This is a genomic window from Corallococcus terminator (assembly GCF_003611635.1).
GTDB classification, from domain to species: domain Bacteria; phylum Myxococcota; class Myxococcia; order Myxococcales; family Myxococcaceae; genus Corallococcus; species Corallococcus terminator.
Genome location: NZ_RAVZ01000017.1, coordinates 1 through 52,032, shown reverse-complemented (window position 1 = coordinate 52,032; position 52,032 = coordinate 1). Strand labels below are relative to the sequence as shown.

44 protein-coding genes, 2 tRNA genes and 3 pseudogenes are annotated in these 52,032 nt (G+C 68.4%); 26 read left to right on the top strand and 23 right to left on the bottom strand.

From position 1 onward, the window contains the following. Positions 1 to 131: 131 nt before the first annotated feature. The 3 genes from D7V88_RS04540 to D7V88_RS04530 are packed head-to-tail and all read left to right on the top strand — an operon-like array spanning position 132 to position 2,576. Positions 132 to 749, top strand: coding sequence for an RNA polymerase sigma factor (locus D7V88_RS04540; protein ID WP_208726104.1), 618 nt, complete (start codon positions 132 to 134; stop codon positions 747 to 749). Next, positions 742 to 1,275 (top strand): anti-sigma factor family protein, encoded by a 534-nt coding sequence (locus D7V88_RS04535; RefSeq protein WP_120539350.1) that lies wholly within the window; start codon positions 742 to 744, stop codon positions 1,273 to 1,275. Before D7V88_RS04540 ends, D7V88_RS04535 begins: the two co-directional genes overlap by 8 nt. Positions 1,276 to 1,286: 11 nt before the next feature. Continuing rightward, entirely contained in the window at positions 1,287 to 2,576 is a 1,290-nt protein-coding gene (locus tag D7V88_RS04530) for an AraC family transcriptional regulator (RefSeq protein ID WP_208726102.1), read from the top strand. A gap of 64 nt (positions 2,577 to 2,640) precedes the next feature. Here D7V88_RS04530 and D7V88_RS04525 read toward each other — a convergent pair whose 3' ends face one another. Continuing rightward, complete coding sequence (locus D7V88_RS04525; RefSeq protein WP_120539349.1) at positions 2,641 to 3,831, bottom strand: zf-HC2 domain-containing protein; 1,191 nt, start codon at positions 3,829 to 3,831, stop codon at positions 2,641 to 2,643. 46 nt (positions 3,832 to 3,877) lie between these two features. Further along, positions 3,878 to 4,549 carry an RNA polymerase sigma factor gene (locus D7V88_RS04520; RefSeq protein WP_120539348.1) on the bottom strand — a complete coding sequence of 224 codons (672 nt, stop codon included), beginning with the start codon at positions 4,547 to 4,549 and terminating at the stop codon, positions 3,878 to 3,880. Positions 4,550 to 5,080: 531 nt separating this feature from the next. Here D7V88_RS04520 and D7V88_RS04515 point away from each other — a divergent pair. From D7V88_RS04515 to D7V88_RS04505, 3 genes are read left to right on the top strand one after another with little or no spacing between them, the layout of a single operon-like run. Continuing rightward, entirely contained in the window at positions 5,081 to 6,841 is a 1,761-nt protein-coding gene (locus tag D7V88_RS04515; protein ID WP_120539347.1) for a VWA domain-containing protein, read from the top strand. 16 nt (positions 6,842 to 6,857) lie between these two features. Beyond that, positions 6,858 to 7,949, top strand: a complete 1,092-nt coding sequence (locus tag D7V88_RS04510; RefSeq protein ID WP_120539346.1) for a hypothetical protein — start codon at positions 6,858 to 6,860, stop codon at positions 7,947 to 7,949. A 48-nt stretch (positions 7,950 to 7,997) separates the two neighbouring features. Beyond that, positions 7,998 to 8,381, top strand: a complete 384-nt coding sequence (locus D7V88_RS04505) for a hypothetical protein (RefSeq protein ID WP_120539345.1) — start codon at positions 7,998 to 8,000, stop codon at positions 8,379 to 8,381. On the opposite strand, the gene D7V88_RS04500 is transcribed toward D7V88_RS04505, so the two are convergent. The 6 genes from D7V88_RS04500 to nfi form a co-directional block, all read right to left on the bottom strand. Further along, on the bottom strand, positions 8,362 to 9,519 hold the full coding sequence (locus D7V88_RS04500) for a metallophosphoesterase (RefSeq protein ID WP_120539344.1): 1,158 nt from the start codon (positions 9,517 to 9,519) through the stop codon (positions 8,362 to 8,364). The two genes, D7V88_RS04505 and D7V88_RS04500, sit on opposite strands and share 20 nt — an antisense overlap. A 9-nt stretch (positions 9,520 to 9,528) precedes the next feature. Continuing rightward, positions 9,529 to 9,786, bottom strand: a complete 258-nt coding sequence (locus D7V88_RS04495; RefSeq protein ID WP_120539343.1) for an acyl-CoA-binding protein — start codon at positions 9,784 to 9,786, stop codon at positions 9,529 to 9,531. 129 nt (positions 9,787 to 9,915) lie between these two features. Continuing rightward, on the bottom strand, positions 9,916 to 10,431 hold the full coding sequence (locus D7V88_RS04490; RefSeq protein WP_120539356.1) for a DUF2267 domain-containing protein: 516 nt from the start codon (positions 10,429 to 10,431) through the stop codon (positions 9,916 to 9,918). Positions 10,432 to 10,532: 101 nt separating this feature from the next. Next, positions 10,533 to 12,881, bottom strand: coding sequence for a GMC family oxidoreductase N-terminal domain-containing protein (locus tag D7V88_RS45065; RefSeq protein WP_120539342.1), 2,349 nt, complete (start codon positions 12,879 to 12,881; stop codon positions 10,533 to 10,535). Between the two features lie 262 nt (positions 12,882 to 13,143). Continuing rightward, the gene (locus D7V88_RS04480; protein ID WP_120539341.1) at positions 13,144 to 13,359 is read right to left on the bottom strand and encodes a DUF2905 domain-containing protein; all 216 of its coding nucleotides are present in this window, start codon (positions 13,357 to 13,359) and stop codon (positions 13,144 to 13,146) included. After that, the gene (gene nfi, locus D7V88_RS04475; RefSeq protein WP_120539340.1) at positions 13,356 to 14,072 is read right to left on the bottom strand and encodes a deoxyribonuclease V; all 717 of its coding nucleotides are present in this window, start codon (positions 14,070 to 14,072) and stop codon (positions 13,356 to 13,358) included. The genes D7V88_RS04480 and nfi overlap by 4 nt, the downstream gene beginning before the upstream one ends. 268 nt (positions 14,073 to 14,340) lie before the next feature. Between nfi and D7V88_RS04470 the strand changes: the two genes are divergently transcribed. Both D7V88_RS04470 and D7V88_RS04465 read left to right on the top strand, forming a co-directional pair. Beyond that, a complete protein-coding gene (locus D7V88_RS04470; RefSeq protein WP_120539339.1) occupies positions 14,341 to 14,589 on the top strand; it encodes a hypothetical protein in 249 nt (82 codons plus the stop codon). A gap of 8 nt (positions 14,590 to 14,597) precedes the next feature. Next, the gene (locus D7V88_RS04465) at positions 14,598 to 15,170 is read left to right on the top strand and encodes a HesA/MoeB/ThiF family protein (protein WP_120539338.1); all 573 of its coding nucleotides are present in this window, start codon (positions 14,598 to 14,600) and stop codon (positions 15,168 to 15,170) included. Here D7V88_RS04465 and D7V88_RS04460 read toward each other — a convergent pair. Next, the gene (locus tag D7V88_RS04460) at positions 15,157 to 16,344 is read right to left on the bottom strand and encodes an LOG family protein (RefSeq protein ID WP_120539355.1); all 1,188 of its coding nucleotides are present in this window, start codon (positions 16,342 to 16,344) and stop codon (positions 15,157 to 15,159) included. The two genes, D7V88_RS04465 and D7V88_RS04460, sit on opposite strands and share 14 nt — an antisense overlap. Before the next feature lie 112 nt (positions 16,345 to 16,456). Here D7V88_RS04460 and D7V88_RS04455 point away from each other — a divergent pair, with 112 nt between their 5' ends. From D7V88_RS04455 to D7V88_RS04445, 3 genes are read left to right on the top strand one after another with little or no spacing between them, the layout of a single operon-like run. After that, the gene (locus D7V88_RS04455) at positions 16,457 to 17,059 is read left to right on the top strand and encodes an NIF family HAD-type phosphatase (protein WP_120539337.1); all 603 of its coding nucleotides are present in this window, start codon (positions 16,457 to 16,459) and stop codon (positions 17,057 to 17,059) included. A gap of 58 nt (positions 17,060 to 17,117) precedes the next feature. Further along, the gene (locus D7V88_RS04450) at positions 17,118 to 17,669 is read left to right on the top strand and encodes a winged helix-turn-helix domain-containing protein (RefSeq protein WP_120539336.1); all 552 of its coding nucleotides are present in this window, start codon (positions 17,118 to 17,120) and stop codon (positions 17,667 to 17,669) included. Then, on the top strand, positions 17,567 to 18,163 hold the full coding sequence (locus D7V88_RS04445; RefSeq protein ID WP_120539335.1) for a transposase: 597 nt from the start codon (positions 17,567 to 17,569) through the stop codon (positions 18,161 to 18,163). Before D7V88_RS04450 ends, D7V88_RS04445 begins: the two co-directional genes overlap by 103 nt. A gap of 6 nt (positions 18,164 to 18,169) precedes the next feature. On the opposite strand, the gene D7V88_RS04440 is transcribed toward D7V88_RS04445, so the two are convergent. Further along, the gene (locus D7V88_RS04440) at positions 18,170 to 18,829 is read right to left on the bottom strand and encodes a TetR/AcrR family transcriptional regulator (RefSeq protein ID WP_120539334.1); all 660 of its coding nucleotides are present in this window, start codon (positions 18,827 to 18,829) and stop codon (positions 18,170 to 18,172) included. Positions 18,830 to 18,958: 129 nt separating this feature from the next. Between D7V88_RS04440 and D7V88_RS04435 the strand changes: the two genes are divergently transcribed. Together D7V88_RS04435 and D7V88_RS04430 are read left to right on the top strand one after the other, a co-directional pair. After that, entirely contained in the window at positions 18,959 to 19,777 is an 819-nt protein-coding gene (locus D7V88_RS04435; protein WP_120539333.1) for an alpha/beta fold hydrolase, read from the top strand. Positions 19,778 to 19,922: 145 nt separating this feature from the next. Then, positions 19,923 to 20,858 (top strand): extracellular catalytic domain type 1 short-chain-length polyhydroxyalkanoate depolymerase, encoded by a 936-nt coding sequence (locus tag D7V88_RS04430; RefSeq protein WP_244237980.1) that lies wholly within the window; start codon positions 19,923 to 19,925, stop codon positions 20,856 to 20,858. A gap of 58 nt (positions 20,859 to 20,916) precedes the next feature. Here D7V88_RS04430 and D7V88_RS04425 read toward each other — a convergent pair whose 3' ends face one another. Both D7V88_RS04425 and D7V88_RS04420 read right to left on the bottom strand, forming a co-directional pair. Next, on the bottom strand, positions 20,917 to 21,795 hold the full coding sequence (locus D7V88_RS04425) for an N-acyl homoserine lactonase family protein (protein WP_120539331.1): 879 nt from the start codon (positions 21,793 to 21,795) through the stop codon (positions 20,917 to 20,919). Between the two features lie 2 nt (positions 21,796 to 21,797). Continuing rightward, positions 21,798 to 22,376, bottom strand: coding sequence for a TetR/AcrR family transcriptional regulator (locus tag D7V88_RS04420; RefSeq protein WP_120539330.1), 579 nt, complete (start codon positions 22,374 to 22,376; stop codon positions 21,798 to 21,800). Between the two features lie 359 nt (positions 22,377 to 22,735). Between D7V88_RS04420 and D7V88_RS04415 the strand changes: the two genes are divergently transcribed. The 6 genes and pseudogenes from D7V88_RS04415 to D7V88_RS44225 all read left to right on the top strand — a co-directional run. Continuing rightward, positions 22,736 to 22,810: transfer RNA gene (locus D7V88_RS04415), tRNA-Pro, on the top strand. A gap of 16 nt (positions 22,811 to 22,826) precedes the next feature. After that, positions 22,827 to 22,902: transfer RNA gene (locus tag D7V88_RS04410), tRNA-Leu, on the top strand. Between the two features lie 417 nt (positions 22,903 to 23,319). Beyond that, the gene (locus D7V88_RS04400; RefSeq protein WP_120539329.1) at positions 23,320 to 24,240 is read left to right on the top strand and encodes a DUF6310 domain-containing protein; all 921 of its coding nucleotides are present in this window, start codon (positions 23,320 to 23,322) and stop codon (positions 24,238 to 24,240) included. Next, positions 24,237 to 24,992: a DUF5953 family protein gene (locus tag D7V88_RS04395; protein ID WP_120539354.1), complete on the top strand. Its 756-nt coding sequence runs from the start codon at positions 24,237 to 24,239 to the stop codon at positions 24,990 to 24,992. The genes D7V88_RS04400 and D7V88_RS04395 overlap by 4 nt, the downstream gene beginning before the upstream one ends. A gap of 374 nt (positions 24,993 to 25,366) precedes the next feature. Then, on the top strand, positions 25,367 to 27,019 hold the full coding sequence (locus tag D7V88_RS04390; RefSeq protein ID WP_120539328.1) for an ISL3 family transposase: 1,653 nt from the start codon (positions 25,367 to 25,369) through the stop codon (positions 27,017 to 27,019). Between the two features lie 107 nt (positions 27,020 to 27,126). Continuing rightward, positions 27,127 to 27,231 (top strand): annotated as a pseudogene (locus D7V88_RS44225) (integrase core domain-containing protein); the annotation flags it as partial. 130 nt (positions 27,232 to 27,361) lie between these two features. On the opposite strand, the gene D7V88_RS04385 reads toward D7V88_RS44225, so the two are convergent. From D7V88_RS04385 to D7V88_RS04360, 6 genes and pseudogenes are all read right to left on the bottom strand, one after another. Continuing rightward, complete coding sequence (locus D7V88_RS04385) at positions 27,362 to 28,801, bottom strand: GAF domain-containing sensor histidine kinase (RefSeq protein ID WP_158624992.1); 1,440 nt, start codon at positions 28,799 to 28,801, stop codon at positions 27,362 to 27,364. A gap of 35 nt (positions 28,802 to 28,836) precedes the next feature. Further along, the gene (locus D7V88_RS04380; RefSeq protein ID WP_120539326.1) at positions 28,837 to 31,032 is read right to left on the bottom strand and encodes an ATPase domain-containing protein; all 2,196 of its coding nucleotides are present in this window, start codon (positions 31,030 to 31,032) and stop codon (positions 28,837 to 28,839) included. After that, complete coding sequence (locus tag D7V88_RS04375) at positions 31,029 to 31,481, bottom strand: hypothetical protein (protein ID WP_120539325.1); 453 nt, start codon at positions 31,479 to 31,481, stop codon at positions 31,029 to 31,031. Before D7V88_RS04375 ends, D7V88_RS04380 begins: the two co-directional genes overlap by 4 nt. Before the next feature lie 608 nt (positions 31,482 to 32,089). After that, complete coding sequence (locus D7V88_RS04370; RefSeq protein ID WP_120539324.1) at positions 32,090 to 33,487, bottom strand: DUF1552 domain-containing protein; 1,398 nt, start codon at positions 33,485 to 33,487, stop codon at positions 32,090 to 32,092. Positions 33,488 to 33,492: 5 nt separating this feature from the next. Then, on the bottom strand, positions 33,493 to 35,820 hold the full coding sequence (locus tag D7V88_RS04365) for a DUF1588 domain-containing protein (RefSeq protein ID WP_120539323.1): 2,328 nt from the start codon (positions 35,818 to 35,820) through the stop codon (positions 33,493 to 33,495). A gap of 192 nt (positions 35,821 to 36,012) precedes the next feature. Next, positions 36,013 to 36,787 (bottom strand): annotated as a pseudogene (locus D7V88_RS04360) (transposase family protein). A gap of 151 nt (positions 36,788 to 36,938) precedes the next feature. Between D7V88_RS04360 and D7V88_RS04355 the strand changes: the two are divergent. From D7V88_RS04355 to D7V88_RS04345, 3 genes are all read left to right on the top strand, one after another. Next, on the top strand, positions 36,939 to 37,385 hold the full coding sequence (locus D7V88_RS04355; protein ID WP_120539322.1) for a hypothetical protein: 447 nt from the start codon (positions 36,939 to 36,941) through the stop codon (positions 37,383 to 37,385). A gap of 171 nt (positions 37,386 to 37,556) precedes the next feature. Beyond that, positions 37,557 to 39,293, top strand: coding sequence for an FAD-dependent oxidoreductase (locus D7V88_RS04350; protein ID WP_244237979.1), 1,737 nt, complete (start codon positions 37,557 to 37,559; stop codon positions 39,291 to 39,293). Positions 39,294 to 39,362: 69 nt separating this feature from the next. Next, a complete protein-coding gene (locus tag D7V88_RS04345) occupies positions 39,363 to 39,689 on the top strand; it encodes a UBP-type zinc finger domain-containing protein (RefSeq protein WP_120539320.1) in 327 nt (108 codons plus the stop codon). Between the two features lie 456 nt (positions 39,690 to 40,145). On the opposite strand, the gene D7V88_RS04340 is transcribed toward D7V88_RS04345, so the two are convergent. Next, on the bottom strand, positions 40,146 to 41,474 hold the full coding sequence (locus D7V88_RS04340) for a M12 family metallopeptidase (RefSeq protein WP_208726100.1): 1,329 nt from the start codon (positions 41,472 to 41,474) through the stop codon (positions 40,146 to 40,148). A 619-nt stretch (positions 41,475 to 42,093) separates the two neighbouring features. Here D7V88_RS04340 and D7V88_RS04335 point away from each other — a divergent pair. From D7V88_RS04335 to D7V88_RS45645, 3 genes are all read left to right on the top strand, one after another. Further along, a complete protein-coding gene (locus D7V88_RS04335) occupies positions 42,094 to 44,520 on the top strand; it encodes an FG-GAP-like repeat-containing protein (protein ID WP_120539319.1) in 2,427 nt (808 codons plus the stop codon). Between the two features lie 183 nt (positions 44,521 to 44,703). Beyond that, positions 44,704 to 45,258: a dihydrofolate reductase family protein gene (locus D7V88_RS04330; RefSeq protein ID WP_120539318.1), complete on the top strand. Its 555-nt coding sequence runs from the start codon at positions 44,704 to 44,706 to the stop codon at positions 45,256 to 45,258. Then, on the top strand, positions 45,255 to 45,524 hold the full coding sequence (locus D7V88_RS45645) for a GFA family protein (RefSeq protein ID WP_120539317.1): 270 nt from the start codon (positions 45,255 to 45,257) through the stop codon (positions 45,522 to 45,524). The genes D7V88_RS04330 and D7V88_RS45645 overlap by 4 nt, the downstream gene beginning before the upstream one ends. Here the strand turns inward: D7V88_RS45645 and D7V88_RS04320 are convergent. The 4 genes from D7V88_RS04320 to D7V88_RS04300 all read right to left on the bottom strand — a co-directional run bounded on the left by D7V88_RS04320 (position 45,457) and on the right by D7V88_RS04300 (position 51,492). Beyond that, positions 45,457 to 47,661: a M3 family metallopeptidase gene (locus D7V88_RS04320; RefSeq protein WP_120539316.1), complete on the bottom strand. Its 2,205-nt coding sequence runs from the start codon at positions 47,659 to 47,661 to the stop codon at positions 45,457 to 45,459. The genes D7V88_RS45645 and D7V88_RS04320 overlap by 68 nt on opposite strands. A gap of 327 nt (positions 47,662 to 47,988) precedes the next feature. Continuing rightward, positions 47,989 to 49,272 carry a M23 family metallopeptidase gene (locus D7V88_RS04315; RefSeq protein ID WP_158624991.1) on the bottom strand — a complete coding sequence of 428 codons (1,284 nt, stop codon included), beginning with the start codon at positions 49,270 to 49,272 and terminating at the stop codon, positions 47,989 to 47,991. A gap of 751 nt (positions 49,273 to 50,023) precedes the next feature. Beyond that, the gene (locus D7V88_RS04305; protein WP_120539314.1) at positions 50,024 to 50,593 is read right to left on the bottom strand and encodes an imm11 family protein; all 570 of its coding nucleotides are present in this window, start codon (positions 50,591 to 50,593) and stop codon (positions 50,024 to 50,026) included. 122 nt (positions 50,594 to 50,715) lie between these two features. Next, positions 50,716 to 51,492 carry a polymer-forming cytoskeletal protein gene (locus D7V88_RS04300; protein ID WP_120539313.1) on the bottom strand — a complete coding sequence of 259 codons (777 nt, stop codon included), beginning with the start codon at positions 51,490 to 51,492 and terminating at the stop codon, positions 50,716 to 50,718. A gap of 331 nt (positions 51,493 to 51,823) precedes the next feature. Here D7V88_RS04300 and D7V88_RS44220 point away from each other — a divergent pair. Continuing rightward, a pseudogene (locus D7V88_RS44220) lies at positions 51,824 to 52,032 on the top strand (hypothetical protein); the annotation flags it as partial.

Below are 52,032 nucleotides of genomic sequence, written 5' to 3'. Positions count from 1 at the left end.
CCTTGGCCCCCTTTGTCGATATGACCGGGCAGGATGCGCGTTTCCCACGGGCACCGGGGCACACTGCGTCCCCGACCGACCGACGTGCGCTACGGGAAGACGGCATGGATGCAGCCGTACAAGGCTTTGGGATGACGACGCTCCAGTCGCGTCAGGAGACAGACGAGGCCGTCAGGCCCGGGGTCGCTCCGGATGAGGAGGCCCTGTCCCGACGCGCGCTGGCGGGAGAGAGGGCCGCGTGGGACGCGCTCGTCGCGAGGCACCAGCGCCGGGTGGTGGTGTCGCTGCTCGCCCGGGGCGTCCGGGTGGACCGCGCCCAGGAGCTGGCCCAGGAGACGTGGGCGCGCCTCATCCAGCAGCAACAGCGGGGACTGCTCACGGAGCTGCGCCTGCCCCACCTCGCGCTCGCCCAGGCGTCCTTCCTGGCTGCGGACGACGCCCGCCGCACCCGACGTGAATCGGTGGACGGCACGGTGGAGGACCTGCCGGAGCGCCAGCAGCCGGTGGACCCCACGCAGTCCGCGGAAAGGCGCCTGCTCTCCGAGGAGCAGCTCACCCGCGCCCGCGACGCGCTCGCCCAGGTGTCCCCGGGCGCGCGCAACGTCTTCCTCCTGGCCTGCGACGGCCAGGGGCTCCCCCATTCCGAGGTCGCCACCCGCGTGGGATTGTCCGTCCAGCGCGTGCGACAGATTTTGTGCGAGGTCCGCAAGAAGCTGCGCACCGCGCTCGAAGAGGAAACCCATGTCTAGGCTCACGCCCCACGTCACCCGCGACCGCACGGAGCAGTACCTGCTGGGCGCGTTGCCGCCGGACGCCGCGGCGGAGCTGGAGGCCCACACCCTCACCTGCGACGCGTGCGCGCGCCTGCTCCAGGAAGAAGCCCTCCTGGACGAACAGTTGTACGAGGTCGCCGCCGCATCCTCCCGCGAGGCCGTCGTGCTACGCCCCGCGCGCTGGCACCGCCCCGTCGCCGCGGCGGCTGCGCTGATGGCGGTGGCCGCCTCCGTGTTCCTGATGCTGCGCCCCACGGAGGTCCCGGTGGAGGGGCCCGGCCCGGTCGCCACGGTGAAGGACGCCTGGCGACAGGACGACACGGAGCCCCTGGAGATCATGGTGGCGTGCCCGGACCTGGCGACGCAGGAGCACTGCCTGCGCTCCGCCAGCGCGCGTGGGTTGCTCGTCTACCACCCCGGCGGCATGGGCGAAGTCCCCCGCTACGACGCCTCCGCGCACCGTCCCGACGTCGCGCTGAGTTCGCGCCCGGCGGCCCTGTGAGGACTTCCGCCATGAGCCCGCGAACCCGCATCCTCGGACTGCTCCTGTCGGGATGGACGTCGCTCGCGAGCGCCCAGACCCCACCGGCCCCAGCGCAGCCGTCCGCGGCGCCTCCCACCGCTGCGCCTCCTGTCGCGACGCCTCCCGCCGCGACGCCTCCGTCCACGTCGCAGGGCCTCCCCGCCACCTCGCCCAGCGCCACGCAGTCGAAGCTGCCACAGGGCTGGTACGTCACGGAGAGCGCACCCCAGCACTACGAAGCCGGCGTGGACGCGAGCGCCCCGTGCGAGGGCAGCCGCAGCGCCTTCCTGCGCTCGCGCACCCAGGCCACCGACAGCTTCGGCACCTTCATGCAGGCCTTCAGCGCGAAGGACTTCCAGGGCAAGCGCCTGCGCTTCACCGCCGCCGTGCGCCACCAGGACGTGAAGGGCTGGGCCGGGCTGTGGATGCGCGTGGAGGGAGTGGACCCCAAGCAGCCGCTCGCCTTCGACAACATGCAGTCGCGCGCCCTGGTGGGCACCCACGGCTGCAAGCGCTACGACGTGGTGCTGGACGTGCCCAAAGAGGCCACCACCATCATGGCGGGCCTCATCATGAGCGGCGCGGGCCAGGCGTGGCTGGACGGCGTGCGCTTCGAACCGGTGGACGCGTCGGTGAAGACGACGGACCTGCTCAGCGCCCCTCAGCAGCCCCTGCCCTCCGGGCCGCAGGGCCTGGACGACGCTCCGCCCATCTGGGGCCGCAAGAACATGCCGCTGGGCCGGGTGGGCGCATTCTGGTTCGACAGCCAGCGCGTGGAGACGAAGACGCCGCTCGTGCGCGGCACCGGCTCGACGTGGAAGGGCTCCTTCGGCGACGAGCTCTTCGAGCACGGCATCGAGGTGAACGGCGCCTATGAGGTGCGCGACCTCGCGGTGAAGGTTCGCGCCGGCGGCGCCGCGACCCTCATCGAGGGCACCTGGGGAGGCTCGCCGGTGTTCGTGCGGCTCAGCGCGGACACGCTCGAGATGCGCTGGGGCACCCTCAGGCGCTACCTGCGTCGCGACCCCACCATCGTCACGGAGAAGGGATGCAACGCCTACATCCAGTCCCGGGGAAGGTACGTGGAGGACCGGCTCGACGTGTGTGGCGTGGCGCTGGCCACCCGGCCGCCCCTGACGCAGTTGGTGGCGGCCTTCCTGTCCAGCGGCTTCCGGAGCGACTCGGATGCGCCGCGGGCCGTGGACATCCGCCCGCCGGTGCGCTCGTCCCAGGCCTATGACGACCGCGAGGGCTACATCCCGCCCTCCGGACGCCAGTAACAGGCCCCGTCATGCGAAGGGCCGGTGGGAGACCTTCCCCCCGGCCCGTGTCCGCCAGCGACGGCTAGAACGCGAAGTCGCGCTCCAGCGTCTCCTGCCCGGCCTGCACCGTGAGGTGGGCCGCGTGCGCGCCGGTGGCCAGCGCGGTGGACAGGTCGAAGGACAACCCCTCCGGCCCCTGCGTCGGCTTGAGCGACGGACGCCCCGGCGACAGGAAGACGGCGGCCGTCACGGCGCGCGTGCCCAGGGGCTGCACGAGCAGCCGCAGCTTCTGACGCTCGCGCACCAGCACCACGCGGAAGTCACGCCGCTCCTCCAGCACCTCGCGGTGCTCCGGCAGACGGGCCGCGCCGGGGCGCCGGGCCGCGTCCGCGCGGGAGTCCCTGGCCGCGCGAGGGGCGGACAGTCCGTCCTCCTCCAGCTCCAGCGCCTCATCGATGGCCGCGTCGCCCTCTTCCAGCGCCAGCACGGCCTGCGCGCACTCGCCACACCAGGCGGTGTGGGCCTCCACGCGCGCCTTCTCCTCGCCGCCCATCTCGCCCGAGTCCAGGCGCCACAGCTCGTCCTCGGTGAGGTGGCGCCGGGGGGGCGTGTCCACCACCGCCGTCTCCGCACGGTCCGCGCGGCAGCCGGCGCAGTCCTTCAGGTGTTCGGGGTCCTTCAGGGGCTTGCCCGTCCAGGACGCCAGCAGGTCGTCACAACCGGCCCGCGCGGAGAACCACCAGGCGCCGGGGCGCTCCACGGGGTCCAACAGGTCGCGCTCGGCACGGCGTTCGGCGTTGAGGGGGATGAACCAGCGCGCCCGGGGGCGCAGCGAGGTGTCCAGGTGCCCCAGCGCCCCGAGGAAGCGCTCGCGAGCGGAAGCGGCGTCCCCTTCCAGCGGACCCTTCAACATCTCCCAGGTGCTCAGCGCGCGGGCGGCGGAGGCGGCCCGGTCGCGAGCGGAGAGGCCTTCTAGCGCGGAGGCGCGCCACACATCGGACTCCTCCCCCTCATCGCCCAGCGCGGCCTCCATCGACTCCTCGGCGGCCCGGAGCAGGAGCGGCTGGAGCGCCTGTGGTTTCTGCGCGCTCACCCAGGCTTCCAGCTCCGCGCGGCCCAGCGCCTTCAGGGCCTCTTCCACCCCTTCGGTGCCGAGCCGATCCGAGCGGCGCAGCACATCCCCCACCGCCTCCAACAGCTCGCCCACCGGAGCGGGGCCCGCGGACAGGCGCGCGTGACGGGCCTGGTAGCGGGACAGCGTATCGCCCTTCATCGCGGCATCCCGCGCGGGGCGGAGGACAGCATCCCTCCGAGGGATTTCACGACGGCTCTTCCGGCTGACCGTCCCGCTGCAATTCGAGCAGGTACAGGCGCAGGTATGCCTGGGCGCGACTGACGCGCTTGTACGAATTCACCACGCTGATGTCCAAACGCCGTGCGCATTCCTCGTGATCCTCCACGTCCTCGTGGTGATACAGCTCCCATGCTGAAGCCTCCTTGGGGTGCTCCTGCTGGAGCCTGGCGTAGGCGGCCCAATACAGCTCCTGCGCCTCGGCGCGCTCCTCGCGACGCCGTGCGCCCTCCACCGCCCGGGCCACCTCGGACGGGGTCTCTTCCATGACGTCGTCGGGTGAAGACGGCGCGGGCGCCAGCTCCTCCCGGTGTCGCCGGTAGAAGTCGATGGCGACGTGCTTGACGATGCGCAGGAAGAACGTCTTGGGAGACGCGCTCCTGCCCGGCATCTGTTCGGACACGCCGCGGAACTGGTCCAGGCCCCGGTCGAGGAACTTCCCGACCGCGTCCTGGAAGAGCTCGTCGGCGTCCGCCGGAGAACCGCGTCCGTAGCTGCCCTGAATCCTGCTGATGACGTAGCGGGCCGGGCGCGCCCATCGCGCGCAGAGGGCCCCCAAGGGGTTGCCCACGGGCTCGCCCGTGGTGCGGCGGCGGGACACCTCCGCGAACAATTCCTCATCCGTGAGCTGCTCGTACACCGGAAGGCCCTGGAGGCTGTCCCGGGACGGGCGTCATCCCGGGAGGTTGGGTTGCGGGGATGTGGCGCGGCAAGGTACCACGTTGGCATCCGCGGACAGCCTCCCATGAAGTCGTGGGCGCCCGCGTGCCGGAACCACCGGACAGTCGGGAGCACCTGGAATGCCTCGACGCGACCCGCTGGGGCTTCCTGACGCCCCTTTTCGAGAAAAAGCACGGGCCCCCTTCGCCCTTTAATGAGGCCAGGGAAGCAGCGGAAAAGCCTGGGAAATCCCCCGTCAGGAATCCGGACAAGGGGGCGTCCAGGGGCGCATCGCTTTCGAGCGCCCGGCCGAAGAGGCCCCACAAGCCATGGTTCGACTCCATCCCCTCGCTCGAAAGGGCGGGGGGCCCGTCGGCGGTCCGACACTGAACTGTTAATTCAGCCTTCCGGCTTCCTCACTCGGGCGCTCACCCTTCCCTTCCAACCCTGGCTGCCCTTCCCGGGCATGCCTCTGCCTTTTTGTTCCCGACGTCCCGAAAGGGGGACTGCCATGACGACGCGCACCCAGACGACCCTTCCGGAGACGCAGCGGGGACCCGCCGAGCGACTGCTCGACGTGGTGCTCGGCGGCTCCGCGCACCTGTGGCACCACCGCCCCGGCCTGAACGTGTCCGGCACCTGGGAGGCGGCGGCGCACGCGCATCCCCAGGCGCGCGCGCGTTGGCCCAAGGTGGCGCCGGGCCTGTTCGTGCCCGCGGCGGTGAAGCTGTACGGCCAGCTCCTGGAGCTGTACCGCCTGAACCCCACCCTGATGGCGCACTTCGCGTCGTACGCGCTGACGCAGACGGACTGGCGCGACCTGAAGGTGGCCACCTGCGCGCTGATGCTGGTGCAGGGTCACGCGGGCCTGCCCGTGCGCGACGGCCAGGGTGCCGTGGCGTTCCACGACGACGACTTCCGCGCCATCGGCGAGGCCATGGTGCTGCACTACGTGCGCCGCTCCACGCGCATGCTCACGCCCAAGGCGGTGCTGCGCGTGGCGGAGCTCCTGGAGGTGCCCGAAATCGCGCGCCTCAACCGTGAGGCGGGCTTCGGAGACCCCGCGTCGCACAAGCCGCCCATGGGCCGCTGGAAGAACGTGGCGCGGAAGTGGCTGGCCGCGCGCGAGGCGAACCTGCCCATGCTCCAGGGCCTGGTGAAGGCGGGCTACAAGGAGACGCTGAAGAAGCTGGCGCGCAAGGCCGGCTACAAGCCCATGTCGCAGGGCTTCTTCGAGGTGCTCGGCTGGAAGCAGAAGCAGGCGGACGCGGGGCACCGCGACGTGGGCCTCCAGGGGCTCACGCTGGTGAAGCGCGAGCGCTTCGACGGGCTCAGCGAGGCGGAGATCTGCGAGTGGATTGAGCTGGAGCGCCTCTCCTACAAGGAGGTCGTGGGCCGCCTGCCGAAGGACGTGGGGCTCACGCCCGCCATCCTGGCGACGCTGTTGCCGTCGCTGTCGGACCGCGACCTGCGGCTGATGACGCCCACGCTGGAGGAGCTGGGCCTGCTGGAGGAGCCGAGCGTGAAGGCGCGCTGGGAGCGGGCGGTGTCACGCGCCACGGATCAGCGTTCGCTGAACATCGCGAAGAACGTCCGGGGCGAGGGGCTGCGCCGCAAGCTGGAGGAGGCGAGCGACAACGCCGCGCGACAGGCGGTGGCGCAGGCGACGGCGGACATGGACGTGCGGGTGATGTTCCTCATCGACAAGTCGGGGTCGATGGAGGGTGCCATCGAGCAGTCGAAGGAGGCGCTGTCGCGCATCCTCGCGGGCTTCCCGATGGACAAGCTGCACGTTGCGGCGTTCGACACCATGGGCACGGTGCTCAAGCCCAAGGCGGCCAACCGCACGGCGGTGCAGCACATGCTGGCCGACATGAAGGCGTCGGGCGGCACGGTGCATGGAGCGGCGGTGCACGCGCTCCACCGCGCGGGCGTGCGCATCCCGGCGGAGGCGAAGCTGGTGGTGATGGTGGTGGGTGACGAGGCGGGCGAGGCGGGCGACCAGTTCGCCAAGGCCTTCCACGGGTGCGGCTACACCGTGGCGGCGATGGCGATGCTGGTGAGCGTGGCGGGTGCGCGAGGCAACACGGTGCGGACGGGCGCGGCGCAGTTGGGCGTGCCCTTCAGCGAGGTGAGCGTGGGGCAGTTCGCGGACCCCTACCAGGTGCCGCGGGTGCTCCAGACGTTGATGGACGCGCCGCGCATGGCGGGAGCCCGCCAGTCCGGCTGGGTGGACCGGGTGATGAGCACGCCCCTGCTGAAGGTGGCGTGAAGAAGGAGGCAGGGGCGTGGACTACCGGAAGCTGCTCGGGAAGGTGGAGTCGGCGGTGCTGCCGTATTTCGGCGGCGGGACCGTGGACGCGCCTTCACGCCGCCTGCACGTCACCTCGCCCGTGGAACCGGGCTGGTGGCGCTTCGAGGTGAGGGGCCGTCAGGCCACCGCGCGCGAGCCGGCCTCCGCCGAAGGGCTGGAGGCCCGGCCGCGCGTGCGGGGCCACCTGTGGGGCACCCGACTGGTGCGCGAGGGCGCGGTGGCGGAGCTTCTGGCGTTGATGCCGGAGGAGCAGCCCCAGCGCCTGTCGCCGGTGACGGCGCGCCGCTGGCATGACGGCACGCTCGTCTTCGAAGGCGTGGAGTTCGAAGGCGAAGCAGAGGAGCTGGCGCGACATGCGCTGGAAGAGGACCGTCCGCTGGGGGATGCGCGCGGCGTGGGCGCGTCCCTGCGCGCGGCGTTCGGCTTCGCGGTGTTGGAAGCCGCGTCGCGCGGCACGAGCATCCCCTTCGCACCGGTGGAGGCGCGCGCGCGTGTGCTCGACGTGGCCCGGGGTGGACGCACGGAGGCGGAGGCGTGTCTGCGGCGGCTGGCGGAAGAGCGCGCCCGTTTCCTGCGCATTCAGGTGGACCAACAGGCCCGCTGGGACGCGGAGGCCCAAGCGCTGGAGTCCGCGCGGACGGAGCGCGAGCGAACCCTGGAGGAGATCCGCCGGGACGCGGAGACCCGTGCGATGGCCCACGCAGTTCGCGGTGATACGTCCGCGCGAGCGACAGGCGGGTCGCGGGAGCCGTGGAACGGGGCCGGCCTTTCGCCCGGCGCGCGTCGTCGCGCGGAGGCGGCATCCGGTGAGTGGGCGGAACGCGCGTTGAACAAGGCCGGTGCTCGGATGCTCGACCACCGTCGTTTGGGCGAGGGCCTCATGGAAGTGGTCTACAGCTTCATGGGCGAGCGCTTCGTCACGGTGGTGGAGATGGCGACGCTGCGGGTGCGCGACGCGGGCGTGTGCCTCGCGGGCGCGGACGCGCGCGTGACGTTGGAGAGCCTGCCGTCCGTGCTGAAGGAAGCCATCGACACGGACGCGCTGGTCATCACCCGGCATGTCTGAACACACACGCCTCCCGCATCCGGGAAGGCCACGGAAAAGCGAGGGCCCATGTCGACGCGTGAAGTGTGCCTGCTCATCGGGCCCGGGGACGAAGTGCTGTGGGGTGACTCGTTCGACGACCCCGTGGCGCTGCCGGACTCCCGGGCACGGTGGGAGGCCATCTGGAGCCTGCGGGACACGCTGGTGGAGGTGACCCACAGCCACCCCGAAGGGCCGCTCGGCTTCTCGTCGGAGGACGAGACGACGATGGCCGCGTTGCAAGCGGCGCTGGGCCGGCCGCTGCGCTTCTCGGTGGTGGCCCCCGACGGAATGGTGGCCCGCGTCGGTGGCGAGGACGTGCCCGTGCGAAACGAACCCCCGTGGGCCGCGCCGCTCCGCATCGCTTCGGGGCTGCTGTACGGCCGGCCCCGGCTCAGCCCGGCAGCAGGATGATGCGGGCAATCTCCGGCGGCGCGCCGACGCGCATGGGCGGGCCCACGAAGCCGCAGCCCCGGCTGACGTAGAGGTGGGAGTTGCCCATCTGGCTCAGGCCCGCGTTCTGCTCGCCCCAGACGAGGTGTCCCAGCACGTTGCCCGGGAACATCTGTCCGCCGTGCGTGTGCCCTGAAACCTGCAAACCGATGTCGCGGCGGGCGACCTCCTGGAAGTTGGAGGGCTGGTGCGCCAGCAGCACCGACGCGCGGTCCGGACGCAGCCCGCGCATCGCCGCGTCCAGGTCGTAACCGGGTTCGCCCAGCTTCACCGCGCTCCAGTCATCCACGCCCAGCAGGTCGAAGGACGCGCCCGCGTCGCCAATGGACACGGAGCGGTTGCGCAGCACGGTGATGCCCAGGCCCTGGACGAACGCCACCCACGCATCCGCGCCCGAATAGTAGTCGTGGTTGCCGGTGATGAAGAACGCGCCGTGCCGGGCCTTGAGCGCGCCGAAGCCCGCGGCGTAGCGCCCCAGCTCCGCCACCGTGCCGTCCACCAGGTCCCCCGTCACCGCGATGAGGTCCGGCTTGAGCGCGTTGGTGCGCGCCACCAGCTCATCCACGAAGCGGCGCTGCACCACCCCGCCAATGTGGATGTCCGTGAGCTGCACCAGCGTGAAGCCCTCCAGCGCCTTGGGCAGCCGGGGCAGTCGCACCTGGATGTCGCGCACGTCCGGAGGGTGGAAGGCCCTCCAGGCACCGTAGGTGCTCACCGTCGCGCCGGCCACGGTGGCGCCCGCCGCCAGGAACGCCCGGCGCTCCGGCGACGCAGGCTCCGGCGCCTTGCGCACGCGCGCGACAATCCGCCCGCCGACGTCCAGCATCAGCGTGAACATGAGCAGGTAGAGCACCAGCCCCATCCACAAGAGCAGCACGATGCCCACCGCGCGGGCCACTTCCGAGGAGAGCATCGCCCCCAGGATGCGGGCCCCCACGGAGCCCACGAAGCCTCCGGCGAAGAGCACGAGCCCGGCGCGGCGCAGTCCCTTGCGCGCGGTCACATCCCGCACGAGGCGGCGGTACAGATAGACGTGGGCCACCGCGAGCAGCGAGATGACCGGCACGAGGAACAGCGCGAGGCTGAGCCAGCGGGGCATGGGCGGCGTCTACTTCTTCAGCAGCTTTTCCACGAGCGCCACGTACTGCTGCTTCGCGGCGTCCTTCGCCAGGCCCTTGCGCTTCTCCCAGGCGTCGTACTTCGCACGGCCCTTGATATCGAGCATGCCAGGGCGCTTGCCCTGCACATCCCCGTCGGTGCCCTGCTTGTAGAGGGAGTACAGCTCCAGCAGCGTGTCGTTCGAAGGAGCCTTGGTCAGCGTCTTCACCCGCGTCTGGGCGGCGCTGAAGTCATCGTCGAGGGCCATGCGTTCTCCGGCAGGGTGCGCCGGAGACCTTAGGGCACCTCGCTGCCCCTGACACGCGCCACGTTTCGCGCGCGTGCGAAAGGGCCCGGGGATGGAGCCCACCCGACACACCGTCGGGCGGGCCCCGCGTCACATCGTCGGCAGCCACAGGTGGCGGATGTCCTGCGGCAGGTGCGCGCTCACGTCCTCGGCCTCGCCTTCGCTGATCAGATGGCGGACGGAGTCCATCACCGCGCGCACCACCGGCTCCACCGCGTCCGGGTGCAGGGCGAGGTCATCCCCTACCTGCCTGAGCAGCTCATCGCGCCCGAACTTCTCCGGACGGACCTCGGCGTCGTGGCGCTCGCACCGGTGCAGCAGCTCCGTGAGCTTGCGGGGAAGCTGCGCCTCCAGGTCGTGGGATTCCTCCGCGTGCAGCCGTTGCTCCAGCCCGCAGAGGACGGAGACGGCCGCCTGCTGGGCGACGGCGGGCGACATGCCTCCCCGTTCGCACAGGTGGTCGATGAAGCGCGCATAGGTCTGACTTGCGCGCATGGCACTGCGCCGCGCACGCCGCTCCTCGATGGACGGCTCGCGGTGCTCCTCCGCACGCTCGTCATCCTGGGGTGCACCCGAGCGGCGCTGCGGGTCACGGTCTTCAGCCATGGGGTCCTCCCTGTCGGTCCCGGTGGGAAACAGGGTGCCCATGCCCACCCCGGAGGGCACGTCATCGCGGCCTGGTGGACCTTGCGCCGCCCGCCCGGCTGCTAGGCAGCCACGCGGCGGACGTAGGTGTCCCAGAGGGCGCCGAAGAAGAAGCTTCCGAAGCGGCCCAGCGCCTCCAGCCGGTGCAGCTCGTCGCGGCCGTTGAGCACCTTCAGGGTGGTGAGCTGCCGGGCGAACTCCGTCGCGGTGAGGCGCAGGAAGCCCCGGCCGATGCACGGCGCCGTGGCCCCGTCGCCCTTGTGCAGGGAGACCAGCAGCGTGGTGGTGTCCTTCCACAGGTCCAGGCCGGGATCGTCGTAGAGGTCCTTGTAGCCCTCCAGGTAGTACCGCTCGCCGGCCTCGGTGAGCAGGTTCAGCAGGTACTCCATCCGCTGGCCACCCGGCCGGGCATGCTCGCGCGTCATCAGGCGCAGCTCGCCCTTCGTCACCACCAGCGGACGCGACGACAGCACGGGCGCCGTCACCGTGCCCATCAGCTTCAGGGGGTGGTGCTCGTCGCGCAGCGTCACTTCCAGGTCCTCCGCCGTCACGGTGAGGACGAAGCGCAGGGGCGTGGCGTCATCGCGCTCCGGGTTGCCGGCATCCAGGAACGGGGCGGCCACCGCGCCGGACACGAAGCCGTGCATCGTCTCCGTGAAGCGCACGCCCACGGGCCCGGGCACCGGGCGGGCGTCGCGCTCCGACAGCGGCGCGTAATCGATGGTCCAGCCGTTGCGCCGGGCCATCAGGGCGCAGGCCCGCTCGGCGACCGCGGAGATGGTGAGCAGCGGGTTGATGCCCAGCGAGCGCGGCATCACCGAACCGTCGGACACGTAAAGCCCCTCATGCACCGCGCGGCCGGAGGCCCCGGAGAAGACGCGCCCCTCGTGGTCCACGACGCCTTCCTCGGCGCGCTCGGCCATCACGCAGCCGCCCAGCGGGTGCGTGCAGAGCACCTCCTTGCCGAAGGCCTCCGTCCAGAGCGGATAGCGCACGTAGGTCCCGCCCAGCGCGGCGGTGGCCCGGCGCAGGCGCTCCTCCACGCGGATCAACTGGGGGTCCCGGCCCGCGTCCGGCCAGTGCAGGCGCACGCGGTCGTGCTCCAGCCGCAGCTCACCCTTCGCCTCGTCGTGGGACATCACCATCAGCGTCTGCGTGTGCTCCACCGCGCCGTGGTCCGGGCCGCGCACCAGGCTTTCGGCCTGACGGATGCGCTCCTGGACCCAGTCCAGGATGCCCTCGTCGGTGTCCTCGCCCACCATCGCCGACGCGCCCGCGAGCGCCGCGGGCATCAACGAGGCGAGCGCGCCGGGGATGGCGCCCTCCTCGATGATCATCCCCTCGTCCAGCCGCTCCGTGTCGCGCTGGTCGATGGCGCCCGTGATGCACGGGCCCACCGGGTCGCGCGTCTCATGGTCCTGCTCGCCGTGGCCCACGCCGTGGACGGGCATGTCCAGGTTGTAGCCGAAGGCCAGCACGTCGCCGTTGCTGCTGAAGCGGTGGCCCAGCTTCGAGGACACGGACAGGCCCTGCTCGCGCGAGCGCAGGAGGATCTCCGCCGTGCCCATGGTGCCGGCCGCCAGGACGACCCGGTCCGCGGTGAGCCACGCGTCGGGCGCGTCGAAGCGCTCGCGGCCGGTGTGGTGGGGGCGGTAGTAGACGCGCCACTTCGCGCCGTCCGGCACCACCGCGCGCACCGACACCTCGGTGAAGATGCGGGCGCCGTGCGCGTGCGCGTCCGGCAGGTAGTTCATGAGGATGGTGTTCTTCGCGCCGGTGTTGCAGCCGGTGGAGCAGTCACCGCACAGCGAACACCCCGGCTGCCGCACGCCCGCGGCGTTGACGCCCGCCTCGAACGTCACGGCCAGGGGCGGCCGCATCAGCCGTCCGCCCAGCTTCTCCGCGGAGATGCCCAGCGTCTTGAGCTTCTGCAGCGGCGGATGGTCCTCCGGGTACGGCAGGGGTCGCAGCATCAGCTCCGCGTGCGCGAAGCCGTCCTCCAGCAGGCCGTGCACGTCCGCACGCAGGGCGGCGGGCCAGCGCGGATCCTCGAACACGCGCGGATCCGGCCGCATCGTCACGTTGGCATTGATGAGCGACGTGCCGCCCAGGCCGCAGCCGTTGATGACGGACACATCCCCGTTGCGGTGCACCTCGATGAGGCCCGTGGGGCTGCCCACGTCCAGGTCGCCCTGCCCCGGCGCGCAGTGGAGCTGGAACTCGGCCAGGGCCTGCGCGGGCGTGCGAGGCATCTCGCCGGGGTGCATCTCCCGACCGCGCTCCAGCACGCACACCTGCTGCCCCGCGCGAGCCAGGCGACTGGCGGAGATGCCGCCGCCATACCCCGACCCCACGACGACCACCGGGTAGTGCGAAGCCAGCTCGCTCAATGGGGATGACAGCCTGCGCATGCTCGCTCCTGACGGCCGGTCAGCCGCCCTCTTTCGAATGTCGCCTTTATTCCCGGACGGGGCCGGACAAGACGGGGGCCGCATGCTGCGCGGTTCAAAGGCGCGGATCCACTCCTCGTCCGGCTTGTGCCCGCCCCGGGAACACCAGGGCAGGCCCCCTGCTGCCCGTCTGGACAGCAGGCAGGCAACCCGGCAGGTCAGGCCCCGCCGGACAGACGGCGAGCCCGCCCATCCTTGAGGAGAAATCGACCGGGAACGGTGGCTAGAAGAACCGGCGCAGCACCCAGGCGCCCAGGCTGAGCAGCACGGACACGAGCAGCATGGACGCGATGGGGGCGAAGAAGCGCGTGTGGCCGCTCTCCACGCGGATGTCCCCCGGCAGCCGTCCGAACCAGGAGAAGGCCCCGGCCCAGACGAGGAGCCCCACGACCACGAGCCCCAGGCCCAGCGCCACCAGCGTCAATCCCATGGGCTTCATCCGGGACTCCCTCCTTCCAGCTCCGCCGCCTCACCGCCCGCCCGGCGGAAGGCGTTGACCAGCCGGTGCGCCTGACGCGTCGTCTCCGGTTCACGGTAGCGCGGGCTTGCCTTGAGCACCCACTCCACGGCGGTCTCCAGGTCCATCCGGTGTCCGGGGGAGACGAACACGGGGCTGACGCCCTGGCGGGTGCGGACCGCCATGCCCACCACCTCGCCCTGGTGCGTGATGGGGGCCGTGGCCCCCCTGCCCTCCGCGAGCTTGCCGTGCGTTCCCACCAGGAGCGACTTGGCGCAGCCGATGGACGGCACGTCGAAGAGCAATCCCCCGTGACAGGCGATGCCCAGCCGGCGCGGGTGCGCGGTGCCCTGGCCGTCGAAGACGAGCACGTCGGGCCGGACCGTCAGCCGCGCCCAGACGGCCGCCAGCACCGGCAGCTCGCGAAACGACAGCAGCCCCGGGACGTACGGAAAGGACAGCGGCACCGCCGCCACGGACCGCGCGAGGGGCGCAAGCGTCGCCGCGTCCAGCACCACCATGCCGCCATAGCCCGTGTCGTTGCCCTTCTCCGTGGAGATGTCCGCGCCCCCAAGCCGCGTGACCTTCAGCCCTGGAGGTGGCTGGAGGATGAGCTGTTCGCGCAGGCGCTTCTGCAGCGCCACGGCCTCCCGGGGCGTCACGTTCCAGGTATGCGGTACGGGTGGTGACTCCATGCGTTGGATTCCTCCTGGAGCCCAACACTGTGCACGGCCCCGCGAAGAGGCGATGACGGCCCGCCTCGTGAAACGGCCACGTCACGGGTGCTGGCGCCCGGCCGCGCGCCTGCCCCTTCACACCCCGCCAGACATCGCGGGGAGGCCGCGCCCCCGACGGCAGGGGTTGTCAGGAAGGACGCGGCGGGGACGTCCCGGGCCAGGGTTCCCGGCCGGCCGCGCTTCCGCGGTTGGGGTCCGGGGCGCGCGCTCCAAGGAGACAGCCATCATGACCACGCTCAACATCACCTTCGACGGACTGTCGGCCGACGTGCCGGTGGAGCTGGAGCGGGCCATCAGCGACACGGACGTGCGTCGCATCGCGGTGGAGCTGGTGCGCTCGGGCGGAGTGCCGGGCCTGCACCGCATCCACCTGGGTGAGGACGCGTTCCAGCACTACGTCGTGGACCGCTTCCGGGGTGCGCGCGGCGAGGAGCGTATCTACCTGCGTCCGAAGGTGCCCTTCGGGGCGTGCTGAGGGCCACCATGCGCATCGTCTTCTGCGGGGTGGGGGCCATCGGATCCACGGCGGCCCTGCTGTGTCGCAACCTGGATGCGACGCTGGTGTTCATCGACTTCGACCGGGTGGAGTCGAAGAACCTGCTGTCACAGGCGTACGTGAAGCCGTCCGTCGGCAAGAACAAGGCGGAGGCGCTGAAGCTCCAGCTCCACAACCTGCACGGCGTGAAGGCGGAGTCCTTCGGCGTGCGCCTCACGCGCGACAACGTGGAGGCGCTGTGCAAGGGCGCGGAGCTGCTGGTGGACGCCTTCGACAACCAGGACAGCCGTCAGTTGCTCAGCGACCACGCGCGGAAGACGGGCACGCCGCTGGTGCACGGCGCGGTGTCGGCGGACGGGACGTTCGGCCTGGTGCGCTGGGACGAGCGCTTCGTCCCGGACACGGAGGACACGCAGGGCCAGGCCACCTGTGAAGGCGGCGAGCACCTGCCCTTCCTGGGACTGCTGGCGGCCACGCTCGCGCGGACCGTGCAGGACTTCCGCAAGCACGGGGTGAAGCGGGACGCCTTCGTGAACCTGTCCTCGGTCACCCCAGTTTAGCGAAGGCGCCCGCATCAGCGAGGGGCACGGGCAGTGCCCCTTCGCGCTCCTGGTCGAAGCGCACCAGCGCCTGGATGATGTCCTCCTGCGAGTCGGTGATCAGCAGGTGGCGCGCGTACTCATGGCCCCGCGCCAGGTGCTCCAGCAGCGGGTACACCGGCCGCGTCTTCGTCCAGAACTCGCGGCCCAGGAAGAGCATCGGGCTGATGATGCCGACCGTGTTGTAGTGGTTCTGGCAGGCGTCCTGGAAGATCTCCTGCACGGTGCCAGCGCTGCCCGGCGAATAGACGACGCCACCCCTCGCGATGGTGAGCAGGCCCTCCTCGCGCACGCTGTTGGCGAAGTACTTGGCGATGCGCGTGGCGAACGGGTTGGGCGGTTCGTGGCCGTAGAGCCAGGTCGGGATGCCCAGGCTGTCGCCCAGGGCTCGGTCCTCATCGCGCATCGGCCATTTCGCGCGCACCTCGAAGGCCCGCGCCAGCCATTCGCGGTCCTTGTAGGACGGGGCCTCGGCCAGCAGCGCGAGCGCCGCGTCCAGGTCGCCATCACTCCGCCCGGCGAACCACGCGCCCAGGTGCGTGGCCTCCATGGCGCCCGGACCGCCTCCGCTCACCAGGAAGAACCCCTGGCGCGCCAGGGCACGGGCCAGCTCCGCCACGGAGCGGTAGTCCGGCGCGCCCCGCTGCATGGAGTGTCCGCCCATGATGGCCACCACCCGACGGGGTTTGCCTTCGTGCAGGAGCACCTCCTCCAGGGCGTCACTGACTGCGTGGTCGTGCAGCCGCTGCGCCAGGGTCTCCAGCAGGGAGGGCGGGTTGGCGCCTCCGCGCGAGTTCCAGTGCGCATAGATGCGCGCGTCCGGCGTGTCCGCGTAGCTCTCCGGGTGCGCGGGGTCGAAGCCCGCGTACAGCTCCTCCGGGGTGTAGAGCGTGCCCCGGTAGGGCGAATAGGGCAGGCCCGAGAACGGCGGGAACACCATGGCGCCCTGTTCGACGACCCGCAGCAGGGTCTTCGCCTCCAGGTGACACCCCAGGAAGATGGTGCCCGTGAGGTCCGCTCTCAGCACCGCGTCGCTCCACGCCGTGAGGTCCAGGCCCTGGAGGATGACGTTGGCGAGGCTTCGGCCTCCTGCCAGGTGCTGCTCGAACGCCGTGAGGTCTTCCAGCTCCGTCATGTACACGCCCCGCGAGGAAGGATGAAACCGCCGGGCGCATCTTCGGACCATTCGGGGCAGACTCCCACTCCCTCGCGCGTCATGCCCGGACGTGCGGCCGCGTCAGCCTCCGATGAGCCCGACAGACCGAATCCTCCTGATCCTCGACCTGGATGAGACCCTGGTCCACGTGAGCGAGGAGCCCCTGGGCCGCAAGGCGGACTTCCGGCTCCAGGGTTTCTTCGGCCACGTGCGCCCGCACCTGGAGCCCTTCCTCACGGAATGCGCCTCCCGGTTCCAGCTCGCGATCTGGTCCTCCGGGACGGATGACTACGTGATGGAGATCGTGAAACGCATCCTCCCGCCAGCGCTCCCCCTGGCGTTTGTCTGGGGAAGGAGCCGCTGCACGTTCGCGGCCGACAAGACCCGCGTGATGAACGACGGCCACCTCGACCCGGACTCCCACTACGGCTACGTCAAGAAGCTGCACAAGTTGAAGCGGCGGGGCTACCGGCTGGAGCGCGTCCTGATTGTCGACGACACACCCGCCAAGTGCGTCCACAACCACGGCAATGCCATCTACGTGCGCGAGTACGACGGGCAGAAGCACGACACCGAACTGCTCGACCTGTCCCGCTATCTGACGACGCTCGCGGAGGCCGACAACGTGAGGCGCATCGAGAAGCGCGACTGGAGGAGCCAGCTCCTCCCTCCCGGAGTCCCCCCGGCTCGCTAACCCCCTTCAGGGAAGTTGGGTAAGGAGCTACCGGTTGCGTCATGGAGAGGTGGCGTCCATGGCGTGGCAACCAAAGCACTGGACGGCGCAGCAGCTTGAGGAGCGGCGGCTTGCGGCCGGACGACTCCTGCGACGGGGGCAACTGTCGCAGGCGGAGGTGGCGCGCCGTGTGGGAGTCAGCGAGGCCTCCGTCAGTCGTTGGGCGCGGCGACTGCATGAGGCAGGCGGCAGGACACGCGGACTGAAGGCGAGGCCGCGCACGGGCCGACCGTCGAAGTTGAGTCCGGGGGAATGGCGGCAGGTGGCGGAGTTGGTAAAGGCAGGGGCGCGCACCTGCGGTTTCCCTACCGAGCGTTGGACACTCACGCGAGTGGCGCACCTCATCCACCGCACGTTCGGTGTGCGCTACCACCCCAATTACCTGGCCGAGCGCCTTCACCGGCTGGGGTTGAGTCCGCAGCAGCCCCGCACGCGAGCCAAGGAGCGTGACGATGCGTTGGTGGAGGCATGGCTGAAACGCGACTGGCCCCGCATCAAAAGGGGGCTCGAAGAAGCGGGCGGGCCATTGCCTTCGTGGACGAGACAGGTAGTTCGTTTCGGGCCCGCGTAGCGTCTACCTGGGCGCCCGTCTGGCATCCGCCCACCTTGCGCCGTCGTGACAAGCGGCGCGAAGTCTCCAGCATCGTCGCCCTCATTGCCCCGTACGGCCGCAAGCCGGCGCGTCTGTATTCGCGCCACCGGGAGGGAAGCTTCACCAGCCAGGACATCATCGAGGCCCTGCGCTACTTCCGCAGGAACGTGGGCCGTCCTCTCACCATCGTGTGGGACGGCCTCAACCAGCACCACAGTGCCGAGACGCTCGACTTCGTCGCCCGCCACCCCGAGGACTTCCGTCTTGAGCGGCTGCCTGGCTATGCGCCAGACCTCAATCCCGAGGAGGGCTGCAACGGCGTGGTGAAGGCCGAGCTGCGCAATGCCACGCCCGACTCTGTCGCCGAGCTGCGCGCCCAGGCACGCGCCTCATTCGTGCGCCTGGGCCACCGCCACGACGTTCTCGCCGCCTTCTTCCTTCACGCAGGCCTGCGCCTTACTGAACTTCCCTGAAGCGGGTTAGGACGCAGGGGCGGGTGGGCCCTGGACGCCCAGCATCCGCAGCGACAGCTCCACGTGCAGGTCCGCCAGCATGTCGACGTCGAGCGCCGGGGTGGGCTCGTACCAGTACGGCAGTCGCAGCCCCAGCGTGGAGATCGCCGCCGCCGTCACCCCCGCGTGCGGCACCGAGAACACCCCCTGCGCCCTGCCCCGCTCGATGACCGCGTGCAGCAAGGCCGCGGACTGTTCCCGCAGGGCCAGGGCCGGCGCCGCCAGCTCCGGCGGCAGCGAGTGGATCTCCTCGTTCACCACCACCGCGAGCTGGGGATGGTTCGCGTGCAGCAGCGTATGGGCCCGGACCAGCGCCCTCAGTTGTTCAATGGGCTCCGAACCCGCGCCGAGCAGCGCCGCGCGCAACCCCTCGTGGTGCGCCTCGTGGCCCATGAGCACCAGCTCCGCCAGCACGTGCTCCTTGGAAGAAAAGTGCGCGTAGAGCGCGCTGGGCCGCAGCTCCAGCGCCGTCGCCAGGTCCCGGATGGACGCGCCATGGAAGCCCCGGCTCGCGAAGAGCTGGAGCGCCGCTTCCAGGATGCGACGACGCGTCCCGTCAGGGACCGCCGAGGTCGGAAGAACCGCCTTGCGAGCACGCAACCGGGACGGAGGAAGAGGAACGGACATGGGTGGCCTTGCGAAACGAACGTTCGTTCAGATAGCCTTCAACGGCATCAACGACAGTGAAGTCTAACGCACCTCTGAACAGTCGTTCATCCCGATGTGGCCGTCCCCCAGGATGAAGAGGCCCTGCCGATGCCCACGTTTCGCACCCAGGAAGGCGTGACCCTCCACTTCGAGGAGTCTGGCGAGGGCGCGCCGGTGCTCCTGCTGCACGGGCTGGGGTCCTCGGGGAGCGACTGGGAGGGTGTGGCGCCTCGGCTCTCCGCGCACCACCGCCTCCTCGTTCCGGACGCCCGGGGCCACGGCCGCAGCGACAAGCCGGCGGGGGCCTACGGCGTGGCGCTCTTCGCGCGCGACATCGCCGCGCTGTGTGACGGGCTGGGCCTGTCGTCGGTGCACATCGTGGGGCTGTCCATGGGCGGGATGATGGGCTTCCAGCTCGCGGTGGACCGGCCGGACCTGGTGCGCAGTCTGGTGGTCATCAACAGCGGGCCGGACATGGTCCCCCGCACCCTGCGCCAGCGGTTCGCGTACCTGACGCGCCTCCTGGCGCTGCGGGCGCTGGGGCCCCAGGGGTTGGCGAAGATCGTGGCGAAGAAGCTGTTTCCCAAACCGGAGCAGGAGTCCCTGCGGCGACAGGCGGTGGAGCGACTGGGCTCCAACGCGCCGGACGTCTACCTGCGCGCGACGAAGGGGCTGCTCGGGTGGAGCGTCCTTGAGCGGCTGAAGGACGTGTCCTGCCCCGTGCTGGTGCTGCACTCCGAACGGGACTACACGCCCCAGGCTTCGAAGCAGGCCTACGTGGACCTGCTTCAGAAGGCCCGGCTCCAGGTGCTGACGGACTCCGGCCATGCCGCGCCGGTGGACCAACCCGGACAGGTCGTCGAGGCGGTGGAGGGCTTCCTCCGGAAAGTCGAAGGCCCCTCGCGCGACGCGCTCCACACGGGCTGAGTCCCCGCCCCGGGCGCCGACGCATCCGCAACTTCCCGAGGCCGCATCCCGCGGCCTCGTTGAAGCAGGAGGCAGTCAGATGTCGGTGACTCGGAATGTCAGCGCCCTTTGCCGGGCGGTCGTGGGGTTGTGCGCGCTTTTCGGAATGCTGGGTGCAAGTCAGGCCCAGGCGGGCTCGTGGGTCCATGGAATCTACAGCGGCGACGGGGGGACCCGGAGCTACCAGCTCTGGGTTCCCACGGGCTATCAGCCCGGGGAGCGGCTCCCGCTGGTCGTCGGGCTCCATGGCTGTCTCCAGAATCCAGACCAGTTCGCCGGACTGGCACGGCTGAATGAGAAGGCGGACCAGGAGAAGTTCCTGGTGCTCTATCCCAATCAGGCCATGCTCGCCAATGGCACCCAGTGCTGGAACTTCATGTTCTCCATCAACCAGGATCGGGGCGGTCTAGAGCCGTCAGTGATTGTCGGCATGGTGGATTGGGTGAAGGGCCACTACACGGTGGATGAGCGCCGTGTCTACGTGGGAGGCGTCTCCGCTGGCGCGGTGATGTCGACCATCCTGATGGCCTGCTACTCGGATGTGTTCACCGCCGGCATGGTGGGCGCAGGAGCGATGTACAAGGCGGCCACCACGGCCTCCGGCACCCTCTTCGCCATGAAGTTCGGCAGCATCTATTCGCCGGACGACCGGGGGTATGACGCCTGGGCCTGTTCGGGCAAGCCGCGCCGGAAGGTGCCGGTGCTCGTCGTCCACGGCACGGCCGACGATGTCGTCAATCCCATCAATGGCACGCAGACGGTGCGCCAGTTCCTCCAGACGAACGACTACGGAGACGACGGCGCGAACAACAACAGCGTGTCGAACTCCCCCACCCAGGTCTACTCCGCCACCTCACCGGGAGGCCGCAAGTACACGGTGAGGAACTACGTCACCGGCGGCGTGCTCCTGGTCCAGCAGTATGAGATTGAAGGCATGGGCCACGCGTGGCCGGGCGGCAACTCCGCCTATCCGTTCGCGGACCCCGCCGGGCCCGACGGCACCACCATCATGTGGGACTTCTTCAAGCAGCACTCGCGCTGAAGTCCCGGACTGCGAGCCCGCCCCACCGTGCACCCACGGTGGGGCGGATGCGCTTCGCTCACTCCAGAGCCAAGGGGAACGCCGGCAGGGATTGGAAGTCCTCCGGAGCGTGCTGCACGATGAAGTGTCCGTGCGAGTCCTTCAGCAAGGCCTCCACGCGGGTGATGGACGCAAGGGTGTCCTCGCGGCTGGTGTTGAACGCGGGCACTCCATGGCGCACCCAGTTCTCACGTGTGTGACAGAGGTCTCCCGAAAGCACCCGGGTCCCCGCCTTCCGGAGCCGAAGCACCAGGGACTGGTGTCCGGGCGTATGGCCCGGCGTGGAGACGATGCGCACGCTGCCATCGCCAAAGACATCGAAGTCCCCCTCCAGCAACTGGACCTTCGCCTCACGCCAGGAGGAGAAGGCTCCCGGGTCCACGCCCAGGGGTGTCGGCGTCTGGGTCGCCCATTCGAACTCACGCCGTTGCACCAGCCACGTCGACGCCGTGAACGCATTGGCGTTGCCGGCATGGTCGGCATGCAAATGGGAGAAGCCCACGTAGCGCACGTCCGCGGGGGTCAGTCCCAGCCGGGTGAGCTGCACGCCCAGGGATGTCTCCAGCCGCAAGCGATTGCCCACCGGGTCCTCCGCGCCGCCGGCCTGTCGGGCCAGGGCATCGCTCAGCCCCGTGTCCCACAGCAGCGTGCCGCGAGGGTGCTGGATGAGGAAGCAGGGAACGACCAGCTCGCCGGGCTGCCCTCCCGGTGGACTGCGGTCCGCGAAGAGCCCCATGTCCTTCACGTCGATGTGGCCACAGTCCAGCGCATAGAGGCGGACGGAGGGAAGGCCTGCGGCCCCCGGTGCTTCGGGCGCCACCGGAGAACGGTTCGCGCACGCGCCCGTGAACACCCCGAGCAGGAGCGCGACGAGTCGGATGGGAGGAAGTCGGGGCATGATCAAAAGACCTTCAGGACGGTGTCGACAATCCGTTCCAACCGCGTGGCGTCCTGGGCTGTCTTTCCGAGCACGCGCAGTCCGGTGAGGGTGTTGAGCAGCAGGCTCGCCAGCGCCCCCGCATCAAGAGAAGCCTCCAGTTCGCCGGTGCGCTGGCCCTCCTCGATGACGGCCAGGAACGCCGCCTCGGTCTGGTCGAACATGCGCGCGGCCAGCTTCGTCGCGGCCTCATCACGCCCGGCGAGCTCGATGGCGGTGTTGATGGCCATGCAGCCCCGGCGCTCCGGATCCGCGAGGTCCACCCGGATGATGGCCAGCATCAGCCCCCGCAGGCGTTGCCTGGCCGAACCCGGCTGCTTCAGCAACGCGAGCAGCTTCACCGACTCGTGTTCGAGGTAGTGGCGCAGCGCGTGCTCGAAGAGGCCGTGCTTGCTGTCGAAGGTGTTGTACAGGCTGCCCCGGCCCAGCCCCATCCGCTCGCCCAACTCCTGGGGCGTCGTGCCCGCGTACCCCTTCGTCCAGAAGACCTCCATCGCCTTCTCCACGACGGCCTCGGGCTTGAACTTCCGTGGGCGTGCCATGACGGCCTTCTACGCATTTTGTACCTCAAGGTCAAATACCCCTTCAGGCAGCCGGAAGCGGGCGGGCGGGCAGGTCGTCGCAAGGACTTGTCAGGGCTGGATTTCCGCCGCGTCTCTCATCCCCGAAAGGAGCGGTGACCATGACGACGCGCGACGAGCTGAACCTGAATCCACTTCCCGACCCGGTCCCCGCTCCCGACAGCCTGGAATGGGCAATCGCCTCCTTCCGCGGCAGTCCACCCGGCACCTGACCCCGCCTCCCTGGAACCCAGGGAAGACGCAGGGCCAGAGGCCGGGCTCCCGAGGGGGGACCCGGCCTCAGTCATGTCCGGGTCCTCCCTCGATGCTCCACCTCACATCGGGACGTAGCTCAGTCTGGTCAGAGCGCGCGCCTCGGGCGCGCGAGGTCGCTGGTTCGAATCCAGTCGTCCCGACTCATCACCGCATCACGCCGGGGTAGCCCAATCTTGGTAGAGGCGCCGCGCTCAGAACGCGGAGGTTGCGGGTTCGAATCCCGCTCCCGGTACTGTTTCCCCCCTGTCCTTACGTGTGGTTGGCGGCGTCCTCCACGCGTGTCGCACGTATGTCACACGCCGGAGCGAGCGGACGGTCCAGGACGTTGACCGCCGCCCTCCGGCTGTCAGGGCTCAGGTGGGCGTAGCGCATCGTCATTTCGATGGTTGCGTGCGGTGCTCCTCGGTGCCCGCCTTCAGCGGTTTTTCTTGGCGCCCGGCCACTGACGAGGTGCCCGCCGCGTTGGCTCCCCTGAGCTGCGCCGCTCCTTGGCGTGGCTGATGGTGCCCGCGCGTCTTCGCACCGCTGGTGTGCTCCGGGCTGTGTGTGCTGCCGCGCTCCGAACACCATCGACGTCAGCGCGTGCTGGAATGCTCCGGGCGGGCGAGCCTTGACCTCCAGCATCGCGCTTGATTGAAAGGACGTGACCATGACGCGGCTCCGAGCTTGCATCGCACTTCTGCTCTTTCTCTCGGCCTGCGCTACGTCGGCGCCGAACCGAAATGAGCCAACGGTGCGGAACCCAAGGCTCGCCAACATCCAGCGAGCAGCGAAGCTGCCGTGGACAGACGGGGGACAGTGCGTCGTCCGTGAGGCTTCCCAGCCTTGGGCCGTGCTGGTGGAGAAGTGCTATCGGACCCTCGACCATGACCGAATCGAGTTCCACGACACCACGGGAAGATGCTCGTTCGCTTCAGCGGACGCTGCAGCCGTGGGACTCGGGTTCTGCGTGCTAGCGGCTCCTGAGATTGCCGTGGGGGCCGTGATCGTGCTTGGCGTGGTGGTGATCGGCGTCGCCATCAAAGAAGCACTGAATGCATACGAATTCCGCCACGCCTACCCTGAGGAAGCAGGAACCTCACGAGGAACGAAGGTGGCATCCCGGGAAGCTGAAGCCCAACGCAAGCCCAAGCTGAAGCCCGAGCCAGCGGGGCTGGACCGGCAGCCCCCAGCGCCACCTGTGCCCGTGGACCGGACGGGACGCGCCAGTTGCGAGCCTGTTCCAGTGCCTCACGCAGGCGGAGATGACCCGCACAATGAGTGCGCTGACTGGTTTCCGCCGAACCGCTACCGCGGCAAGGACGTGCTCGTTGGCGGCGTGCGCTTCGATGCGCTGCAAGTCGGCGTGCGCGTGCTGTGGGAGATCAAGACCGACCAATTTGACACGTACAATGCCTTTCTCCGAGGGCGGGTAATCAAAGGGCAGGCGGCCAAGATGCGGGAAGAGCGAAACATCGCGCTGTCATGTGGATATCGCTTCGTCGTTGGGGTGAGCACCGAAGCGCACAGAGAAGCGCTGGAGCGTGAGGCGCCCGAACTGGAGATCGTCGTCACGGGGTGCAGGCGATGACCACGCAAACCACCCTTGGCATCATTGTCTACGCGCCAGCGCTGCTTGCGAGGGACGGTCGCACGCTCGCTGTCGTCCATGGAATGGAGCGGGCCTTCCCTGGCTTGCGCCTCGATTGGAAGGTTTCCGAAGAGGGGCGCCCCATCGCTTTACCGCAGCGCGACACGTGGCTTTCCGAAGGGGCCAGGGACGGAGGCTTCCCTCTCGTATGCAACGGTGACGAGAGCTTCCCTGTGACGATTTATGGGTTGCAAACACCCGCGCGCCAAGCGCCGGGCGGGCAGTCGTTGCTCGATGCCCATGCAGAGCTGCCACTGAACGAGGCCGTCATCGCGGCGGCAGCGGATGTGCTTGGAGGCGTGGCAGAAGGGGCCCGCGCGTTTTGGGGGCATGCGACGCCGTCTGGCGCGGGTGTCGAGATCGCACGGCAAACACGCGATCCGGTCCACAAGCCAGGGATTCCGCCCCGGGGGCTGCCAGCACTCAAGCTGCCTGAGAAGATCCGCGCACCTGAGATTCCGCATCGCCTCGGATGGCTGAACTACTGGTCGGCCCCTGCCGCGAAGGTCATCGGGTTCCCGGACCCGACCCGCGACGCCGAACTGCTCTCACGGGCACGGCGCACGGAGTCGGGCGGGTGGGTCGTGCAGCTTACCGACATGCCGCTCGACCTGGACAACCCTGCGCACTTGGATGCGCTCAAGCGCGCCTACGAGCGCTTTCCGGAGATCGGCGGACGCGCGGCGCCTTGACAGACCTGCGACCCCAGGGCACCTGCTACGGTCGGCGTCGTCTTCTCGGAGGTCGTGCACCGGTGCTCCTGGTTTCCCGTCCGATGGGAGTAGCCCGGCCGGTGGACAGGCCGCTTGAGCCCCCTTGGGGTACACGCCGGCCCAGACCGCGCTCCCATCGGGTGCGTAGCAGGGGCCTGGACCTCTTGGCGCCTCTTGAGCCTCAACACCACGCGGCCTGGGGTGGCCCTCGTGCCGGGGCCAACCTCGCACATGCCGTGGGCAAGCCCAGGTGGGCGTGACCCGGTTCCGTGGCTCTCCCGCACTTCGTGTGGTTCCCCTCTGGGGAGTAGGCAGACACGGCATGCTGCCAGCGGGGCGAATACACCCTGGGAATGGAAACGCTGTACCCACTTCCTGGGTGTCGGGTGGACCGGGTGGCCCACGGTAGCGCGGCGGGTGTCGTCCTCGGGGTGCGCATGGAGGGCACGGGAGCACGATGTCCCTCCTGCCAGACGTCCAGTACCGCGGTGCATGGTCGCTACGTCCGACGCCCAGCGGACCTGCCCGCCGCAGGGCGCGTCGTGCAAATCGAACTGCGTGTGCGGCGCTTCTGCTGCCGAAACCCGGAGTGCTCCCGCCGCACGTTCGCGGAGCGGCCGGTGCGCCTGCTGGCCGCTCAGGCTCGGCGGACACGGCGGCTGGCCACCGCGCAGTGCGCTGTTGCAATCACAGCCGGAGCAGAGGCTGGGGCCAGGCTGCTCAAGCCCCTGGCCATGCCCACCAGTCCCGATACCCTCCTGCGGCTGATCCGCCGCGCTCCGCTGCCTTCTCCCAGCCCCGCTCGCGTCCTGGGCCTCGACGACTGGGCGCTGCGCAAGGGGCGCACCTACGGCTCCATCCTTGTCGACCTGGAAGCGCACTGCGTGCGGGACGTGTTGCCAGACCGCTCGACTCCCACGGTGAGCGCCTGGCTGCGCCAGCACCCCGGCGTGGAAGTCATCGCCAGAGAGCGGTCGACTGAGTACGCACGAGCGGCGGTGCTGGGCGCTCCAGAGGCCCAGCAGGTGGCGGACCGCTGGCACTTGCTGCTGAATGGACGGCAAATGATGGAACGCTGGATGACCAGCGCTCACCCTCGCCTTCGAGCGCTACCAGTCGTGCCGAGCGCAGACACTCCTCCTGCACGTCGTCACACCAGCTTCTCGCGAACTCACGCCGAAGCCCACGCCCGAGAGGAGAGCCGCTCCCGGCGTGTTGCCGCATACGAAGCCGTACGGCTGCGTCACCTGGTAGGGGAACCCCTGCTGAGAATCAGTCGCACACTGGGACTTGCGCGAGGGACCGTCCGCAAATACGCAGCCGCCGAAGTCTTCCCCGAGCGCGCGGCGCGCGTGCCTAGACCGAGCATCCTCGACCCTTATCTGGAGTACCTGACGCGGCGACAAGTCGCAGGGTGTGAGAACGCCTGCGAACTCTGGCGGGAGATTCGCGCCCAAGGCTTTCGTGGCACCTCGCGGCAGGTCCACCGTTGGCTCCAGGTGCGACGGACCGCTCGGCCTCGCTCAGGGGCGCGTGGTTACCCCGGCGGCAACTGGTGGTCGAAAGGCACGCGCCCTGACGCGCTCTCCTCGCCGAAGCAATTGGCGTGGTTGTGCGTGAAGAAGCCCTCGGAGTTGACCCCCGCGGAGACCGCGACGTTGGCGCGCATCGAGCAGGACGAGGAAGCGTCGCGTGTCGTCGCATTGACCCGGCGGTTTTGCGAACTCGTGCGCTCGCGGGGCGTTTCACAGAGAGCAAGACCCACGAGGTCTTGTAGGCCCTTTGAAGCGTGGTTGGGCGAGGCGCGTACGTGCGGGGTACGCGCGGTGGAAACCTTTGCGGAGGGCCTCGAACAGGACGGCGATGCTGTTCGGGCCGCCCTGACCTCTCCTTGGAGCAACGCCCAGGCCGAGGGCCAAATCACGAAGCTCAAGCTTCTCAAGCGTCAGATGTATGGCCGCGCCAACTTCGACCTACTGCGTCGTCGAGTGCTGCTCACCGTCTGAACCTACGGTCCACACAAAGTGCGGGAGAGCCACGGAACCGGGCTACTCCCAGTGGCTACTACGCCTGGGCGGCGCGGCCCGAGTGCGAGCGGAAGAAACGCGACCGGGCGCATCTGCCCGCCTGGTTCGACGACTACAATCGCTGCCACCCGCATCGGGGCCTCAAGATGAAGTCACCCCATGAGTTCCGTACTGCTAACTCTCAACCTTGAGCTGTCCGATTCGACGGGGGCAACTCCACAACCTGTCCACCGAACCGGAGCAGGCCCAGGAGAGGCATAGTCTCCGCATGCGGACGGGCCATGGTGCCGCGTGCCCGCGGTGGCAAAGGCAGGCGCTACGTCACGGCGTGGCGACCGTGCTGACGTCCTCGGCCAGGGGAACCGTGAAGCGGAACGTCGCGCCGTGTCCCCTCTCACTCTCGACCCAGATGCGGCCACCATGCGCGTCGACGATTCCACTCGCGATGGCGAGCCCCTGGCCGGTCCCCCTGTATCTCGCCTCGCCGCTGCGCCAGTACCGGTCGAAAAGATGCTTGATGTCGTCCGCGCGAATCCCAGGACCATCGTCCGCGACCGCGAACACGCTCTGGTTCTCGTGCGCCTCGACCTTGAGGGTGATGTGCCCGCCCTCGGCGGTGACCTTGGTGGCGTTGCCCACCAGGTTGGACAGGACCTGGAGGATGCGAACCCTATCGCAAAGAATGGGCGGAAGGCGCGGCTCGACCTCCGCGGTCATCGTCAGCCGATGTTCCTGCGCGACGCGCTCGAAGCTCGCCAGCGTCTCGTTGACCAGCGCGCCCGCGTCATTGGGCTGACGCTTGATGGAGAGGTGCCCGCGCTCGATGCTCACGAAGTCCAGCAGGTCGTCGATGAGCCGCATCATCCGCTCGGCCGCGCGTTGGATTCGCTCGACCGCCTTGGGGACTGGAAGCTCGGGCCGCCTCGCGGTGGCTTCTTGCTGTGCGAGCGCGTCGGTGGTCATGATGATGGTCGAGAGGGGGTTCCTCAGGTCGTGAGACACCACCCCGAGGATCTGCTCACGCTCTCTCACCGCGACCTGCGCCTGTTTGTACAGTTGGGCGTTCTCCCTGGCGAGCGCCTCGTATCTGTCACTCGAGCTCTCGGCGACGAGGCGGTCTCGTTCAGATGCGGCGCCTCGTGTCTCCGCCTGGGAACGCTCCTCCTCGGCGTCCTCGCGTCGGGTGATGTCGCGCCGCCACGCGCGGTCACGCTCGAGCGCGATCGCGAGTTGATTGGCGATGGCATTGACGAAGGTCAGGTCCTTCTTGTCGAGGGACATGGCCCCTTCGAGCTGAAGGGCACCGAAGAGCGAGTGCTGGGCCACCACGAGCGGGATGACGATGAACCGCTTCTCTTCATCCCCTTCACTCTGCTCCTGCCAGGGCAGCAGGGTCTCACCCGGCTGCTCGCTGAGTCCGAGGGACTCGGTCGACTTCGCCCCGACGAGGTAGGCATAGGAAGCCTCCGCGTGTTTCTTGACCGCTCGCAGCCGTTCGGAGTCCTGAAACTCGGACGGCCAGATGATCATCCTCGACTGGCCATTCTCCGTCTGGATGAGGACCGCGCTGCGCAGGGGTAGCGACTTCGCGAGAATGCCAAGCGCGGGGTCGAAGGACTGCGCGACGCTCTTGAAGCTCGCGAAGAGCTTGCTGATTTCATACAGGTGCTCGAGCCGTCGATAGGCCTGCTCCAGGCTCGCGAACGAAGGGTCGGCGGGGGGCAGGCAACGTGTGCTCGGTCCGCTCGCCTCCTCTCGCATGTCATGGCGAGATGCCTTCTTTCGCCGACCAGGGCTCATCCTTGTCTCGTATCCCCGTGCTGTGACAGATGCTTGGCATCCTCGGGGGCGGCCCAGGAAGGCGTCGGGAGCTCGCTCACGGGCGCACCGATTCGCAGCCCTCCCCGCGCGACCGTCATGAAGTGGGTGCGCCGCTCATGCTCACTGCCACGAGTCTTCACGACCGTCAGCGTAGGAGCCAGCCGGCCGGCCGCTTCCCTGTAGCGCAGCATGAGCAGGTTGTCGGCGATGGGTGAGAGCCCCTGGTCCGTGACTCGCTCCATGGAGGAGAGCGAGGACGACTCGAGCGTGAGGACGCTGGTGATGCCGAGGGTCTTGAAGCGGACCACCAGCTTGTAGAGCACGTGGCGGAACTCGTCGATGGGGGTGTGCGCCGTCAGCAGTTGCGTCGCGGCGTCGAGCACGACGCGTGAGGCATTGAGCGCCTTGAGCTGGTCCGACAGCACGGTGAGGAACTGACCCGCGCGCAGGTGCTCCCGGGAGACGTAGAGCACCTGGATGAGGCCCGCGTCGAGCTGCGCGCGCAGCGGCAAACCCAGGGCCTCGGCGCTGGCGAGCAGTTGCTCGGGCCCCTCCTCCATCGAGACATAGAGGCCCGACTCCCCAGCCCTGGCGCCCTCCAGGAGGAACTGGATTCCGAAGGTGCTCTTGCCGACGCCCGCGCTGCCAGAGACGAGGGTGGTGCTTCGCCTGAGCAACCCACCGCCCATCAGCCCGTCGAGCCCGGGAGTGCCAGAGCCCAGCCGGGAGGAAGCCTCCAACGCGGGGGGAGGGGCCTCCACGCGGAGTTGTTCCCCGTAACGAGGGAAGATGGAGACCCCCCCGGCGCCAATGGCCATGGCGTGTCGGCCCTTGAGGTGAGCGGTGTTGCGAAGCTTGTACACCTCGATGTAGCGCTCCCGCTCCAGGCCCTCCTCCGTGGAGCTGAGGATGATGACGCCGTCCACCACGGTCTCCTCGACGCCCATGCGGCTGACCTGACGGGAGCCGTAGGGGATGTCGGTGGGAAAGAAGCCGACGGCCTGTGCGTTCTGGACGATGCTACAGAGGTGGAAGACCTTCTCGCGGCTGAGCTGCGGGTCCGTCACCTTGTCCAGGAACACCGAGACGGAGTCGATGACCACGCGCCGGGCCTTCATGGCCTTGATGCGCTCACGAATCATCAAGAGGTGGGCCTCCACCATGATGTCGGGCTGGGGGATGAAGACAATCTCCACCATGCCGCGCTCAATCTCCCTGTCGAGCTCCCAGCCGAGGCCCTTCGCGGCGGCGCGGAGGCGCTCCTCACTCTCCTCGAAAGAGAAGAGGATGCCTTTCTCGCCCGCGAGCGCGCCCCGGTAGATGAACTCGAGAGAGAGGACGGTCTTTCCGGTGCCCGCGACGCCGCTGATCAGGAGGCTCGACCCCCAGGGGATGCCGGGCCCGAGAATCTCGTCGAGCTTGGTGATGTGCGTCTTGCAGCGCTCCTGCGGCTCCTCCGGAATCGACTCGCGTTTGATGGCCTCGCGGGGCGCGAACATCTCCAGGCCGTTGGAGGTGATGAGGAAGGGATGCTCGTCCCGGCTGTGGTCCGTCCCCCGCATCTTGACGATTCTGAAGAAGCGCTGGTGCTCGCCCTGGGACACGCGCTGAGAGAGGACGAGGAGGCCGTCGACGATGGAGAAGAGCGGATTGCTCTCATAGTCGGCGGGCCCGTACTCGCCGAGGAGCAGCGCGGTGGTCTCCCAAGCCATCAGGTTCACGGCGATCTCATAGCCGAACATCCTGAGCTCCTCCTTGGAGGCCGCCAGGTCATCAAAGGCCTTGAAGCTGTCGATGACGACGATGTCTGGCTTGACCTGCTTGAGGTTGTCCATGATGAGCGCGAGCGCCGCATCGAAGCTCCTCAGCCGCAGCATGGCGCCGAGGTCCACGAACTGGACGCCCTCCTCGAACTTCTTCGGGTCGAAGAACGAGAACTGCTGGAGGTGCCGCAGCGTCTTCGCGGTCGGCTCCGAGAGGGTGTTGAAGGCGAGGACGCGGTGGGCGGCCGAGGCGTTGTGGAAGCAGATCTGCTGGGTGAGCGTCGTCTTGCCCGAGCCGGGGGGGCCGCACACGGCGGTGACGGAGCCCTTGGGCAGGCCGCCCTTGAAGAGCGCATCGAGGTTGGGGACGCCGGTCTGGAGGCGCGGGATGGCGATTCTCTTCGTCATGACGTTGTGTCCTCGCCCGCGGTGACGCGTGGACGGACCGCCTCCGGAAGTGCGACTTTGGAGAGTTCCGCATGCAGCTCCGGCGTTAGGATTTCAGCGGTCAGGTTGCCGAGCACGGTGAGGAACTCCACGAGCACGAATCGACTGCCCTCCCTCAGCCCGGAGTCGTGCCCGGAGTGGACCTGCTCACGAAGCTCTCCGAACCGGAGCCCCCCCACCCGCTCGACGTTGAGGGACGCGAAGAGCGGGAACCGCTCGGAGGCATTGTGCAGAACGCGTCCGGCGATGGCGGTCAGCGTCACTTCGCCGAGCGTGGTCAACGTCTGTTTCCACAGCACGGTGAGTGCCGCCTCGAAGAGCTGGAGAAAATCCTCCGTCGATAGATTCCTGGCGGCTCGGTCCACCAGCCAGGCGTCGACGCAGGCCGCGTGCTGACCCTCGTCAAGCACGGTTCCCCTCACCCGCTCGAACGACCCGCGCCTTGGCTGGAAGGCCGTCGCTCCCGCACTGAAGGAGGAGGGTGCTCAGCGTGGCGGAGGGGGCGCCCACGTTCTCACCGGCGCTGGACGAAAGTGGGGCCGCCAGGGAGGCGGCTCATTGGGTGCATCCCTGGAGTGCTTTGGCTGCCCATCGCATTCTTTCCCGCTCTCTTCGCCTCTAACGTCCCGCCGCGATGGACGGAGCAGTACGAACTGCGGCACAGGCGGACGAGCGTGTGCATCAGACCGGCGCAGGCGCAGGGCTGGTGCTCCCGGGTAATGTAGGGGCGACTATTTATTCGAGGAGTGGTTGGCAGACCGGGGGGGGCCAGCCCGTACGCCAGCAAATACGACATGGGCGGTAGGAAGGACTGACTCCATCCACTTGAGGGAGGAGTCGTACTCCGCCGGGCAGACGTAGCCCAGAGCTGGGTGGCGCCGCTTAAGTCAGGCGGTGAATCGAGCGAACTTCGCAGCATCCGAGCGGCGTGGCTGGCACTCCACAATCGGAGGGCCCCGCGCCGCGTCCTGTTGGGTGCCTGTGGCGGCGTCACCGCCGCCCAGCCCGCTCTCGCGGCTCAGCCATACAGCTCGCTCAGCGGTCCCGGCGCGATGCGCGTGCTGCCCTCCTGCCCGAAGGTGTTGAAGTCCGCGTCTCCGAACGCGTGGCCGAGCGTGTTGAAGAGGTTGGAGACCTGCCGGTTCCGGGCCGCGTCGTACTTCGGGTACACGACCGTGCGCCCGTCGGTCTTCAGGCCCAGCGCGTTGCCGCCCACCACGAGCTTCGGCCACTCACGCGAGGTCGAGTGGTGCTGCTCGCCGTTATCGGACATGAAGACGATCGCGGTGTGATCCAGCATCGAGCCGCTCGCGCCGACCTCGGGCGTGGCGGCCAGCGTCCTCGCCAGGTTCGCCACCAGTTGCACGTGGCGGCGGGTGACCTCGGCGACGCGCTCCCAGTTCTGCCCCGCATCCAGGCCGTGCTGCAGGCTGTGTCGCGGGATGTCGGCCACGTCCGGGCCGTAGGCCACGTCGAAGCCCGAGGTGCCCGTCGCCAGCACCACCGTGTTCGTCAGCCCGCCCAGGAGGGACGCCGTGGCGATCTGGAACTGCGCCTCGAACCACTTCAGCGAGTCGGGCGGTGAACCCGCGCCGATGATGAGCGGGTTGTCCTTCGGCGCAAGCGGCAGGTAGGGCCGCACGCGGTCCGCCATGCCTGCGAGCTGATCCTCCCGCGTGCGCAGCGACTCGAGCGAGGAGAGGTAGCGCTCCAGCTTCAGCCGCTCGTTGGAGTTGCCGCTGAACTCCGCCAGCGCCTTGCGCGAGTCGGCCAGCGCGAAGTCGAAGAGCATCTTGCGATCGCGCCCATTCGTCGAGCCGCCGAGCAGCGAGCCGAAGGTGCTGTCGAACGCGAGCGACGGGTTGACGATGATGCCCGCGGGCTTGCGGGGTCCGAGCGCGCAGGTCTCGTACACGATCGACACGCGCGCGGAGCTGGTGCCCAGGCGCAGCACGTCGAACGGTGCACCACGGCGCAGGCGAGGTGCGATCACCGCGTCGAAGGTCGCGCCCGCGCCGTTCACCGCGCAGCTCAGCCCGCCCGTCCCGCTGGAGTGCCCGCCGCCCGCGATGAGGTTCGAGAGCCCCAGCAGCACGGCGGAGCGGTTCACCAGGTCGATGTTGCCGGAAGACGCCGCCAGCGGCCCGAGACTGATCGCGCTGGCGAGATTGTCGCCCTCACGCACCAGCGGCGTGTCCTTGTACGCGTCCCAGAAGAGGCGGTCGGAGGTGTTGGCGCGTCCACCCAGCGCCGCGCGGGTGCCCGTGCTCAGGAGCGCGCGGGGGTAGACGCCATTGCACTCGAGGACCAGCACCAGGCGCGCCGGCAAAGCTGACGACTGGGCGTAGACGTCGTGGAAGTAGGGCGCGAAGAGGCCGGCGGCCATGCCCTTCAGGACGGTTCGTCGCGAGAACATGGCAGTCACTCTCCAGCCTGCGGCACACGCCGCGTCTTCCAGGTGTCGCTGGTCATCAGCGTGGTCAGCATCTTGGAGAACGAGCCGTTGTTCTGGTCATAGGCCTGCTCCATCTGCGTCAGCGTGCAGGCGTCGCTCGGGTTCTCCGGACGGGCCATGAAGTAGCGGAAGGCCTGTCTCACGAAGCAGCGTTTCACGTGCCGCGACGTCGCCAGGCGCTCGCTCAACTCCACTGCGTCGCGCACCGCGCCGTCCAGCGCGGGGTCCGGCATCGACGTGAGTGTCGAGCTTCCGTCCGGCGTGGTCCAGCCTCCGCTGGTCGAGTGATCCCGCGCGCGCAGGAAGCCCGCGTGGTTGTAGATCTCGAAGGGCAGGCCGAGCGGCTCCATCAGGCGGTGACAGCCCTGACACTGCGCTCCGGCGGTCGCCTCCTGCAGGCGGCGGCGCGCGTTCTTGTCGGCAGCGTGAGCGCCGACCTGGGCTGCCACCTGCACGCTGCTGAGCGGCGGGACGAAGCCGCACAGGAGGTTCTCGCGCACCCACTTGCCGCGGTGGACGATGGACGGATCGTCCTCGAAGTTGCCGCCGTGCGCGGCCAGCCACACCGGGTGGGTCAGCACGCCCGCGCGCTCGGCGTCTGGCAGCTTCTTCCAGCGGCCCGCGACGGTCGCCGGGAGGATCTCGCTGACGTTGTAGGGGTGCGAGAGGCCCTTATGCGAGTCGTACGCCGCGTTCTGCATGGAGGGCACGTAGAAGGTGCGCGTGGTGAGCAGGTTCGCCAGCACGTCCCGATCCTCGACGACCACCCGCGCGATCAGATCGTCGAACTGCTGGATGAAGGTCGGCTCCAGCGGATGGAAGTTGGTGAGCAGGTTGTCGTACGAGACAGAGCTGATGTAGCCGAGCCCCTCGAGATCGAAGCGCGAGGTCGCCGCCGGGGACTCCTTGAACACCGCGGACACGTGCTCGTAGCCGAGCCACTCGCGGAAGAAGCCCGCGACGCCGTCACCCAGCCAGTACTGCCCGCGCTTGGAGCGCTGCTCCTCGTTGTAGTCCTGCACCAGATCGAAGCGCGGTGTCCCGTTCTGGTTGGCGTCGACGCCGCCCAGGTACTTCTTGATCAGGCCGGTGGTCGTCGCATCCTGCGTGAGCGAGCCATCCTTCGCGGCGGTGGCCACGTCCGCCAGATGCCCCTCGAGGGGCGCGGAGTAGTACGGCCACACGAAGCTCGGCGTGGCCGAGGGCGCGCGCCCCCCAAGCGCGTAGGCCAGTTGCGAGCCCAGCTCGAGGCTGGTCAGCTCCACGCGACCGTTGGCCGGCACGCCGCCCATCTCGCGGCGGAACATGGCGCCGGTCATCATCCACGCGGCGTTGGAGATCCGCGTGATGGAGTCCGCGCGGTTTTGCGGGGAGTTGCTCGGCTCCTGCGCGATGACCGCGGTCGCGAAGGCGGTGAGGCGGGTGAGCTCATCCTCGGTGGGCGGGCGGAAGAAGACGCCGAACTCGAGCATCTGGCCCAGGTGGAAGCGCTTGCAGGTGTCGCTCGGGTTCGAGTCGCTGAACATGCAGTTGAAGCGGCTGTTGGTGTAGACACGCTCCATCCGGTTGCCGTCCGGGTAGTTCATCGTCCACGGCGAGGCGGCCGCGCCGACCACCGGCAGGAAGAGCTCCACCGTGGCCTCGTCCAGCGTCTCGTCCGTGGCCCAGGAGCTGTACTGCTCGATGGCGCTGGGATCGAGCGGGTTGTCGTAGAAGCTGAACCCGGTCCAACTGCGCTCGACCGAGCCACCGACGTTGCGGGTGAACTCGCGCCGGTTCATGCGGCGGATGCGCGTCGGCGCATCCGAGCGCACGCCTTCGGTGCAACTGAAGAGCGCGGACTGATCAAGCAGGTTGGGCTCGGGCACCACGGTCACGGGCGGGCCGCCCGTGCCACTGCAGAGGGGCATCCCCTGCCCGATCCAGGTCTCGAGCGCGGCGAGCTCGGCTGCGCTCGCGCGCTCATGCGGGGCCGGCGGCATCGGAGACGCGTCGTCGCGCATGCGGATGAGCGCGCGCTGGGCGTTGCTGAGCCTCCCATCCATCCCCGAGCTCACCCGCATGTCGTGCAGGGTGCGCAGCGGCATCGTCGCCCCCTGGGCCGGCAGCGCGCCGTGACAACTGGCGCAGCGATTGGCGAGCACCGACTGCACCACGCACGCGGCGCCCAGGTTCCCGCCGGGCTCGCCAGGCTCACCTGGGTTGTTGGGGCCTCCGTTGTTGGGGCTTGGCTCGATGGTGCCCTTGCACGCAACGAGGCTCAACAGTCCGGCCAGCAGGAGGACGCGGTTCATCCGGCAAGACTGGCACGGACGGCGGGGGGGATAGCAAGCAGGCCCTGCCAAACGGGCTCACAGCGCTCCTCAGTCGACGCGAGCAAGGTAGCCCGCGTGGCGGAAGTAGCCCTGGGCGTCGGTGGTGACGCGCCCTCGGTTGCGCGGCACGGCTTGCAGCAGGCGCTGGCCTCGGGGAGCTGAGCCATCCCCTCATATGAAGCCGAGAGCCTCCTGGAAGATGGGGTGGCGGTGAAGAAGTTCGGCGAAGCGCTCGACGAGCGGAAGCAGTTGCTCCTCCTTCATCATGGGGATGGCCTGGTAATACATGCAGCCCTGACGGAAGAGCGAGTAGGTGCGCGTCTTGGCCGTGTTGGCCTTCAATCCCTTCTCCATGCCGAGGCTCTCTCCGGCGGCGCCCAGCAGTGTCAGCAGGACCTGAGCCAATGCGCTCACCAGCAGCAGCCTGTCGCGCCGCTCGGGACGCTTCACGTGCACCGCGGACAACCCCATGCCGAATCTCAAGTCCTTGACGTCCCAGAACGTCTCCTCACACGAGAAGCGCCGGGAGTAGAGGTCCACCACCTGGCGCGCGCTGGCACGGCCCAGGCTGGTGGCCAGACACCACGACTCCTTCATGCCCTTCTGGTGCACCAGCACCAACCGCCGGCACCGGCGTCCGGTCCGCCAGCACCGTCACCTTCAGCGCGTCGATGCGCTCGGCCAGCACGTACGGCACCCACGAGGCCGCCAGTTTCCACACGTCCACCGCCTCGTTGGACAGCAGCCGGTCCACCTGCTTGATGCCGTGCTTCTGCACGCCGCCTCGCGCCCACGCCAGCGCTTGGCCAATCGCGTGCACCGACAGGGACGCGGCCTGCACCACGCCCAACGTCGCATGCGCCAGCGACAGCACTCTCTTTGCGTGCAGGTCTTCCTCGAACAAGTTCTCCAGGGACGCCAGCACCTGCTCTTCGTTGATGGCCACCTTGCGTACCAGCAGGGCCTCTCTTCCTGCACCCCACCACTCCTCCCCGCACGGAGCTGTCAGGGAGGAGGCTGACGATCTGCTCGCTCAATTGCGGGGATCGCTCAGCTCGCTGACTGGCCCGCTGACAAGGGTATCATCGCATGAACCCATGCGACCCCTGCTCACGCTGTCTGCCCGCCTCGCGCTGTTCTTCTCGCTGCTGCTGTGCGCGTGTGCCAGCAACCCGCCGCCAAGGAGCCCCGTGAACCTGAACGATCCCTTTCTCCGACGAGGCGAGGCACTGTTGCGCCATGGCGCGGGCAACGCGGAGTTCTCGCCGACCGAGCCGACTCCCGCTGTCCAGGACCTCGGCGCCCAGGCGGGTTTCGGCCGGCGCAGGACGGCGAGTTCGATCCGGGCGTCGGTCTATTTGTTCAACAACTACAAGGACGCGCGTGTCGCGGAGGACTGGCTGAAGGCACACGTGCCCCAAGGCCTGCAGGGCGACGGAACGGTCAATGGCGACCTGCTCGTGTGGGTGACCGCGGACGCAACGGACGCAACAGCCGGAGCCGTCATCGAAGACCTGATCGGCTCCTTCGCGGGCGAGGAATGAAACAGTGAGTCATCGGCGGCCCCTCTGGCCTGGTGAGAGAGGGTTCGATAAAGCGCTGCCGCCTCTACGGAAGCGGGCGACGCTCAGTGCACGAAAGTGCACCATGCCCATGTTCATGTCGTCTGGGCGTCCCATGTCCATGCTTTGGGCACGCTCATGATTCCCGCTCCCTTGCCCCCAGACCTCGAGTCGCGCCGCTCCCAGATGTTCCCCGTCCTGGATGCCCGGGATCAAGAGCACATGCTGCGCTTCGGTGAGGTCCGGCACGTCCCTGATGGGGAGTGCCTCGTCGCGGCCGGGCAACCGGGCCCTGGGATGTTCGTGGTCGTCCGGGGCCGCGTGGCCATCTCCCGGCGCGATGGCCTGGGGCACTCCATTCTCATCGTGGAGGATGGCCCGGGACAGTTCCTGGGTGAGGTGGCCCAGCTCTCTGGCCGCCCCTCGCTCGTCGACGCTCACGCGGTGGGCGAGGTAGAGGTGCTGGTCATCCCCCCACACCGGCTGCGCGCTCTGATGGTGGCGGAGGCGAACCTCGGCGAGCGCATCATGCGTGCCCTCATCCTGCGCCGTGTGGGCCTTCTCGAAACCGGTGCTGGCGGCCCTGTCCTGGTCGGCCCTCCCGAAAGCGCGGGCAGGGTCCGCCTGGAGGGCTTCCTCTCGCGCAACGGCCACCCGTATCTCGCGCTGGACCCGGAACAGGGGGGCGAGGCGGCCTTGCTGATCGAGCGCTACGCGCCACGCGTGGAGGAGTTTCCGCTCGTGGTGTGCCCCGATGGCTCGGTCTTGAAGAACCCCTCGGAGAGCACCCTTGCCCGAACGCTCGGCCTGCTTCCGGAGGGGGCCTTCGAGACGCACTATGACGTTGCCGTGGTGGGGGCGGGTCCCGCGGGGCTCTCCACCGCCGTGTACGCGGCCTCCGAGGGGCTGCGGGTACTCGTCCTGGATCAGCGGGCCTTCGGAGGGCAGGCGGGCGCCAGTTCACGCATCGAGAACTATCTGGGCTTCCCCACGGGCATCACCGGTCAGGCCCTCACCGCGCGCGCCTATGTGCAGGCCCAGAAGTTCGGCGTGGAGATGGCCATTCCGGCGCAGGTCGCCACCCTGCGCTGCGCGGACCCTGATGCGTCGCTCGCGCTCGAGCTGACCGACGGGCGCACGGTGCGCACGCGGACCGTGGTGGTGGCCAGCGGCGCACGCTACCGCCGCCCCGCGCTCGCGAACCTCGCCCAGTTCGAAGGCCGTGGGGTCTTCTACTGGGCCAGCCCCATCGAAGCGCGCATGTGCGACGGCGAGGAGGTCGTGCTCGTCGGCGGTGGCAACTCCGCGGGCCAGGCGGCCGTATTCCTCGCGAACCACGCGCGTCGGGTTCGCGTGCTCGTGCGGGGCCCGGAGCTCGCCGCGAGCATGTCCAGCTACCTGGTCGAGCGCCTGGCCGCATCCCCTCGCATTGAGCTGCTGCTGGAGACGGAGGTCGTGGCGCTGGCCGGCTCGGACGAACGGGGCCTGCGGAGTGTGCGCTGGCGGCACCTGCCCAGCGGGCGGGAGGAGGAGCACGAGGTGCGTCATCTCTTCCTCTTCATCGGGGCGGACCCGGCCACGGATTGGCTCACGGGCTGCGGTGTCGCGCTGGACGCGAAGGGATTCGTGCGCACGGGCGTGGCGCCCGGCGAGCAGCCACTCCATGCGGAAGCCTGGGCGGCCATCGGGCGGGCACCGTTCGCGTTGGAGACGACCCTGCCCGGCGTCTTCGCCATCGGCGATGCGCGTTCGGACTCGGTCAAGCGGGTGGGCGCGGCGATCGGCGAGGGCTCGGCCGTGGTGTCGCAGGTGCATTCCTGCCTGGCTTCCACCCGAGCGTCCGAATCCCGACGCGCCAGCACGCAGGGGCCGCCACACGCATTGCGATAGGCCCTCTCATATCCCCGATGTTCGACACCCGGGGCCCTCGGATGCAGGCCCTCACACGGAGCGCGAGCCATGAAGAAGGCATGTTCCCACCTGGAAGCGACCGCGCATCAGCGGACGGATCCCATCCACCCCACCGGCCACGGATGTGTCGAGTGTCTGAGGGACGGAGGTGAATGGGTCCATCTCAGGCTGTGCCTGACCTGCGGGCACGTGGGCTGCTGCGACGACTCGCCGTCACGCCACGCGACCCGGCACTTCCACGCCAGCTCCCACCCGGTCATCAAATCCTTCGAGCCTGGGGAGGACTGGGCCTGGTGCTTCGTGGACGAGCAGCTCCTCGAGCAGATCCCCACCTTTCCAGGCGAGTCGCCGTCGGTGCATTACTCAGCCACATGAGCGTGCCCCCCAAGGGGGCTCAAGCAGCATTGGGCGTGGCCCGGTTGCGTAGACAGGTTGGTTGCGCTGCCAGCCTCTTCGTTGTGGCCATTCGCTCGAACTCAACAGGGCTGTCTTGGGTGGATTCAACGGGTTGTCGCAACACTCGAAGCTGAGGAGTTGCGATGGCTGCAAGGATTCGTCGACGGTCTGCCCAAGCTGGACGCCCTCCCATGTCGTCGCCCGGTCGTCCATCCGTAGGGCGGCGTGAGCACCGAGAACGCTTCTGGTTGGCGATCGCCCAGGGGCCGTCTTCCGCTTCATCAAGGACTGGTATAACCCGCTCCGACGCCACTCCGCGCTCGACTACGAGTCACCCGCTGGTTACGAGAAGACGCACCGCGCTGCCGCTTGAGGGCGAAAGCGCGGAACGCTCTGCGGAACCGGGGCAACTTCACCTCGGCCCTACCCCGTCCCTCAGTAGAAGGTGATGGTGAACTGCTCCCATTGCCCCACGGCGGCGCCGGCGGCATACACCGAGCCGTCGCCACCGTTATCGGCATACAGGTAGCGGGGATTGAGGAGTTCGTTCGTCGACAGGGCCACGGTGTCTCCGGTGCCGATGGTGAGCAGGCCCGTGCCGGCTATCTTCAAGATGCGGAAGGTTTCATAGTTGCCAGGCGCCGTGGGGGTGGCTGTCACCCCCGCGCCGCCACCGTTCACGGCCATGACATAGTTACCTGAGGCCGTCTGCAGGTGGATGAGGTCTCCGGTCTGCAACTCGAAGCCGTTGCGGTCCACCAGTTGGAACCGCTCCCAGGCACCCACGGCGGCACGATTGGCGTTCACCGCGCCGCCGCCGCCGCCCTCGGCCACCACGTAGTGGCCGCGCAAGGCACGCAGGGAGATGGTTCTCGAATAGAGACGCGCCACGGTTGCCGCATCCGTGATGCTCAGCGAATCGCGCTGCCCGATGGCCTGCCCCCCCAGTGGTTCGATGGTGGGTAGCCCATTCCTCGAGAACGCCGTCCTCGGGTAGTGCATGATGGAGCCGTAGTCATAGGCGAGGATGTCGTCACCGTCGGCGATCTGCTGGCTGAAGTTCTGCTCATAGCCCGCGGTGATGTTCTCGGGCCGGATGAGCACGTAGTTATTGCGGTCCTCGCGCGACTGCTCGTGCCACAGACCCAGGGCGTGTCCGATTTCATGGATGATGTTGCCCGTGCTGCACGCGGCCTCCAGCGACACCATCTGCCTGCCACCAATCCGTCCCACGTGGGCACTGCACCCGGTGCCCGTCTGGAAGTTGACGTAGTTCGGGTACAGCGCCGCATTGAGCACGTTGCGCTGCACGAAGCGCAGGTGCGTACGCTGTTGCCAGTGATTGATGGCATCCGTGATTCGCGCCTGGTTTGGCACAGCCGCGTCGATGGTGTAGGGCACCTCGGAGTTGGGCCAGCGGAAGTTTGCCCCGGTGATGGCCACGCCCTGGGCCTGGACCCCCGGGGCGTCGAGACCTCCCCGGGCCTTCACCTCGCGCACGCGCGCCTCCATCTCCTCCACCGTGCCGAGAACCATGTCTCCATCGAGGATGGCCAGTCCATCCACCTCGGCGTACTTCACTGGCACCAGCTTCCCTCTCGCGGCGTTCCAGGCGTAGCCCTCGCGAACCGGGGCGCCAGCCGGCACTCGGGCCATCTCCGGGTCCAGGGCGGGACGCGACTCCAGTCCCTCACCGCAAGCGGTGAGCAGCAGGCTGGGGATGAACAGTGCAACCAGCGCGGACTTCAATGTGCTTCGAAGCATGGTGCCTCCTTTCCGGAAGGCATTCCGGGGAACAGGAGACAACCACATCACTCTGACATTTGTCGTTTGAATTAAAGACCCTCATCAATTCGCGACATGCCCCGGCGCCTCCGCCGAATGAAGGAGATGCACTGCGTCTGCATTTATGAGCGCCAAGGCGGACGGGCACATGTGGATTCCCCGTATATGTCATAGCGCCAGGACTCGGGTTCCAGGCGTAACGGCGGTTCATGACAAGCCCAGGCGCGAGAGTTCCAGCCACACGAGCAGCCCCCTTCTACTTCGCGGACGTGCGGGAACAGATGATGACTGGCACTTGCGGTTGTGCTGGCGTCACCTCCGCTCGAAGGTCTGACGCCTGGCCACGCTCCTGGGGCTCACCGGCGCAGTCGGAGGTGCGCTGTGCCCCCCTCATCCCCCCGATTCGCGGAGGCGCTCAAATGCATGTCATGGACTCTGTGTCCATGGTTCTCAAGTGCTTTCTGGCTGGTCGCCAGAGGACGCTGGCCATTTGCATATTGCTGGAAAAGCGGGAGGGAGAAAGGAATAGTGTCTTTCATTCCATGGGGGGGAGATGATCCATTCCGGGTTCCATCCTGCTCATTGGGGGAGAAACAAGATGCGAAGCCGTCAAGGTGTGCTGTGGTCGTGGGGGCTGGGCGTGACACTGGCCTTGTCACTGGGCGCTTGCGGTGTGGAGCCCCTCGACGAAGGGGCAGAGCCTGGAAGCGATGAGGCGTTGACGCAGGTGAGCCAGGAGCTCGCGCCGCCGTGGGACTTGTATGCGGACGCGGTGGCGCCGGGCACCACGCCGGCGGTGCTCCACCCGAACAGGGCGCTGGGCGCACCGGACGGGCAGCGGGCGACGATACCGGGCCTGCTCACCTCGGCGCTGGTGCTGGACCTGGGGCAGGGCGAGGAGGGCACCGGCGACCTGCGCGTCTATTACCATGGCCTGTCGGTGTTCCTGGTGGCCCAGGTGGACTTCCTGAAGGCGGATGGGACCCACGTCGGCTCCAGCCTGCTGCACATGGGCCTGGGGACCCATGTCGCGGTGGCGAGGTACCTCGGGACCTACCCCTATCGCTACGTGCGCCTGCGGGGCGCGTTGTTAGGGATCTATCAGGTGGACGCGGTGGAGACGTCCATCCGGCCCTTCTGTGGTGACGGGGTGATGGGGGGAGCCGAAACCTGTGACGACGGCAATCAACTCTCGGGAGACGGCTGTAACAGTGTCTGCCAGGTGGAGCCGGGCTACACCTGCACGGGACAGCCGACAGTGTGTACCGACATCGACGAGTGCGCCGCCGGTACCGACAACTGCAACGAAAACGCCTCCTGCACCAACACCGGGGGCTCCTTCACCTGCGCCTGCAATGCGGGGTACGCGGGCGACGGCGTGACCTGCGCCGACATCGACGAGTGCGCCGCCGGTACCGACAACTGCAACGAAAACGCCTCCTGCACCAACACCGGGGGCTCCTTCACCTGCGCCTGCAATGCGGGGTACGCGGGCGACGGCGTGACCTGCACCGACATCGACGAGTGCGCCGCCGGTACCGACAACTGCAACGAAAACGCCTCCTGCACCAACAGCGGAGGCTCCTTCACCTGCGCCTGCAATGCGGGGTACGAGGGCGACGGCGTGACCTGCACCAACATCGACGAGTGCGCCGCAAACCCCTGCCTGAACGGTGGCACCTGCATCGACGGCGTGGGTAGCTACACCTGCAAGTGCGCGCCCACCTACGAGGGGAACATCTGCCAGTCTTGCTCAGGCACCCTCGCGGACTGCAACGCGAACTCGTCCGACGGCTGCGAGGTGAACCTCCAGAGCGACGCCAACAGTTGCGGCGCCTGCGGCATCGTGTGCTCGACGGGACAGATATGCTCGAACGCCACCTGCCAGACCGCCCCCACCGAACAGGTCCCCGGCACGCCGGTCAGCTCCCCCGCGAACCACAGCCCGCTGGCCCCGGCGGTCGCCGATGTGAATGGCGACGGCAAGCTCGACATCCTGGTGGCCAATGCCGAATCCGGGTCGACCCAGACTCCCTCTGGCTCGCTCTCCGTCTTCCTGGGGAATGGCGACGCCAGCGTCCAGTCGGAGGTCAACTACGGGAGCGCCTCGCTCTCCAGCAACGCGGTGGTGGCCGTGGACGTGGACGGCGACGGGTGGCTCGACGCCGTCACCGTCAACGGCCAGACCAACCTGCCCCTCATCAACGGAAACATCAGCGTCTACAAGAACCTGGGCTCGAGCGCGCCCGGGACCTTCGGCGCGCCGACGAGCTTCACCACGGGCACCCCGGGCTCCGTCCACCTCTGCACCGGAGACTTCGATTCCAACGGGGTGGCTGACATCGCCACGACAAGCGTGACCCAGAACCAGGTGAGCGTGCTGTTCGGCACCGGCGCGGGCAACTTCGGCGCGCCCACGTTCATCGGCATCCAGAGCACCGGCGGCGCTCAGTCGACCATCGCCTGCCGTGACCTGAATGGCGATGGCTTCTCCGACATCGTGGTGACGAGCCCCGCCAGCGCACGCCTGTCGGTCCTCATCAACCAGGGAGACGGCACGTTCGCCGCACCCGTCGCCTACAGCAATTCCGCCAGCGGCCAGACAGCGGGCATCGCCTTCGGCGACGCCAACGGCGACGGCACGCTCGACATCCTCTCGAACGGCGCGGCCGGCCGGTTCCTCTTCTACTTCAGAGGCAACGGCAACGGCACCTTCGCGAGCGGCGCTCAGTCAACCGCCGCGACCAATACGGCCGCCAACTCGGCGCTGGGCGTCGTGGCCGGTGACTTCAACGGCGATGGCAAGCTCGACGCCTACATCCTCGTGACAGCGGCCTCGGGCGGCGTCCGCCCGATGACCGGCAACGGCAACGGAGGCTTCACCGCGGGCACCGTCGTCACGACCGGCGCCTCGCCTGGCCTCAACGCCATCGCCACCGCGGACATGGACGCGGATGGGTACGCCGATCTCATCCTGACCAACAGGGGCTCCGGCACCGTGACCGTGGTCCCCAACGGACTCTAAGTCGCTGTCCGCGATACCGCGATGGGGCGGCGTGCTCTGATTTCAGCGCGGTTTCGGTAGGAGAATCGGTGCGCCGCGTGCTTCGCGCGCGGCGCACCGAAAGACGCGCAGGCGCCTGACGGGCATTGCGTCGGTGGCTCGGGCTGCTGCGCGCTAGGCGCGCTTTTCGTAGAATCCCACGCCATGAACCTCCTCACCTTCGGTCTCAACGTAACTTTGGACGGGTGCATCGATCACACCCAGGGCATCGCGGACGACGAGCTGCACGACTATTGGACGCAGCTCATGGATCAGAGCGGGGCGATGCTCTTCGGGCGCAACACCTACGAGCTGATGGAGGGAGCCTGGCCCGCGGTGGCACGCGACGAAAAGGCGCCGCGCGCGATGCGCGAGTGGGCACAGAAGCTCGAGGCGAAGGCGAAGTACGTCGTGTCGGGCTCGCGGAGCGACTTTCCGTGGCAGAACACGATCAAGGTGGAGGGTGACCTTCGCGAGGCGATCTCGGCGCTGAAAGCGAAGACCGAGCGGGGTGTCCTCGTCGGAGCGCCCAAGCTCGCGGCTGCGCTCGAGGAGTTGGGGCTCATCGACGAGTACCGCCTCGTCGTTCATCCCATCATCAGTGGCCGCGGGCCGACGTTGTTTCATGGCCTGTCGAGTGCGCGGCATCTCGAGCTCCTATCGACGCAGCGGTTCAAGTCCGGCGTGCAGGCGCTCCACTTCCGTCGCAAAGCGGGATGACCGTGGAAGGACCCGAGCGCTTCACCGTCGGCTGCCTGTGCGGCAGCGTCCGCATCGTCGCGCCGGGACGGCCGTACCGCGTCGGCGTGTGCCACTGCCTCGACTGCCCTGCCAACCGGCAGGGCCTTTTTGTTCAACAAGGGCCTCGCGATGAATATCGCGAGGCCTTCGTGTTCAAGCCCCTGAACCCCAAGGGATTCAGGGCTGCGACTTCGTCTGCGCGGCGGCGGGCACCGGGAAGCCGCGCTTGCGCATCAGCGCGTTGATGCCGGCGTCGCGGCCGCGGAACGCGCGGTAGCCCTCCGCCGGGTCCACGGTGTTGCCCACGGAGAAGACGCTCTTGCGCAGCTTCTCCGCCACCGCCTTGTCGTACGCGCCCTTGCCCTCGGTGAAGCCCTCGAAGGCGTCCGCCGTCAGCGTGTCGGACCACAGGTAGCTGTAGTAGCCCGCCGAGTAGCCATCGCTCGCGAAGACGTGGCCGAACTGCGGCGTGCGATGGCGCATCACGATTTCCCTGGGCATGCCCAGCGCCTTGAGCGTGTCGCGCTCGAAGGCATCCGCGTCGATGCTCACGTCGCCCGCCAGGTGCAGCTTCATGTCCACCAGCGCGGAGGACAGGTACTCCACCGTGCCGAAGCCCTGATTGAACGTCGCGGCCTTCTCGATGCGCGCCACCAGCGCCGGGGGGATGGGCTTGCCCGTCTGGTAGTGCAGCGCGAAGGTGTTGAGCACCTGGGGCGTGGACAGCCAGTGCTCCAGGAGCTGCGAGGGGAACTCCACGTAGTCGCGCGCGACGCTGGTGCCGGCCAGCGACGGATACGACACCGACGAGCTGAGGCCGTGCAGCGCGTGGCCGAACTCGTGGAACAGCGTGCTCGCATCCTCCCAGGAGATGAGCACCGGCTCGCCGGGCGCGCCCTTCACGAAGTTGGAGTTGTTGGAGACGAGGGTCGTCACCTCACCCTTGAACCGCTCCTGGTTGCGGTACGCGTTCATCCACGCGCCGGAGCGCTTGCCCGGCCGCGCGTACGGGTCGAAGTACCACAGGCCCACGTGACGGCCGGAGGCCTGGTCCTTCACCTCCCAGACACGGACATCCGGATGGTAGACGGGCACGTCCGTCACCGGCGTGAAGGCGAAGCCGAACAGCTCACCGGCCACCCAGAACATGCCCTCGCGCAGCTTCTCCAGTTGGAGGTAGGGCTTCACCTCGTTCTGGTCCAGGTCGTACTTCGCCTTGCGGACCTTCTCCGCGTAGAAGCGGTAGTCCCAGGGCTCGATCTTCAGCTTTGCGCGCTCCTTGTCAGCCACTTTTTGCATGTCCACCACCTCCTCGCGGACACGGGCCACGGCGGGCTTCCACACCGCCTCCATCAGCTCCATGGCGCGCTCGGGCGTCCGGGCCATGGCGTTCTCCAGGCGCCAGTGCGCGTGCGTGGCGTAGCCCAGGAGCTTCGCGCGCTCGGCGCGCAGCTTGAGGACCTCCGGGATGATGGCGTTGTTGTCGCGCGCATCCCCGTTGTCGCCCCGGTTGACGTAGTTGCGCCAGACCTTCTCGCGCAGGTCGCGGCGCGACGAATAGGTCAGGAACGGCTCCATGGAGGAGCGCGTGTTGGTGATGATCCACTTGCCCTTCTGCCCCCGCGCCTCGGCCGCGGCGGCGGCGCCCGCGCGCACGGAGTCCGGCAGGCCCGCCAGGTCCGCCTCGGACTCCAGGACGACGGTGTAGCCCTCCTCGTCACCGAGCACGTGCTGGCTGAAGGACGTGTAGAGCGACGCCAGGCGCTGGTTGATGGCGCCCATCCGCGCCTTGGCCGCCGCGTCCAGCTTCGCGCCGGAGCGCACGAAGCGCGTGTGGTGCAGCCACGCCAGGCGCTGCTGCTCCGGCGTCAGCTTCGCCTTGTCGGGGGACTGGTAGACGGCTTCGATGCGGCGGAAGAGGCCCTCGTTCTGGAAGACTTCGTCCTCGAAGGCGGCGAAGCGGGGCGCCATCTCCCGCTCCACGGCCTGGAACTCCGGGCTGCTCAGCGACGAGCCCCAGATGCCGTAGAGCGTCCTCTCTTTGGCGTACGTCCGGCCCGCGTCCTCCAGCGCGGCCAGCGTGTTCTCGAAGTCGGGCGCGGCGGGGTTGCTGACGATGGCGTCCAGCTCCCGGCGGTACGCGTCCATCGCCGCGGAGATTGCGAGCTTGAAGGTGTCCACCTTCACCTGGGCGAAGGGAGGCACGCCGCCGTACGGGCCGGACCACTTCCCCGGCAGGGCAGTCCGGGCTGCACCCGGCGCGGCGGCCTCGCTCGTGGGGGCCGGCGCGGCGACTTCGGGGCGGGCCTCCGGGGACGTCGTCGCACAGCCGGAGGAGACGAGCGCGGCCACACCCGCGCTGGCGAAGAAGAGGTTACGCATGAAAGGGGGTTCTCCCGACGAAAAGGGGTGTCCACCAAAGCATGGACTCGGGGCCCCCAACACGTTCTGAAGGCCGCGTCTTCCCGACCGAGGACAGACGCCCCACCGGCCGGGTGACGCTCAGACACCCTGGAATCTGGTGAGGTTCGACCGGGGTGGATCTGGCGTGCAGGGAGAATCCCTCCAGGAACGCCGGGCGCGCAGGCGCCCACACGATTCGTCAGGGGCGCGGCGTGCGCTTCGGTGCTAGCGCACCCCGCGGGTGGCAGGCTCGCCAGCGCGTTTCCGCCAGCGAGCGCTGAGTGATGCTGGGTGGCGCTCCGTCCTTCAGGGGGCGCTCACCGTCAGGATGAAGTTGTCGTACCAGATGTCACTGCGACCCCCTGCGTTGTAATCGCCCAGACGCACGATGATCTGCTTGCCGATGGGCCCCCCGGAGGCTGGCGTAATGTAGGTAACCCCCTGCGTCGGCACCCAGCCGGTGGCTCCGTCGACGCTGATGGCCTGGGTGCTCAGGGCGACGAAGCTTCCCAGGCTGTTATCGATGTTCGCGTATCCAATCTGGTAGGGAATGGTTCCCAGGTTGTCCGCTCCGCCAGAGGCCCGGCTGGCGAAGACGTATCGGGTGTTGGCTTTGAAGCGGGCGCTGAGCAACTGCCCCACCGTCTCGGTGGTGCCCGCTGAGTAATACCCGAACTTGCTTCCCAGATCCCCGTTGTTGGATTTGGGGTAGGATGTATGGAACGCCCAGGCGCCTCGGGGGCCCCAGGATTGGATGTACCCGTGCTGGCTGGCAGACGTCGTCTCGATGTCGACGTTCAGCAAGGAGGGAGGAGGCTCCCAGTTCGAGCAGAGCGTGTCGCACTGGTTGCCGCGGAGGGCCGCGCACGCCGAGGGTTCCATCGAAGGGCCGCACCAGTTGTTGACGATGGCGTCCCAGTTCTGGCACTGCGTGTTCCACCCCGCGCTTTGGTAGTGGGTGAGGATATCGTTGCGCACCGAGAGGATGCACTGGGCGCACTGCGACTGCGCATCACAGGCTGGCGTCTTCGTCACCGTGTTCCCGCTCACCAAGCCATAGCAGGAGAGCGAGCCGTTCCGAAGACAGTCGCCCATCGTCTCGGGGACGACTCCCACGGCCTGCGCGTCTCCTGGCCACCGGGCGCCCTGATACAGGGTCAGGTGCAGGTGGACCTCCGTGGTGCCACTCGAGCCCACGGAGCCGATGACGCTGCTGGTGCCTACAAGCGTGCCATTGGCCAGCGTGACCGGGGCTCTCAGGTGGGCATACAGTGATTGATAGCCGTTCTGATGATCGACCATGACGTAGTTGCCGTAATCGCCGAGGTTGCCGGTTTGGAAGATGCGGCCGGGTGCTACGGGGTATACCGAAGTGCCCAGGGGCAGGTAGAAGTCGAGCGAGTAGAAATCCTTGGCGCAGTGCCAACCCGAGCCATAGGCCTGGGCAATGGTGATGTTCCCCCCGGTGGCCCACGGAAGGCGCATGGGAAAACCCTCCGCCTTGTTGATGCAGTTGGTGCAGTCGACCTGGCAGGCCGCCTGGGCCGCGGGGGCAACCAGGATGAGCACCAGCAGAGAGAGCGTGGTCAACGCTCCCCAGCACGCCGGACGAGATACAAGTGACAGTTTCACTGTGACTCCGTGCATGGATGTATTCACTACCAGAACGAGTCTCGGCACGGCCTTGAGCACGTGTCCAGAATGCTTCCGCCCCGCACGGTCCTTCCATCTGTCGGAGACATGGAGCCACCGTCGACGAGCGCGGACGGCCTCCCCTGCACGAAAGCGTCAGCCCCAGCCCCACTTCCTGCGGGGGGCAGCGGGTGTGGCAGGGCTTCTTCGCGGAAGATCTGCAGCCCATCCATGACTGTTGCCACGCATAGGGCGAATAGAAGGCCTGTTGAGGGTGGGGGCTGGAGCAGAGGTGCCGAAGAGGGACGCTGACGGGTGCCGCCGAGCTGTGCGCCTGGCCGGTGGAGAAGCCGTGCAGCCCTCATGGGGCACACGCCCGCTCAGGCCGCGCTTCCCTCAGGGGCGCGGCAGGGGGCTTGGGCATGGGGGCCACTGCGGCCTGGCGCTCAACACCACGCGCTCTGGAGTGGCCCCCGTGCTGGGGCCAGTCTCCCAGGCCGCGTGGGCAGTCCCAGGTGCTCCAGGATGGCACGCACCCCACTGGGAGCCGTCAGATACGCCAGCACCCGGCGCCTGCCTCTACACCTGCCGCAGGCGAAGACGTCCAGCGCGAAACTCCTGCTTGAGCAACCCGGCCCCATCCAGCCGCAGCGTGCGCTCCTGTCTCGTCGCTGCTAGAGGCAGCTCGCGTGGCTCTTCCCACTCCGGTCTAGACTTCCTCGAAGTCCAAACCCGTGACCTTGTTGTTCTCCAGGAGCTGCTTGATGTGCTCCGAGACGATGAGCGCGTCGGACCAACCCCAGGTGCGAAACACCTGGAAGTGGCCGACCTTCCTCGGGTCAATTCGCATCCCGATGATGCTGCGATAGTGGCCAGGTTTGCCCGGTTGCCCATCCTCTGGTTTCCAGACCTGTATCTCTTTCGATGCCTTGTCATCGATGCATCGGATGAGTTTCGTGGCCACCAGAACACTGTACTCACCTGAGCCGCCTTTGACGCTCACGGGCAGCAGTTGAACTTCCGGGGAGGCATACTCCGCGAGATGGGTTGCCATCCTGTGGTGGACCACGGGAACCCTGCCGGCGCCTGCCAGGGTGAAGTCGCGCCGACGCCCCTGCTCTCGAACACGAAGCTTCAGGAGGTCAGGGGCATGGACGGGCCGGCCCGAGGTGAACTCCGTCGCGTCTTCCAGTTCCTTGCCCTGTGCGTCCATCAGGGGGCCTAGGGACCAGTCACCGGCCTGCACAGCTTCGTTGAGCCTGAAGTACCGAGTCTGCATGGTGGACTTCCCAATGACCTCATTCGCCTTGAATCAGAAGCTTCTGGAGTTGCGTCCCCGGAGTCTGGGAGCGGCAGTCCGTGGGCCTCTACGAGAAGAAGATGTCCGCGCGCCCATCCTCGTCACTTCCGCCGCCGACTCGGCGGAGCCTCCGCCAGCACGGATTGGCCGCGCCGGACGAACGCGGCGAGCTTCTCCGGGTCGATGGCGTCGATCCACGGCTCATCCGGGTCCGCCTCGTCGCCTTCCTCGTCCTCGAACATCTCGTCCGCGAAGACCTTCAGCAGCTTGGGCGAGAGGCGTTCGCGGACCTCGCGAGTTGTCTCCTCGATGAAGGCGTACTTCTGCTGGCTCCGGATGTGCTTCGCGTCTCCCGTGACGAGTCGTGCCTTCACGCCTCCATGCACCTTCACCGCGTGGTAGTTCGTGTAGACGAAGGGGGCACGGACGTCTCCGAAGACCTCGCAGCAAGCATCGTTGTCGATGAAAAGGATTGACCGCTCGGCGATCAGGTCCCCGTGAACCTCAAGAAACCCCTTCGTGATGACATCCCCCGCGCGCAGGGTGCCTGTTACGACCACGACGGACCCGGGGTCGAGCGAGTCTTCGTAGCGTCCCTTCACGATGAGGTCTCCCTCGACGATCAAGAGGCCCATCCGAGGTCTCCGTCCGGTCGAGAGTTCGTCGAGGACGAGCTGTCCCTCGTGGTGGATGATGTCGCAGTCCGAGCACTCTCCGGCGAGGCGCTGCGCGGCGAAGCGCCTGGCTTCGCGGAGCGTGCTCGACTTCGCGAACCTCCCACGAACGGTCCGCTTCAGGAGTGATGGGACTCCCTCCGGCGTGAGGGTTCCCGTGCTGAGGCGCTTTGCCTTCGGGCCGGGATGCTTCGTGGTGGGCATGTCTCCACGATATAGCGCGGTGCCCCTCTGTGTATGTGAACTCTGGCGGGAGATTCGCGCCCAGGGTTTTCGTGGCACCTCACGTCAGGTCCACCGTTGGCTCCAAATGCGACGGACCGCTCCGCCACGCTTCGGCGCACGCAGCGACCCCGGCGGCAATTGGTGGTCGACGGGCACACGCCCCGACGCGCTCGCCTCGCCGAAGCAATGGGTGTGGCTGTTCGTGCGCTCGCGAGGCATCGCACGCGGAGCCGAGCCAACGAAGTCCTGTCAGCCCTTTGAAGCGTGGCTGACCAAGGCTCGCAGGTGCGGTGTGCGCGCGATGGAAACCTTCGCGAAAGGACTCGAACAGAGCCGGCGATGTCGTCCGGGCCGCGCTGACGTCTCCCTGGAGTAACGCCCAGTCCGAGGGTCAACTCACGAAGCTCAGGCTTCTCAAGCGTCAGATGTACGGCCGAGCCAGCTTCGACCTGCTGCGTCGTCGCGCGCCCCCTCCGGCCGCCTGCGCCGGTACTCCCACCCGTGCTCCCCCACCTGCCC

What these genes read in the sequence shown, in the direction of transcription:
- D7V88_RS04395 (WP_120539354.1), top strand. Translation starts at nt 24,237, where the DNA reads ATGACCACGCAAACCACCCTTGGCATCATTGTCTACGCGCCAGCGCTG.
- D7V88_RS04300 (WP_120539313.1), bottom strand. Translation starts at nt 51,492, where the DNA reads ATGCCCACCACGAAGCATCCCGGCCCGAAGGCAAAGCGCCTCAGCACG.
- D7V88_RS04495 (WP_120539343.1), bottom strand. Translation starts at nt 9,786, where the DNA reads ATGGCCCTCGACGATGACTTCAGCGCCGCCCAGACGCGGGTGAAGACG.
- D7V88_RS04500 (WP_120539344.1), bottom strand. Translation starts at nt 9,519, where the DNA reads ATGCCCCGCTGGCTCAGCCTCGCGCTGTTCCTCGTGCCGGTCATCTCG.
- D7V88_RS04305 (WP_120539314.1), bottom strand. Translation starts at nt 50,593, where the DNA reads ATGCAGACTCGGTACTTCAGGCTCAACGAAGCTGTGCAGGCCGGTGAC.
- D7V88_RS04535 (WP_120539350.1), top strand. Translation starts at nt 742, where the DNA reads ATGTCTAGGCTCACGCCCCACGTCACCCGCGACCGCACGGAGCAGTAC.
- D7V88_RS04525 (WP_120539349.1), bottom strand. Translation starts at nt 3,831, where the DNA reads ATGAAGGGCGATACGCTGTCCCGCTACCAGGCCCGTCACGCGCGCCTG.
- D7V88_RS04365 (WP_120539323.1), bottom strand. Translation starts at nt 35,820, where the DNA reads ATGAACCGCGTCCTCCTGCTGGCCGGACTGTTGAGCCTCGTTGCGTGC.
- D7V88_RS04490 (WP_120539356.1), bottom strand. Translation starts at nt 10,431, where the DNA reads ATGGCTGAAGACCGTGACCCGCAGCGCCGCTCGGGTGCACCCCAGGAT.
- D7V88_RS04515 (WP_120539347.1), top strand. Translation starts at nt 5,081, where the DNA reads ATGACGACGCGCACCCAGACGACCCTTCCGGAGACGCAGCGGGGACCC.
- D7V88_RS04530 (WP_208726102.1), top strand. Translation starts at nt 1,287, where the DNA reads ATGAGCCCGCGAACCCGCATCCTCGGACTGCTCCTGTCGGGATGGACG.
- D7V88_RS04465 (WP_120539338.1), top strand. Translation starts at nt 14,598, where the DNA reads ATGCGCATCGTCTTCTGCGGGGTGGGGGCCATCGGATCCACGGCGGCC.
- D7V88_RS04440 (WP_120539334.1), bottom strand. Translation starts at nt 18,829, where the DNA reads ATGTCCGTTCCTCTTCCTCCGTCCCGGTTGCGTGCTCGCAAGGCGGTT.
- D7V88_RS04460 (WP_120539355.1), bottom strand. Translation starts at nt 16,344, where the DNA reads ATGACGGAGCTGGAAGACCTCACGGCGTTCGAGCAGCACCTGGCAGGA.
- D7V88_RS04385 (WP_158624992.1), bottom strand. Translation starts at nt 28,801, where the DNA reads ATGCGAGAGGAGGCGAGCGGACCGAGCACACGTTGCCTGCCCCCCGCC.
- D7V88_RS04435 (WP_120539333.1), top strand. Translation starts at nt 18,959, where the DNA reads ATGCCCACGTTTCGCACCCAGGAAGGCGTGACCCTCCACTTCGAGGAG.
- D7V88_RS04370 (WP_120539324.1), bottom strand. Translation starts at nt 33,487, where the DNA reads ATGTTCTCGCGACGAACCGTCCTGAAGGGCATGGCCGCCGGCCTCTTC.
- D7V88_RS04480 (WP_120539341.1), bottom strand. Translation starts at nt 13,359, where the DNA reads ATGAAGCCCATGGGATTGACGCTGGTGGCGCTGGGCCTGGGGCTCGTG.
- D7V88_RS04335 (WP_120539319.1), top strand. Translation starts at nt 42,094, where the DNA reads ATGCGAAGCCGTCAAGGTGTGCTGTGGTCGTGGGGGCTGGGCGTGACA.
- D7V88_RS04320 (WP_120539316.1), bottom strand. Translation starts at nt 47,661, where the DNA reads ATGCGTAACCTCTTCTTCGCCAGCGCGGGTGTGGCCGCGCTCGTCTCC.
- D7V88_RS04445 (WP_120539335.1), top strand. Translation starts at nt 17,567, where the DNA reads ATGGCTGAAACGCGACTGGCCCCGCATCAAAAGGGGGCTCGAAGAAGC.
- D7V88_RS04455 (WP_120539337.1), top strand. Translation starts at nt 16,457, where the DNA reads ATGAGCCCGACAGACCGAATCCTCCTGATCCTCGACCTGGATGAGACC.
- D7V88_RS04380 (WP_120539326.1), bottom strand. Translation starts at nt 31,032, where the DNA reads ATGACGAAGAGAATCGCCATCCCGCGCCTCCAGACCGGCGTCCCCAAC.
- D7V88_RS04340 (WP_208726100.1), bottom strand. Translation starts at nt 41,474, where the DNA reads ATGCTTCGAAGCACATTGAAGTCCGCGCTGGTTGCACTGTTCATCCCC.
- D7V88_RS04390 (WP_120539328.1), top strand. Translation starts at nt 25,367, where the DNA reads ATGGAAACGCTGTACCCACTTCCTGGGTGTCGGGTGGACCGGGTGGCC.
- D7V88_RS45065 (WP_120539342.1), bottom strand. Translation starts at nt 12,881, where the DNA reads ATGCGCAGGCTGTCATCCCCATTGAGCGAGCTGGCTTCGCACTACCCG.
- D7V88_RS45645 (WP_120539317.1), top strand. Translation starts at nt 45,255, where the DNA reads ATGACCGTGGAAGGACCCGAGCGCTTCACCGTCGGCTGCCTGTGCGGC.
- D7V88_RS04330 (WP_120539318.1), top strand. Translation starts at nt 44,704, where the DNA reads ATGAACCTCCTCACCTTCGGTCTCAACGTAACTTTGGACGGGTGCATC.
- D7V88_RS04505 (WP_120539345.1), top strand. Translation starts at nt 7,998, where the DNA reads ATGTCGACGCGTGAAGTGTGCCTGCTCATCGGGCCCGGGGACGAAGTG.
- D7V88_RS04355 (WP_120539322.1), top strand. Translation starts at nt 36,939, where the DNA reads ATGCGACCCCTGCTCACGCTGTCTGCCCGCCTCGCGCTGTTCTTCTCG.
- D7V88_RS04430 (WP_244237980.1), top strand. Translation starts at nt 19,923, where the DNA reads ATGCTGGGTGCAAGTCAGGCCCAGGCGGGCTCGTGGGTCCATGGAATC.
- nfi (WP_120539340.1), bottom strand. Translation starts at nt 14,072, where the DNA reads ATGGAGTCACCACCCGTACCGCATACCTGGAACGTGACGCCCCGGGAG.
- D7V88_RS04400 (WP_120539329.1), top strand. Translation starts at nt 23,320, where the DNA reads ATGACGCGGCTCCGAGCTTGCATCGCACTTCTGCTCTTTCTCTCGGCC.
- D7V88_RS04470 (WP_120539339.1), top strand. Translation starts at nt 14,341, where the DNA reads ATGACCACGCTCAACATCACCTTCGACGGACTGTCGGCCGACGTGCCG.
- D7V88_RS04425 (WP_120539331.1), bottom strand. Translation starts at nt 21,795, where the DNA reads ATGCCCCGACTTCCTCCCATCCGACTCGTCGCGCTCCTGCTCGGGGTG.
- D7V88_RS04345 (WP_120539320.1), top strand. Translation starts at nt 39,363, where the DNA reads ATGAAGAAGGCATGTTCCCACCTGGAAGCGACCGCGCATCAGCGGACG.
- D7V88_RS04450 (WP_120539336.1), top strand. Translation starts at nt 17,118, where the DNA reads ATGGCGTGGCAACCAAAGCACTGGACGGCGCAGCAGCTTGAGGAGCGG.
- D7V88_RS04420 (WP_120539330.1), bottom strand. Translation starts at nt 22,376, where the DNA reads ATGGCACGCCCACGGAAGTTCAAGCCCGAGGCCGTCGTGGAGAAGGCG.
- D7V88_RS04540 (WP_208726104.1), top strand. Translation starts at nt 132, where the DNA reads ATGACGACGCTCCAGTCGCGTCAGGAGACAGACGAGGCCGTCAGGCCC.